We start from the raw sequence: 55,802 nt of genomic DNA on the forward strand, positions 1-55,802 counted from the left end.
GCCACCGAGCATCAGCAGGGTGTCCAGGCTGGCCAGCCAGATTTCGAACCAGTCGATGTTGGCGATGAGCTCTTGCATCAGCGCAGGACCTCCAGGTGCACGTCCGCTTCGCGGAAGCAGGTCAGCGCGGCCTCGATGTCGCCGCCGGTGAGGGCCAGGGTGAGCTGGCCGTAGGGGGTGTCCTTGATGCGGTCGATACGCCCCGCGAGGATGCTGTAGTCGACGCCGGTGCGGCGCGCGACGGTGCCCAGCAACGGCGCGTAGGTGGCCTCGCCGCGGAAGGTCAGGCGCAGGATGCGGCCCTGGACGTGGGCGAAGTCGTCACGCTGCTCGCCCTCGTCCACCTGCTCGTCTTCCTGGACGAAGCGCTGGGTGGTGGGGTGCTGCGGGTGGAGGAAGACATCCGCCACCGGGCCCTGCTCGACGATGACGCCGGCATCCATCACCGCGACGCGGTCGCAGACGCGACGGATCACGTCCATCTCGTGGGTGATGAGGACGATGGTCAGGTTCAGCTCGCGGTTGATCTCCGCCAGCAGCTGCAGGACCTGGCCGGTGGTCTGCGGGTCGAGGGCGCTGGTGGCCTCGTCGCAGAGCAGGATCTTCGGCTGGGTGGCCAGGGCGCGGGCGATGCCGACGCGCTGCTTCTGGCCGCCGGAAAGCTGGGCGGGGTACTTCTTCGCATGGTCGCTGAGGCCGACACGGGCCAGCAGCTCGGCGACGCGGGCGTCGATCTCGGTGCGGGACAGCTCGCCGGCCAGCTTCAGCGGCAGGGCGACGTTGTCGGCGACGGTCTTGGAGGACAGCAGGTTGAAGTGCTGGAAGATCATGCCGACGCGCTGGCGGAAGCGGCGCAGGCCTTCGGCATCGAGGGCGGTGACGTCTTCGCCGGCGATGACGATGCGTCCGCCGCTGGGTTCTTCCAGGCGGTTGATCAGGCGCAGCAGGGTGCTCTTGCCGGCGCCGGAGTGGCCGATCAGGCCGAACACCTCGCCCTGCTCGACGCGCAGGTCGGTGGGCTGCAAGGCCGGAATCTCGCGGCGTTCGACGCGGTACGCCTTATGGACGTCATGGAATTCGATCACGGGGGAAACCTTGTGGGTTCTCGGGGGCCGGGTGGGCCTAAAAAGCCGGCTAGTTTACCTGTTCACGCATAGGCGCCGAAAATCTTTGTCGGCCTATGGCTATAGCCAGTTGGAATAAGAATGGAGGTGCGCGCGTCCCGCCAACGTCACGCCATGGCGGGGGTGAACGCGGGCTCCACCCGCCCTAGGGATCGGCGTTGCGTGACCTAGGTCGGGTGGAGCCCGGCGCGCGCTGGCCGGGGCCTCAGCTTTTCGGGCTGAGCACCAGGTTCGGCACCTTGGCGGGGTCGATGCTGTGGTCCACGCGCAGCTTGTAGCTGGGGTCGAGCTTCTTCACCCGGGCGGAAAGCAGGGCCACGACCCAGGGGTACTGCTTGGCTTCGCGCACCTGCAGGCGCACGCCGCAGTCGAAGGCGACCACGTCGGCGGCCACGGCGTCGAGCAGGCTGCGCAGGCGCTCGTTGTCGTCGTTGTCGAGCATCGGCAGCGCTACCTGGTTGGCCACGCGGCGCACGGGCTTGGCGGCTGCAGCCGGCTGGGCCACGGGTGCCGGGATGGCCACCAGCTTGGCGGCCTCGGCGGCCTGGCGCTCCAGGGCGAGGCGCTGCTGGCGGGCCTGCTCGGTACGGGCGGCGACTTCCTTGGCGGCGGCCTGCTCGCTGGCGGTGCGGGCCTGCTCGGCGCGGTCCAGCTCGCTGGCGCGGGCCTGGGCGATGGCGCCGTCGAGGCCGGTGGTCAGCGCCGGTGCCTGGGGCATCAGGCTGCGGGCGTGGCTGAGGGCGGTGGTGGCGGTGTCCAGGTCACCCTGCTGCAGCGCGGCCTGGCCTTTCTTCAGCCAGGCTTCGGTGAGCTGGCGCTGGTACTGCTCCAGGCGGGTGTCGCCGGCGGCGCGCTGCTGGAGGTCCTTGAGCTGGGTCTCGGCATCGGCCAACTGGCCGTTGTTCAGGCTCAGGTCCAGTTGACGGAAACTGGTGACCAAATCGTCGGTGGGCAGGCTGGCCACCTGCGGTTTGCTCTGGCACGCGGCTAACAGCAGGGAAATCGCGATAACGGGAAGGTATCGGGTTGCGAACAGCATCATTCCTGCAAGTCTCGTGTTGCTCAAAAAACGCGCAATTCTACACTGCGCGACCGGGCAGGACAAAAGTCGGGGCCACTTTTTTGCCATCTGCGTGCTATCAGACCCGGCGGCCCGCGCGCCGTTCGCCGTTCGTCCTGTATTTCTGCGGCGGCTTCCCTACCATGGTGAACGACAACAATTACACGCTCTGGCGAGGTTCCGATGCAGCCTGACAACAGCCACTACGACTACCTGATCGTCGGTGCCGGCCCCGCCGGTTGCCTGCTGGCCAACCGGCTTTCGGCCGACGGGCGGCATCGGGTCCTGCTGCTGGAAGCCGGGGGCCGCGATATCCACCCCTGGATCCACATCCCCGTCGGCTACCTCTATTGCATCGGCAACCCGCGTACCGACTGGTGCTACCGCACCGAGGCCGAGCCGGGCCTCAACGGCCGCGCCCTGGGCTACCCGCGCGGGCGGGTGCTGGGCGGCAGCTCGTCGATCAACGGGATGATCTACATGCGCGGCCAGGCGGCGGATTACGACCATTGGGCGGCGCTGGGCAACCCGGGTTGGGGCTGGAATGACGTGCTGCCGCTGTTCAAGCACTGCGAGGACCACCACGGCGGCGCCTCCGAGCACCACGGCGCCGGCGGCGAATGGCGGGTGGAGCGCCAGCGGCTGTCGTGGGACCTGCTGGACGCCTTCCGCGCGGCGGCGGGCGAAACCGGTATCGCCGCGGTGGAGGACTTCAACACAGGCGACAACGAAGGCTGCGGCTACTTCCAGGTCAACCAGCGCTCCGGGGTGCGCTGGAATGCCTCCAAGGCCTACCTGCGCCCCGCGCGCCAGCGCCCCAACCTCACCGTGCGTACCGGCGTCGAGGCCGAGCGGGTGCTGCTGGAGGACGGCCGCGCCCGGGGCGTGCTGGCTCGCTGGCAGGGCCAGGCCCGGGAATTCCGCGCCCGCGAGGTGATCCTCAGCGCCGGGGCCATCGGCTCGCCCACCCTGTTGCAGCGCTCGGGGATCGGCCCACGCCCGTTGCTGGAAGGGCTGGGCATCGGCGTGCACCACGAGCTGCCCGGCGTCGGTGGCAACCTGCAGGACCACCTGCAACTGCGGTTGATCTTCAAGGTCAGCGGCGTGCCGACGCTCAACCAGCTGGCCGGCAGCCTCTGGGGCAAGGCCGGCATGGGCCTGCGCTACCTGCTGAGCCGCAGCGGCCCGCTGGCCATGGCGCCGAGCCAGCTGGGCGCCTTCGCCCGCAGCGGCCCGGAGCAGGACCGCGCCAACCTCGAATACCACGTGCAGCCGCTGTCGCTGGAGCGCTTCGGCGAGCCGCTGCACGCCTTCCCGGCCTTCACCGCCTCGGTGTGCAACCTGCGCCCGGCCAGCCGTGGGCGGGTGGATATCCGCGCCGCCGAGGCCAGTGCGGCGCCGCTGATCCAGCCCAACTACCTGAGCGAGGACGAGGACCTGCGCGTGGCCGCCGACGCCATCCGCCTGACCCGGCGCATCGCCGGCGCACCGGCGCTGGCGCGCTACCAGCCGGAGGAGTACCTGCCGGGCGCGGCCCTGCAGAGCGAGGCGGAGCTGCGCCAGGCGGCGGGCGACATCGGCACCACCATCTTCCATCCGGTGGGCACCTGCCGCATGGGCCAGGGCCGCGAGGCGGTGGTGGACGCGCGCCTGCGGGTGCACGGGGTGCCGGGGCTGCGGGTGGTGGACGCGTCGATCATGCCGACCATCGTTTCCGGCAACACCTGCTCGCCGACCCTGATGATCGCCGAGAAGGCGGCGCGGATGATCCTGGAAGACGCGGCCACGGGCGCTGCGAAGGCGACCGTGGCGCAGGTGGTGAGCGGCTAGGCGCGCTTGGGCAGGGCGAAGCTGAGGAGGAACAGCGCCGCCGCCGAGACGACGATGGAGGGGCCGGCGGGGGTGTCCTTGAACCAGGACAGCGCCAGGCCGGCGCACACCGCCACCAGGCCCAGCAGGCTGGCACCGGCGGCCATCTGCTCCGGGGTGCGCGCATGGCGCTGGGCGGCAGCGGCGGGAATGATCAGCAGCGAGGTGATCAGCAGCACGCCGACGATCTTCATGGCCACGGCTATGACCACGGCGATCAGCAGCATCAGCGCCAGGCGGATGGCCGCCACGGGCAGGCCTTCCACCCGCGCCAGTTCCTCGTGCACGGTGATGGCCAGCAGCGGCCGCCACAGCGGGACGAGGATCAGCATCACCAGGGCGCTGCCGCCGAGGATCCAGGCGAGGTCGGTGGGGCTCACCGCCAGCAGGTCGCCGAACAGGTAGCCCATCAGGTCGATGCGCACTTCGCTCATGAAGCTCAGGGCCACCAGGCCGAGGGACAGGGTGCTGTGGGCGAGGATGCCCAGCAGGGTGTCCGAGGCCAGCGGCTGGCGTTGCTGCAGGGTGACCAGCAGCACGGCCAGCAGCACGCAGCCGACGGTCACCGCCAGTGTCGGGCTGACATCCAGCATCAGGCCCAGGGCGACGCCCAGCAGGGCGGCGTGGGACAGGGTGTCGCCGAAGTAGGCCATGCGCCGCCAGACCACGAAGGAGCCGAGCGGGCCCGCCACCAGGGCCAGGGCGAGGCCGGCGAGAAGCGCGTTGACGAGGAAATCAGCCATGGTTGCAGTCGGGGCCGTGCTTGTGGACGGGCGTGAAGCGGGTGCCCTCGGGGAAGGTGGGGGTGGCCACGACCTCGCCATGCAGGTCGTGGGCATGGTCGTGATGGTGGTGGTAGACGGCGAGGCTCTTGGCGTCCTGGCCAAACAGCTCGACGAAGGCCGGGTCGAAGCTGACCTGCTCGGGGTGGCCGGAGCAGCACACGTGGCGGTTCAGGCAGACCACCTGGTCGGTGGTGCTCATCACCAGGTGCAGGTCGTGGGAGACCATCAGCACGCCGCAGCCGAGGCGGTCGCGCAGGCGGGTGATGAGGCGGTAGAGCTCGGCCTGGCCGGCGACGTCGACGCCCTGCACCGGCTCGTCCAGCACCAGCAACTCGGGCTGGCGCAGCAGCGCGCGGGCCAGCAGCACCCGTTGCAGCTCGCCGCCGGAAACGCTCTGCAGCGGGCTGTCGATGACGTGGGTGGCGCCCACTTCCTTGAGCGCGGCCAGGGCGGCGTCGCGGTCCACCCCCGGCACCAGGCGCAGGAAGCGCAGCACGGAGAGCGGCAGGGTCGCGTCCACCTGGAGCTTCTGCGGCATGTAGCCGATGCGCAGGCGCGGCTTGCGCCAGACGCTGCCGCGCTCGGGCTTGAGCAGGCCGAGCACGGTGCGCACCAGGGTGGTCTTGCCGGCGCCGTTGGGGCCGATCAGGGTGACGATCTCGCCGGGCTTGAGGCTGAGGCCGACGTCCTGCAGCACCGCCTGGCCGGCGAAGCTGACGCCGACGCCGTCGAGACGGATCAGCGGATCGCTCATGCCGCCTCCCGGCAGGTGGCGCAGAGGCCGACGATCTCCACCGTCTGCCCTTCGACGGCGAAGCCCACGGCCTGGGCGCTGGCGACGATGGCGTTGCTGATGGTCGGCTGTTCCAGCTCGATGGCGGTCTGGCATTCGCGGCAGATGAGGAATTGGCCCTGGTGGGCGTCGCCCGGGTGGTTGCAGCCGACGAAGGCGTTGAGCGAGGCGATGCGGTGCACCAGGCCGTTTTCCAGGAGGAAATCCAGCGCCCGATAGACGGTGGGCGGCGCGGCGCGGCGACCGTCTTCCTCGGTGAGCACCCCGAGGATGTCGTAGGCGCCCAGCGGCTTGTGGCTGGCCCAGACCAGCTCCAGCACGCGCTTGCGCAGGGTGGTCAGGCGCAGGCCGTCGCGAGCGCAGAGCACCTCGGCTTCGGCCAGTGCATCACGCACGCAATGGGAATGGTCGTGGGGCATGCAGGCCAGGGGGGCTTTGGTCTTGATGGGCTTGAGCATGGGCGGCGACGTCCGGGCAAAGAGACGTTATTCTATTACGCTTTCGAGCCGGAGTCTGTTCCCGTGTCACGTCTGTTGCCCCTTCTTTTCCTCGCCTGCCTGGCCCTTCCGGCCCAGGCCGACGTGCGCCTGCTGGCCAGCATCAAGCCGCTGCAACTGATCGCCGCCGCCGTGCAGGACGGCGTCGGCCAGCCCGAGGTGCTGCTGCCCCCGGGCGCCTCGCCGCACCAGTACGCGCTGCGCCCCTCCGACGTGCGGCGCGTGCGCGAGGTGGACCTGCTGTACTGGGTCGGCCCCGACCTGGAAGGATTCCTCCCCCGCGTGCTGGAAGGCCGCAGCAAGCCATCGGTGGCGGTGCAGTCCCTGCCCGGCATGACCCTGCGCCACTTCGAAGCCATCGGCCACGACGAGCATGAGCACGGGGCCGAGGATGAACACGAGCACGACCACGACCACCGCCCCGGCTCCCTCGACGCCCACCTCTGGCTGCTGCCGGCCAACGCCCGGGTGATCGCCGCGCGCATGGCCGCCGACCTGGCCGTCGCCGACCCGGCCAACGCCACCCGCTACCAGGCCAACCTGAACGCTTTCGGCGAACGCCTGGACCTGCTCGATGCGCGCCTCAAGGCACGCATGGCCGCCGTCGCCGGCAAGCCGTTCTTCGTCTTCCACGAGGCCTTCGACTACTTCGAAGCCGCCTACGGCCTGCGCCACGCCGGGGTCTTCAGCGTCGCCGCCGAGGTGCAGCCCGGCGCCCGCCACGTCGCCGCCATGCGCGCGCGGCTGCAAAAGGCCGGCCCCAGCTGCGTGTTCAACGAGCCGCCGGTGCGCCCGCGCCTGGCCGAAACCCTGACCGCCGGGCTGCCGGTGCGCCTGGCCGAACTGGATGCCCTGGGCATGCAGGCGCCGCTGGACGCGGGGGGCTACGAAGCGCTGCTGGAGAACCTCGGCACCGGCCTGGCGGGCTGCCTGGAAAAGCTCTGAAGGATCGGACGGAACGCCCGGCGCAGGAGCGTGCCGACGGCTAAGGTGTCACCGAGGGTTTTGCGGCGGTGACACAAGATGTTGATATGCGTCATCGAACTGGCACTACATGTTGATAGGGTGAGCCCCTTCCAAAGGTTCATCCAGACGACAGGAGGTTCCGGCGAATGGCCAAGACAGGCACCACGATCCAGGCGCGCGAGGGCATCGCCCTGCAGGCCGCGTCCGAAGACATCTGGGACAGCAAGTACCGGCTCAAGCACAAGGACGGCACCCCGGTCGACGCCACGCTCGACCACACCTGGCAGCGGGTCGCCAAGGCCCTGGCCGAGGTCGAGGCAAACGACCCCGAGCACTGGTACGAACGCTTCCTCTGGGCGCTGCGCAACGGCGCCATCCCCGCCGGGCGGATCATCTCCAACGCCGGCGCCCTGGGCCACAAGCCGGCCACGTCCACCATCAACTGCACCGTCTCCGGGGTCATCCACGACTCCATGGACGACATCCTGGCCAAGGTCCACGAGGCCGGGTTGACCCTCAAGGCCGGCTGCGGCATCGGCTACGAATTCAGCACCCTGCGCCCGCGCGGCGCCTATGTTTCCGGCGCCGGCGCGCATACCAGCGGGCCGCTGTCGTTCATGGATATCTACGACAAGATGTGCTTCACCGTGAGCTCCGCCGGTGGCCGCCGGGGCGCGCAGATGGGCACCTTCGACGTCAGCCACCCGGACGTGCGCGAGTTCATCCGGGTCAAGCGCGAGGACGGGCGCCTGCGCCAGTTCAACCTCAGCCTGCTGATCACCGATGGCTTCATGCAGGCGGTGGAGACCGACGACGACTGGCCCCTGGTATTCCCCGTGCACGCCAAGGAGCTGGGCGAGGTGGACCTGGGCGACCCCGGGCAGGTGGTCTGGCGCGAGTGGCCGGTGCACGAGGGCTACCAGGTGCGCGAGGACGCTCTGGTGGCCTGCCGCGTCTATGGCCGGCTCAAGGCGCGGCACCTGTGGGACATGATCATGGTCTCCACCTACGACTACGCCGAGCCGGGCTTCATCCTCATCGACCGGGTCAACGACCTGAACAACAACTGGTGGTGCGAGGCGATCCGCGCCACCAACCCCTGCGGCGAGCAGCCGTTGCCACCCTATGGCTCCTGCCTGCTGGGCTCGATCAACCTGACCCGCTTCGTCGAGGCGCCCTTCAGCGAGGATGCGCGCTTCGATTGGGACCGCTTCCGCGAGGTGGTGAAGGTCTTCACCCGCATGCTCGACAACGTGGTGGAGATCAACGGCCTGCCGCTTGCGCAGCAGCGCGAGGAGATCACCAGCAAGCGCCGCCATGGCATGGGCTTCCTTGGCCTGGGCTCGGCGCTGACCCTGCTGCGCCTGCGCTACGGCAGCCCGGAAGCCTGCGTGTTCACCGAGGAAGTGGCCCGCGAGATGGCCCTGGTGGGCTGGCAGCAGGCCCTGGAGCTGGCCCGAGAGAAAGGCCCGGCGCCGCTGCTGGCCCAGCGCTTCGCGGTGACCGCGGAGATGCTGCGCAAGCGCCCGGAGATGGCCGCGGACGGCCTCAAGGTGGGCGACGAGGTGCCCGGCAGCCTGCTGCATGCGCGCTATTCGCGCTACATGCAGCGCATCGCCGAGTACGCACCGGAGCTGGTGGAAGAGCTGGCCCGGGTCGGCGCACGCTTCACCCACCACAGCTCCATCGCGCCCACCGGCACCATCAGCCTGAGCCTGGCCAACAACGCCTCCAACGGCATCGAGCCGAGCTTCGCCCACGCCTATTCGCGCAACCTGATCCGCCCCGGGCGCAAGACCAAGGAAAAGATCGAGGTGTGCAGCTACGAGCTGCTGGCCTACCGCACCCTGGTCAACGCCCACGCCGTGCCGGGCGCCGAGGCCGCGGCGCAGAAGCTGCCGGAGTACTTCGTCGCTGCCGACGACATCAGCCCAGCCGAGCACGTGGACATCCAGGCGGCCGCGCAGAAGTGGGTGGACTCGTCCATCTCCAAGACCGCCAACGTGCCCACCGACTACCCCTTCGAGGACTTCAAGGACATCTACCGCTACGCCTGGCGCCAGGGCCTCAAGGGCTGCACCACCTTCCGCTTCAACCCGGCGGCCTTCCAGGGCGTGCTGGTGAAGGACGCGGACCTGGAGAAGACCCGCTATCGCTTCGAACTCGAGGACGGCAGCGTAGTGGAGCTCAAGGGCAACGAGCAGGTGGAGTACGACGGCGAGCTGCACAGCGCCGCCAACCTCTTCGACGCCTTGAAAGAAGGCTATTACGGCAAGTACTGATTGGCGGAGGCAGTGATGAGCGTGAAGATCAGCCAGAAGATCAAGGGCTTCAAGGTGGTTGACGTCGAGGCCGAGCGCGTGCGCCTGGCCGCCGAGGAAGCCGCTGCCGTGGTGCAGATGGACGAGACCCTGCAGCGCCCGGAAACCCTGGTGGGTGCCACTTACAAGATCAAGTCGCCGCTGTTCGAGCATGCCTTGTACGTGACCATCAACGACGTGGTGCTCAACCCCGGCACGGCCTACGAGCAGCGCCGGCCTTTCGAGATTTTCATCAACTCCAAGGGCATGGAGCACTTCCAGTGGATAGTCGCCCTCACCCGCATCATGTCGGCGGTGTTCCGCAAGGGCGGTGATTGCACCTTCCTGGTGGAAGAGCTGAAGGCGGTGTTCGACCCGCGCGGTGGCTACCTCAAGCGCGGCGGCATCTACATGCCCTCGCTGGTGGCGGAGATCGGCGCGGTGCTCGAACGCCACCTGATCGCCATCGGCCTGATGGAAGGCCAGCAACTGGACGAGGAGCAGAAGCTCTACCTCGCCGAGAAACGCGCCGCCTACGAGGCCAGCCTGGGCACCAGCACCGCCGAACCCGGCGAAGGCTTCCCGCCCGGCTCCCAGCTCTGCGGCAAGTGCAACACCCAGGCCGTGGTGCAGATGGACGGCTGCGCCACCTGCCTCAACTGCGGGCATTCGAAATGTGGGTGAGCCGGGGTTTTCGCAACGCATGCGTTGCGCCGGCGAACGCCCGGCCATGGATGGCCGGGCCGGGGTCGAACTGAGGCAGCGGAGCACCGACAGGGATGTCTACAGCGGGCTTTACCTTTCCTCGGACAAGCATGCGTTGCGCCGGCGAACGCCCGGCCAAGGATGGCCGGGCCGGGGTCGAACCGAGGCAGCGGAGCACCGACAGGGACGTCCACAGCGGGCTCTACCTTCACACGGACAAGCATGCTTCGCCTTCGCGCGCATTTCCTGGGCTGAAGCCCAGGCTACATCTGCCCTCTATCCGTGCCCTTCCGTGGCTCCAGAGTCGGATGTAGGTAGCTGCACCGCTTTCGGCAAACCGGCACCATGGCGCTTTTCCAGGTTCAGGGAGAACCCGAATGATCCGCTTCACCCTTTCGGATGTTGAACACGGCGCCCCTTATCCACGCCTGCCGGCCGATACCGTCATGCGCACGTTGCTCAACCGGCCGGTGGAGGCGCTGGACTGCATGGCCTGCGAGCTGCTGGAGGAGGACAACTGCAACGCCTTCGCCAAGGCCGCGTGCCGTGCCTTCTATGGGCATCACCCGCTGGTGATCCGCCCGGACGACATCTGGTTCTGCATTGCCCAGGGCTTCGCCAACCATATGGCCCTGCATGGCGAGCAGCTGCGGCCCGACCTGGTGGGCCACCAGGGCAAGAAGACGCTGACGGTGTTCTGCCCCGACTACCCCTTCGCCGATAACAGCCGCTGGGTCGAGCTGTTCGGTGATTTCTCCCGGCAGATCGCCGGGGAGATCCCGCCGTTCTCCGACTTCATCGCCACGGCCTTCTCCACCACCGGCCCCATTGAGAGCGCCGCCTTCTCGCTGTGCTGGATGGATGCCTTCAGCGGCTACTTCGACTACGAGATGCTGGCCGGCTGCGGCATCCCCGAGATCGAGCTGCAGGGCAGCGAGGATGACTGGCGCCTGATCATCGAGCGTTTCACTGCCCTGGAGGGGTACGGGCTGGGCCATTGGGTGGCGAGCCTGAAGCCGGTGCTGGAGGCGATCGCCCGCACTGCGGCCGGCGAGGTGGATCGCGCCTTCTGGGAGTCCTTCTTCCGCTATCGCAGCGGTTCGGGCCCGTCGGAGCTGACGGGCTGGATCCTCACGCTCTTCCCCTACATCGTCGACACGGCCACCGACGCGCTGCGACCGAACCCCTACCTTGGGGATTGGCAGGTGCGCTTCGAGCGGGCTGGCGTGATGGCGCTGAGCGGTGACTGGCTGATGGCGGACCAGGCCCAGGGGCCGGGCCTGCAGGCCATCCCCAAGAGCCTGGTGAGTGCGGTACTGCTGATCGACGAATTCACCACCGGCACGAAGCGCAATGCCCGCCTGGTGGGCGGCTTGTTCGGCGTGGCCCAGCGCGACGTGGACGGCGCGCTGTACCCGGCGTTCGGCTGGGCGGTGGTGGACGAGCCTTCCGGCTAGAGCGCGAAGGGCAGCGGCAGGTGCACGTTCTGGCGGTGGGCCAGGCGGCGCTGGAACTCGGCGGGGTCGTGGATCAGCACGTCCTGGCCGGCGAAAGCGTTGGCGGCGATCAGGCGCGACAACCAGAAGCGTACGCAGGCGATGCGCAGCAGGGCCGGCCAGAGTTCCGCCTCGGCGGCGCTGAAGGGGCGCAGGGCGGCATAGGCGCCAAGCAGGGCACGGGCGCGCTGGGCGTCCAGGCGGCCTTCGTCGTCGGAACACCAGTCGTTCAGGCAGATCGCCAGGTCGTAGAGCATCGGCCCCGAGCAGGCGTTGTAGAAGTCGATCAGCCCGGCCAGGTGCGGGCCGTCGAACAGCACGTTGTCGCGGAACAGGTCGGCGTGCAGGTTGGCGCGGGGCAGGGCGATGATGCGCGGCTTGAGCTCGGCGATTTCCTTCAGGGCGTCACGCAATAGAGGCAGCGCGGCCTCATCCAGCTGCAGGGCGAGGGATGGGCCTTCTTTGATCATCCAGTCCAGGCCGCGGTCACTCTTGCGCTCGATGGGGTGCTCGCGGGTGGCCAGGTGCAGGCGGGCCAGCAGTGCGCCGACTTCGCTGCAGTGGTGCGCGTTGGCTTCGCGCACATGCTTGCCGGCGAGCCGGGGCTGCAGCAGGGCGGGCTTCCCGGCCAGCTCGCGCAGGGCCTGGCCATCGCTGGTACGCAGGGCGTAAGGCACCGGCAGGCCGGCGTCGTGGAGCACGTCGAGCAGTTCGATGAAGAACGGCAGGTCGTGGCTGGGGCCGCGCTCCACCAGGGTCAGCACGTATTCACCCTGCTCCAGGCTGACGAAGAAGTTGCTGTTCTCCGAACCTTCGGCGATGCCCTTGAAGTCCTTGAGCCGCCCCAGCCCGTAGGGGGCCAGGAAGGTTTCGAGTTCAGGGCGTTCGAGCGGGGTGAAAACGGACATTGGACTACCTTGTTACGGCCGGCACGGCGGCCTTACCAGCTGAAGATTTCCCACTGCGGGATCAGCATGTCCGGGTTGTCCGACCGGATGAAGTTGCTGTCGCCGTCTGCGCGGACCAGGAAATAGGGTTTGCCACCCTTGGGGGTGACCTTGATGGCGTACAGGAAGCCGTTGACGCGGTATTCCTGGATGGTCTTGTCGCCGTCCTGGCGGATGGTCACGTCGGGCTCGGCAGAGGGGGCGTCGTCGGCGGCGAATACGCCGGCCGGTGCGACGACCAGCAGGCTGGCAAGCAACAGGCGGTTGATGGCGCGCATGGTGGTAACCTTGTCCCTTATCGTCAATGATCGGGCCATTCTACTGCGGGTCCGGCGAATAAAGGTTGAATTCACGCATGAGCCAAGCCCCTCTCGTCCTGGTGGACGGTTCCTCCTACCTGTACCGTGCCTTTCATGCCCTGCCTCCGCTGACCACCTCCGCCGGCCTGCCGACGGGTGCGGTCAAGGGCGTGCTGAACATGCTCAAGAGCCTGCGCAAGCAGTACCCGGACAGCCCCTTCGCGGTGGTCTTCGACGCCAAGGGCGGAACCTTCCGCGACGAGATGTTCGCCGAGTACAAGGCCAACCGGCCGTCGATGCCCGACGAGCTGCGGGTGCAGGTCGAGCCGCTGCACGCCACCGTTCGCGCCCTGGGCCTGCCGCTGCTGTGCGTGGAGGGCGTGGAGGCCGATGACGTGATCGGCACCCTGGCCCGGCAGAGCGCGGCGCTGGGCCGTGCGGTGGTGATCTCCACCGGTGACAAGGACATGGCGCAGCTGGTCGACGGGCACATTACGCTGGTCAACACCATGACCGGTAGCGTGCTGGACATCGATGGCGTGAAAGAGAAATTCGGCGTCGGTCCTGAGCTGATAATCGACTACCTGGCTCTGATGGGCGACAAGGTCGACAACATCCCGGGCGTGCCCGGCGTCGGCGAGAAGACCGCCCTGGGCCTGCTGACCGGCGTCGGTGGTGGCCTGGACGTGCTCTACGCCAACCTCGACAAGGTGCCCGAGCTGGCGATCCGCGGTGCCAAGGGGTTGCCGGCCAAGCTCGAAGAACACAAGGAGATGGCTTATCTCTCCTACAAGCTGGCGACCATCAAGTGCGACGTCGAGCTGAATGTCGAGATCGAGGCGCTGCACCCCGGCGAGCCGGACGTGGAGGCCCTGACCGAGCTGTACCGCACCCTGGAGTTCAAGACCGGCCTGGACGACCTGCAGCGCCAGGCCAAGGCCGCCGGCGAGACGCTGCCGCCGCCCGCAGCGCCGGCCGATGCGGTCGAGACCCGCTATGAAACCGTGCTGGAGCAGGCGCAGTTCGATGCCTGGCTGAAGAAGCTGCAGGACGCGCCGCTGTTCGCCTTCGACACCGAGACCACCAGCCTCGACCCGCAGCAGGCTCAGGTGGTGGGCGTGTCCTTTGCCGTCAGCCCGCACGAGGCTGCCTATGTGCCGCTGGCCCACTCCTATATGGGGGTGCCCGAGCAACTGGACCGCGACGCCGTGCTCAAGGCCCTCAAGCCGCTGCTGGAAGACCCGGCCAAGGGCAAGATCGGCCAGCACGCCAAGTACGACATGAACGTCCTGGCCAACGCCTCGACGCCCATCCTCATGCAGGGCATCGCGTTCGACACCATGCTCGAGTCCTATGTGCTGGATTCCACCGCGACCCGCCACGACATGGACAGCCTGTCGCTGAAGTACCTCGGCCACAGCACCATCCGTTTCGAGGACATCGCCGGCAAGGGTGCCAAGCAGCTGACCTTCGACCAGATCGCCATCGAGCAGGCCGGCCCCTACGCCGCCGAGGACGCCGACATCACCCTGCGCCTGCACCAGGCGCTGTGGCAGAAGCTGGAAGCCGTGCCTTCGCTGGCTTCGGTGTTCCGCGACATCGAGATGCCGCTGGTGCCGGTGCTGGCGCGCATCGAGCGCAACGGCGCCTATGTGGACGCCAAGCTGCTCGGCCAGCAGAGCATCGAGCTGGGCACCCGCATGGTGGAGCTGGAGCGCCAGGCCTATGAGCTGGCCGGCCAGGAGTTCAACCTCGGCTCGCCCAAGCAGCTCGGTGCCATCCTCTACGAGAAGCTGGGCCTGCCGGTGCTGTCCAAGACCGCCACCGGCCAGCCGTCCACCGCCGAGAACGTGCTGGCGGAGCTGGCCGAGCAGGACTTCGAGCTGCCCAAGGTGATCATGCAGTACCGCACCGTGAGCAAGCTCAAGAGCACCTACACCGACAAGCTGCCGGAGCAGATCAACCCGCGCACCGGGCGCATCCACACCTCCTATCACCAGGCGGTGGCGGCCACCGGGCGGCTGTCCTCCACCGACCCGAACCTGCAGAACATCCCGATCCGCACCGCCGAGGGCCGGCGCATCCGCCAGGCCTTCGTCGCGCCCAAGGGCTACAAGCTGCTGGCGGCGGACTACTCGCAGATCGAGCTGCGCATCATGGCTCACCTGGCCAAGGATGAAGGCCTGCTGGACGCGTTCCGTCACGACCGCGACGTGCACCGGGCCACGGCGGCGGAAGTCTTCGGCGTCGAGCTGGAGCAGGTGAGCAACGACCAGCGACGCAGCGCCAAGGCGATCAACTTCGGCCTCATCTACGGCATGAGCGCCTTCGGCCTGGCCAAGCAGATCGGCGTCGACCGCAAGCAATCCCAGGCGTACATCGACCGTTACTTCGCCCGCTACCCCGGCGTGCTCGCCTACATGGAGCGCACCCGCGAGCAGGCGGCGCAGCAGGGCTTCGTCGAGACGCTGTTCGGTCGGCGCCTGTACCTGCCGGAGATCAACTCGAAGAACCAGGCCATGCGCAAGGGCGCCGAACGCACCGCGATCAACGCGCCGATGCAGGGCACCGCCGCCGACATCATGAAGCGCGCCATGGTGGCTGTGGATAACTGGCTGAGCGAATCCGGCCTGGATGCGCGGGTCATCCTCCAGGTGCACGACGAACTGGTACTGGAGGTGCGCGAAGACCTGGTGGAACAGGTGCGCGAGGCCATCCGCCCCTTGATGAGCGGCGCGGCGCAGTTGGACGTGCCGCTGCTGGTGGAAGTCGGGGTGGGTGACAACTGGGACGAGGCGCACTGAGGCGGCGCCAGCCCTGGCTTAGGCCTCCGGCGCATAACGCCGGAGGCCTTCATAACGAACGGATTTCAGAAAGAGGGTGAACTTTTCCACTGAGCGCAGAGTCAGAGTTCGGGAATGGCTGGTGAAGCCTTCGATGCTCCTTTTGCTGTGTTTAGTGTTGGCAGATATCTGGACCCCGCCCTAGCGGTTCAGACTTGAACCCCGAACTTCCCCCTCCCCATACGAAGCTCGGGGTTTTTTTTGCCTGCGATTCAGGCCTCCGGCTCGACCTGCTCGAATTCCTCGCCCAGTTGCAGCCAGTTGGCCAGCACCGCTTGCGCTTCCTCGATGCCCTGGCGCTTGGGTGCCGAGAACAGCTGGATGGTCACGCCCTCGCCCCACCCCTTGCGGATGTCCTGCTGAACCTTGAGCAGCGCGTTCTTGGCGGCGCCGAACGCCAGCTTGTCGGCCTTGGTCAGGAGGATGTGCATGGGCATGTTGCCGGCGGCGGACCAGTCGAGCATCAGGCGGTCGAAGTCGGTCAGCGGGTGGCGGATGTCCATCATCAGGATCAGCCCGGCCAGGCTCTCGCGGCTGCTCAGGTAGGCTTCCAGGTGGCGTTGCCAGTGCTGCTTGAGCGGGATCGGCACCTTGGCGTAGCCGTAGCCGGGCAGGTCGACCAGGCGCCGCTGCTCGTCCAGCGAGAAAAAGTTGAGCAGCTGGGTGCGCCCCGGGGTCTTCGAGGTGCGCGCCAGGCTGGCGTGGGTGAGTGTATTCAGCGCGCTGGACTTGCCGGCGTTGGAACGCCCGGCGAACGCCACTTCCAGGCCTTCGTCGGGAGGGCACTGGTCGACCTTGGCGGCACTGATGAGAAAGCGGGCCTGTTGGCACAGGCCGATGATCGGGTTCTTGAATGACATGAGGTGTCCACGGGTGCGACGCGGTGTCGCAGGGGGCTGTTTCGTTTCCGTTTGAGCATCGCCAGTATATAATGCCGCAGATTTAGTGTGCGCTTTATCCCCCAGGGTTCAGTGTCCACGGGACTGACCGTTGCGCGACAGAACGCATGGCAGGGCCCCTCTGATGAGGTTGATCATGAAGAAAGTGCTACTCGTCGCAAGCCTTGCGGCGCTGGCCTTTGGCGCTCAGGCCGCCCAGGATCCGGAAGCGGTTTTCAACCGGGCCTGCGGTGCCTGTCACAACGGTCAACTGCCTATGGCGCCGAAAAAAGGCGACAAGGCCGCCTGGGAGCCGCGTCTGGCCAAGGGCAACGATGCTCTGGTCAAGAGCGTCACCAATGGTTTGAACGCCATGCCTCCCCGAGGCTTGTGCATGGACTGCAGTGCCGAGGACTACCAAGCGGTCATCCAGTGGATGAGCCAATAATCAAGGTAGCCCGGCGCTAACTCTTTCACCCTTAGCCGTAATTGGATTAGCTGATGAACAAAGTACTCGTGAGTCTGCTGTTGACCCTGGGCATCACCGGTCTGGCCCACGCCGCTGGCGACGCCAAAGCCGGTCAGGCGAAAGCTGCCGTATGTGGTGCCTGCCATGGTCCGGACGGCAACAGCGCCGCCCCCAACTTCCCGAAACTGGCTGGCCAGGGCGAGCGCTACCTGCTCAAGCAGCTGCACGACATCAAGTCCGGTAACCGCCAAGTGCTGGAAATGACCGGCCTGCTGACCAACCTGAGCGACCAGGACCTGGCCGACATCGCCGCCTACTTCTCCAGCCAGTCCGGCAGCGTCGGCGCCGCCGATCCCAAGCTGGTCGCCCGGGGTGAAGCCCTGTTCCGTGGCGGCAAGCTGGAAGAAGGCATGCCCGCCTGCACCGGTTGCCACTCCCCCAACGGTGCCGGCAATGCCGCCGCCGGCTTCCCGCACCTGGGTGGCCAGCACGCCCAGTACGTGGCCAAGCAGCTGACCGACTTCCGCGAAGGCAACCGCACCAACGACGGCGACAGCATGATCATGCGCGCCATCGCCGCGAAGCTGAGCAACAAGGACATCGAAGCCGTGTCCAGCTACATTCAGGGTCTGCACTGAGTCCGACCCAGCGGTAGAAATCGGTAAATAAAAGGGTGGCCATGGCCACCCTTTTTCATTGGTTCCGCCGCTACAATTGCCGGAACCCGTCGCACCGCGATCGGTCGAAGCAAGGCCCGCCGCAGAACCATACTGACCGCTTAGGAGTTAAGCATGCGTAACCTGATTCTTTCCGCCGTTCTTGCCAGTGCGAGCCTCTTCGGCATGACCGCACAGGCCGAGGACATCCAGGCCGGCAAACAGTACGTCGAACTGAGCAGCCCGGTCCCGGTGTCCAAGCCCGGCAAGATCGAAGTGGTGGAACTGTTCTGGTACGGCTGCCCCCATTGCTACCAATTCGAACCCACCCTGAACGCCTGGACCGAGAAGCTGCCCGAAGACGTCAACTTCGTGCGCATCCCCGCCATGTTCGGCGGCGTGTGGAACGTCCATGGCCAGCTGTTCATCACCCTGGAGAGCATGGGCGTCGAGCACGCCGTGCACAAGGCGGTGTTCGAGGCCATCCACAAGGAAGGCAAGAAGCTCTCCACCCCCGACGAGATGGCCGAGTTCCTCGCTGGCCAGGGCGTGGACAAGGCCGCCTTCATCAAGGCCTATAACTCCTTCGGCGTGAAGAGCCAGATGGAGAAGGCCAAGAAGCTCGCCATGGCGTACCAGATCTCCGGCGTGCCGACCCTGATCGTCAACGGCAAATACCGCTTCGACATCGGCTCCTCCGGCGGCCCCGAGCAGGCCACCCAGGTTGCCGACTTCCTCATCGCCAAGGAGCGCGCCGCGAAGTAAGCGGCGCCCGGCAGAGCGAAGATGCTGCGCCGCTGGAGCAACGATCGCACCGCTGGCCTGCGGACTCCGCAGGTCAACCCGCATTGCGACTCCGGCGGCCTGCCCCAGGACGGCCGCCTCCGGCTGCTCAGCTTCAACATCCAGGTCGGCATCAGCACCGGCCACTACAGGCACTACCTGACCCGCAGCTGGCAGCACCTGTTGCCCCATGCCGGCCGTGCCAGCAACCTGCAACGCATCGGTGCCCTGCTCGGCGATTTCGACCTCGTGGCCCTGCAGGAAGTCGACGGCGGCAGCCTGCGTTCGGGCTACGTCAACCAGGTCGAGCACCTTGCCCACCTGGCCGCGTTTCCCTTCTGGTACCAGCAGCTCAACCGCAACCTCGGGCGCATCGCCCAGCACAGCAACGGGTTGCTCAGCCGCCTGCAGCCCACCTGCCTCGAAGACCACCCCCTCCCCGGCCCGCCCGGTCGCGGCGCCATCCTCCTGCGCTTCGGCGAGGGCGAGGACGCGCTGGTGGTGGTGATGATGCACCTGGCCCTCGGCACCAAGGCCCGTACCCGCCAGCTCGCCTACATCCGCGAGCTGATCGGCGGCTACCGCCACCAGGTACTGATGGGCGACATGAACACCCACGCCAACGACCTGCTGAAGACCTCGCCCCTGCGTGATCTCGGGCTGCTCGCGCCGCAGGTCGAGGCCACCTTCCCGAGCTGGCGCCCACAGCGCTGCCTCGACCACATCCTGCTCAGCCCCAGCCTCACCCTGGAGCGCGTGCAGGTGCTCAGCCAACCCATCTCCGACCACCTGCCAGTGGCGGTGGACATCCGCTTGCCCGCCTCCCTCGCCGGGGATGCGCTGCCGGCCCTGGTGGACACCCCCCACGGAACACCTTCATGAGCGACGACGGCCAGCGCTGGAAAGAAAAGTACCTGCAGAGCCTCGAACAGCAGGAGAAGCTGGAGCGTCGCTGGGACGCCCGCCTCGACCTCTTGCGCCGTGGCCTGGTGCGCAGCTCCCTCGCCGCCGAAGGCACCGACAAGGCCGTCGACCAGTGCATGCAGGAGCTGCGCGAGATCATCCGTGGCGACCAGATCGACGCCGGCCTCTCCGCCTTGATCCCGCGCCTGGAAAAGGCCGTGCTGGACTCCGAGCAGCGCCGCCAGCAACGCATCGACCAGAACGTCGGCGCCCTCACCGGGCTGACCAACCAGTTGCTCAAGCTGGATGTGCCGCGTGACGTGCGCAAGGCCCTCAAGCAGTTCGCCAAGCGCATCGACGAGCGCGCCAGCCAGGCGCGGGAGATGCCCGCCCTCCTCGGTGAGCTCAGCGGCCTGCAACAGCGCGCCCTCGACGAAATCGTCAATGCCGAATCCGCCGCGCCCAAGCCCGGCCTGCTGCAGCGCCTGTTCGGAGGCCAGGGCGACAGCGCCGACGAGCCCCAGGCGGCCGCCGCGCCGCTCCCGGGTGGCGAAGCCTTGGCCCCGCCGCCGGCCGTTCCCGCACCCGCCGCGCTGCAAGCGGCTGCGACGCCTGACGACGACGTACCCGCCGCGCCGGCCGCCGTCGCACCCGTACCCGCGCCTGCCCAGGCCCCGGTGGCCCAGCCAGCGCCGGCCACCCCTGCGGCCCTCGAACAACCGGCCCCGCTCCAGGCCGCCGCCGAGGCCGCGCCGGCCGCTGTCCCGGCGCCTGCACCCGTAGCGCCTGCCGCCGTCGCGGTCGATGCCGTGGGGCCCCTGGAGCCCGTAGCGCCTGCGGCGCCCGTCACCGCAGTCACCGGCGGCGTGAGCCCGAGCCTGTCCCCGCGCCTCGACAGCCTGCCGCTGCCAGCCGCGCTGCTCACCGGCGAAGGCGACCCGGGCTATGCGCTGCCCATGCCGCCCGAGCCCGGCTACAGCGCCGTCGCGCCGCACGTCGCCGCCAGCCTGCGCGCCCTGCTGGACGAGCTCGACCTGCCCGAGCGCCACAAGCCCCAGGGCGAAGCCCTGCGCGAGCGCCTGGAGGGCGGCCTGAACTGGTACGAGCTGGTGCCGGTACTGGACGACCTCGCCGTGCTGGTGCTGGCCGTCACCAACAGCGAGCACCGTGACTTCGCCCTCTACCTCAAGCAGCTCAACGAGCGCCTGGTCGCCTTCGTCGCCTCCATTTCCGCCGCCCAGGAGGGCTACAGCGAGACCCTGGAAAGCGCCCGCGTACTCGACGACCAGTTGCGCGAGCAGGTTAGCGACCTGCAGAGCAGCGTTCAGGACGCCACCGACCTGGATGACCTCAAGCGCGCCGTGGAAAAGCGCCTCGACGGCCTGCTCAGCACCATGAACGACTACCAGCGCCAGCGCGCCGCCCGCGAAGAAGAAGTCGGCGGGCGCCTCAAGATGCTGGTGGACCGCGTCGCGACCATGGAACAGGAGGCCAGCGCCTTCCGTGACCATCTCGAGGAGCAGCGGCAGAAAGCCCTCAGCGACCCGCTCACCGGCCTGCCCAACCGGGCCGCCTGGAGCGAGCGCCTGGAGCTGGAGGTGGCGCGCTGGAAGCGCTACGGCGGCGAGCTGCTGCTGGCGGTGCTGGACATCGACCACTTCAAGCGCATCAACGACAACTACGGCCACCTGGCCGGCGACAAGGTGCTCAAGATCATCGCCGGCGAGATCGCCAAGCGCCTGCGCAAGACCGACTTCATCGCCCGCTTCGGCGGCGAGGAGTTCGTCCTGCTGATCCCCGCCACGCCCCTGGAGGGCGGCCAGCAACTGCTCGACACCCTGCGCGGGGCCATCGAGCAGTGCCCGTTCCACTTCAAGGGCGAGCCCGTGACCATCACCCTGTCAGGGGGGCTGGTGTCCTTCGTCGAAGGCGAGAAGGACGACCAGGCGTTCGAACGCGCCGACCAGGCGCTCTACCGCGCCAAGCGCGACGGCCGCAACCGCATCGAGCTGGGCTGAGCCGCCTCAGGCGGCGTAGGTGAGGTAGGGCTTCCAGTCTTCCGGCACACGCTCCAGGCGCGGGTAGTCCAGGGCGTCCAGTTGCAGGCGCGACAGCTGGAAGGGTGTGTGCCGCAGCTCCGGCGGCAGCGCCCGCAACTCCGGCAGCCAGAGGCTCACGTAGCTCGCATCCGGGTCGTAGTGACGGGCCTGGCGCAGGGCATTGAAGGCCTGGCTGCGCTGCGGGTCGCTGGCCACGCCGGCCAGGTACGCCCAGTTGCCCCAGTTGCTCGCCGGGTCGTAGTCCAGCAGGTGTTCCTCGAACCAGGCCGCGCCGTGGCGCCAGTCCTGCTCCAGGTCGTGCACCAGGTAGGCGGCCACCACCTGCCGGCCACGGTTGGACATGAAACCCGTGGCGGCCAGCTCGCGCATGCTGGCGTCCACCAGCGGCATGCCGGTGCGGCCCTGGCACCAGCTCTGGAAACGTTCATCCAGGTGCCGAGGCGCACGCTCGGTGGCCTTCAGCCCGCCGGCCTCGAACAGCGCGCTGCCATGGCGCAGCAGGGTCCAGCGGAAATAGTCGCGCCACAGCAGCTGCTGCCACAGCTGGTGGGTGGAGGCATTGGCACCGTACTGCGCCTCGTGACGCCGCAGCTCGGCGGCGACGCGCCGTGGCGAGAGGCTGCCGTTGGCCAGCCAGGGCGAGAACTTGGAGGAGTATTCGCTGCCCACCATGCCGTTGCGGCTGTCCTGGTAGCCGCGCACGCCCTGGCTGGTCCACAGGTAGTCGCGCACCCGTGCCAGTGCGGCGGTCTCGCCACCGGAGAAGGGGAAGGCACTGATGGACAGGCTGACCGGCTCGCCCAGCCCCAGGCGGGTCGGCGTCGGCAGCGGCTCGAACAGCGCGTCCACCGCCTCGGGCAGCGGTGGCAGTGACTCGGGGGCCGGTCGCGGCTGGTACACGCTGGGGCGCTGCTCGACCTGCTCGCGGAACTGGCTGAACACCGCCGGCAGCCGCTCCACCGGCGTCGGCAGCTCCTCGCGGCGCAGCAGGCTGTTGCCGGCCAGCTCGCGCAGGCGGATATCGCCCAGGGCCTGGCGCACCTCCTCGACCAGGGCTCGCTCCTGGGGCGCCACCTCTTCGAGGGTCAGCACCTCGTTCAGGTCCAGGTGCTCCATCAGTGCCGGGATCACCTGCGCGGCGTCGCCCTGCACCACCAGCAGGCGCGAACCGCGCTGGCGCAGTTCGGCGTCCAGGGCGGTGAGGCTTTCCAGCTGGAAGCGGGCGCGGTGCACACCCATGCGGCGGATGCCCAGGTCGCCCGGACGCAGCAGCTTCGGGTCGAAGACGAACAGGGGGAGAACCCGGTCGGCCGCCAGCGCGGCCTGCACGGCGGGGTGGTCGTCCAGACGCAGGTCCTGTTTGAACCAGAGCAGATGGCGGCGCATGACGTTGATCCTCGGCAGGCATTTCCCTATGCCAACGGATTCCGCTGGCCACTAGAAGTTATAGGCTTTTCGAAGGCGTTGAACAGTGCCGCCCGGAGGATGACCGGTGGCGTTGCTGCCCTCGGGCCGGGAGCTGCGTATAATCCGCCCCTTTTTTCGCGGGCTGCGCCCGCTTTCACCCTGTGGAGACATCGTCAATGCGTCTTTCCCTTTCCCGTATCGCCAGCTGGTTGGGTGGTTTTGCCCTGACCTTCGGCGCCGCCCAGGTCGCCGGCAGCGAACTGCTGCAACTGCAGGACGACAACCTGCAGTTCGCCACCCTTCCCTATTCCGCCGGCGAGAGCTTCCTCAGCTTCGCCACCGAGCGCCCGGCCTTCACCGCCGGCCTCTCGCCCAAGGCCCTGGCCGACCTGCCCGGCCACACCCCTGCCCCCCTGCGCCTGCGCATCGCCGGGGCCCAGGCCACTCCGACCCCCGGGCAGGGCACCAACCTGCTCGGCCCCGCCTTCGACCTCCAGGCCCCGGGCTTCGACTACCTGACCCTCAGCCTCTACGACCGCGACGACCAAGACGAGCCCGGCCACAGCGTGCAGTTCAGCGGTGCCTGGGCCTATGCCTTCCGCCTCGGCGACGCCAGCTGGCTGCTCGACGGCGGCCTCGACTGGGCCGGCGCCGAAGGCGAGCGCGAGCAGGGCCTGAGCTTCAGCCCGCAGCTGAGCTTCGATGCCGGCGACTACTTCTTCGCCCAGGGTCGCCAGCTGTTCCTCGGCATCCAGTACCTGCAGCAGAGCGGCGGCTACAGCGAGCCGGACGAGGTGCGCGGCAACGCCTCGCGTGACCAGCGCGCGGTCAACACCACCCTCAAGTACCACTTCTGACACCCGACCCGGCACGGCGGCGAGACGTCGCCGCCAGCGCCCTTTACACTTCGTCCTTCAGTTGAGGAGCGCCCATGGAAATTCTCGGCATCGCCGTGCTGATCTTTCTGGTCACCGACCCGTTCGGCAACATCGCCATCTTCCTCGCCGCACTGAAGAACGTCGCGCCGGAGCGGCGCCTCAAGGTGGCCCTGCGTGAACTGGTGTTCGCCCTCGGCCTGCTGCTGCTCTTCCTCACCTTCGGCGAGAACATCCTCAGCGGCCTCGGCCTGTCCCGCGAGGCCATCGCCATCGCCGGCGGCATCATCCTCTTCATCATCGCCCTGCGCCTGATCTTCCCGCGTCCCGAAGGCGTGCTCGGCGACCTGCCCGACGGCGAGCCGATGTTGGTGCCCCTGGCCACCCCGGCCGTGGCCGGTCCCTCCGCGCTGGCGGTGCTGATGACCTTGCGCAACACCCACCAGGGCGAGCTCTGGGAGCTCTACGTCGCCGTGCTGGTGGCCTGGGCCTGCACCGCCCTGATCCTGCTCCAGGCCGCCTTCCTGCAGCGCTTCCTCGGCCAGCGCGGCCTGATGGCGGTGGAGCGCCTGACCGGCATGCTGCTGATCATGCTCAGCGTCGACATGCTCCTGGACAACCTGCAAAGCGTGCTACACATCAGCCCATGAGAACCCTAGCCCTCGGCCTGCTGCTGGCCCTGCTCGCCGGTTGCGCCAGCGGCCCGCGCATCGACCGCAGCCAGACCTCGGTCAACCAGAACAGCCGCGTGCAGTACGTGGTGCTGCACTACACCTCGACCGACCTGGAGCACTCCCTCGCGCTGCTCACCCATGGCGAGGTCAGCGCCCATTACCTGATCGGCGCCCAGCCGCCGACCATCTACCAACTGGTGGACGAGAACCGGCGCGCCTGGCACGCCGGCCAGAGCGAATGGCAGGGCCGCACCTGGCTCAACGCGAGCACCATCGGCATCGAGCTGGTCAACGAGGGCTACGAGCAGACCGCCACCGGGCGCAACTGGCAGCCCTTCGACGACCAGCAGATCGACGCCCTGATCGTGCTGCTCAAGGACATCGTCAAGCGCCACAACCTGCCCCTGGGCAGCATCATCGGCCACAGCGACATCGCCCCCCAGCGCAAGGTCGATCCCGGCCCCCTGTTCCCCTGGAAGCGCCTCGCCGACGCCGGCCTCGTGCCCTGGCCGGAGGCTTCCGCCGTGGCGGTGGAGCAGGCGCGCTTCGCCCAGGCACTGCCCACCGTCGGCTGGTTCCAGATGCAGCTGGCCCGCCAGGGCTACCCGGTGCCGCGCAACGGACAGCTGGACGAGGCCACCCGCAACGTCATCGCCGCGTTCCAGATGAAGTACCGCCCGCACCTGTTCGACGGCCAGCCCGACGCCGAGACCGCCGCCCTGTTGCTGGTGCTCAACCGCAGCCCGGGGGAGGGCCTGCCGCCCCGCCCCGTGACGTTCAATTGACGCAATGACGCCGACGCGCGCCGGTCGGCGGCCGGCGCGATGATTTCCTGGCGGTGGGCTATACCTCACTGATCTCGCCAGGACGCGCTTGCCATCATGCAGCCCCCACTTTCCCGTTGGCGCCGCACCCTCTACCAGCCCCTGCCCGTGGCCATCCTGGCCGGCCTGCTCGGCGCCTGCCTGTTCGTGCTGGCGAGCCTGTGGCTGGCGGCCCAGCAGGCCCAGCGCGCCGAGCAGGAGCAGATGAAGGTCCAGGGCGAGCGCTTCCTGCAGCGCCTGGAACAGGTGTTCGGCCAGCTCCACGAGGCCCTCGACACGCTCGAAGCCCAGCCCCTGCGTGGCTGCGACATGGCCATGGTGGAGACGCTGCGGCAGATCAACTTCCGCTACCGCTTCATCTACGAAGCCGCCTTCATCGGCGGCGGCCAGCGTTGCTCCTCCTGGCCGCGGCAGAACTCCTTCGGCCCGGAGCGCCCGGCGGACATCGTCGGCCAGCGCCAGAGCTACTGGCTCAACAGCACCGACCAGCCCGACGACAACCTCGCCGCCCTGGTGGTGGGGCGCGGCTACTTCCGCCTGTCCACCTCGCGCGGACACCTCAGCGACATGGTCGAGCTGCCCGCCGGCGCCAGCCTCCTGCTGCTGCCCAAGAGCACCGGCGCCGCCCTGCCCATCCTCGGCCTGGCGCAACCCTGGCCGCCCGGCTCCGAGTGGCCGACGCCCAAGGACTACGAGCTGGAGGTCAATGCCGATCGCCTGGCCTACCGCATGCCCACCCAGACGCCGGAGTTCGACCTGCTGGTGATGACCCCGCGCGGCGAGCTGCTGGCCCGCGCCCGTGACGCCCTGCTCGGCTGGCTGCCCGTTGCCGCCCTGCTGTCGCTGCTCTGCGGTGTGCTCGCCTACTACGCCATGTGCCGCCGCCAGTCCCTCAGTGGCGAGCTGCAGGGCGCCATCCGCCGGCGCGAGCTGCGGGTGCGCTACCAGCCGCTGTTCGACCTGGCCAGCCGTCGCTGCGTCGGTGCCGAGGCCCTGGTGCGCTGGCGCCGCACCGACGGCAACATGATGAGCCCGGACCTGTTCATCCCCCTGGCCGAGAGCACCGGGCAGATCCGCGACATCACCGACTTCATGATCGAGCAGGTGCTGGCCCAGCAGAGCGCCTTCCTGCGTGACAACCCGGAGCTGTACATCTCCATCAACCTGGCGGCCTGCGACGTCGGCTCGCCGCGCATCGCACCACTCACCGCCGCGTTGCTGGCGCGCTACCAGGTGCCGGCGCGGCAGATCGCCTTCGAGGTCACCGAGCATGGCCTGGCCGACATCCAGGCTGCCCAGGAAGTGCTCGGCCAGCTGCGTGCCCAGGGCCACCGCATCCTCATCGACGACTTCGGCACCGGCTACAGCAGCCTCGCCTACCTGCAGGCACTGCCGGCGGATGTGCTGAAGATCGACAAGGCCTTCGTCGACGCCCTCGGCCACGACGCGGCCAGCAGCGGCGTGGCCCCGCACATCGTGCACATGGCCCAGGCGCTGCAATTGAAGGTGGTGGCCGAAGGCATCGAGCACGAGGCCCAGGCGCTGTTCCTCGCCAGCGAGGGGGCCCACTACGGCCAGGGCTGGCTGTTCTCGCGGCCGCTCACCGCCGCGCGTTTCCGTGACCTGGTGGCCGGCCAGCTCGACCTCACCCAGGCCCTCAACGACGAAACGCTGCCCGCCGCCTGATCGCATTGGGAAACCTGTCGCGCCGAGGTGATGGGTTTCGCTCCGCTCTACCCATCCTACAAGGGCGTTCGAGCCCGCCCCGCAGGAGCGAGCTCTGCTCGCGAAACCCGTCGCTCCGAGGTGATGGGTTTCGCTTCGCTCTACCCATCCTACAAGGGCATTCGAGCCCGCCCTCGTAGGAGCGAGCTCTGCTCGCGAAGCGCCCCCGCCTGTGCGGGGAGGAAGGGAAAGGCGCGCCGCTAGAGCGGCAGGGCCAGGTAGAACTGCGCGCCTTCGCCGGGGCGCGAGTAGATGCCGATGCGCCCGCCATGGAGCTGGACGATCTCCTTGCACAGCGCCAGCCCCAGGCCGACGCCGCCGGTGTAGCTGCCCAGCTGCACGAAGGGCTCGAAGATGCGCGCCTGCTGGCTGTAGGGCACGCCCTCGCCGTTGTCCTCGACGCTGAGGATCACCCGCTCGCCATGGCGCCGCGACTGCAGGCGGATGTGCCCGCCGTTGGGCGTGTGGCGGATGGCGTTGCTCACCAGGTTGTCCAGCACGCGCTCCACCTGCGGCCGGTCGATGGGCACGCGGGGCAGCGGCTCCAGCAGGTCCAGCTCGATGCTGATGCCCTTGGCCTGCGCCGGCTCCTGGAACCGCGCACGCAGGCTGCCGAGCAGGTCGTCGATGTCGCAGGGCGCCAGGTTCAGGCTCTGCATGCCGTTCTGGTAGCGGGAGAAGTGCAGCAGGTCGTTGATCAGCCGCACCAGGCGCTGCATCTCCTCGTCCACCGTCAGCAGCAGGTCGGACTCGCGCGACTCCTCGGCGAAATCCAGGCGCTCGCGCAGCAGGCCGAACGCCATCTGCATGCCGGTCACCGGGGTGCGCAGCTCGTGGGAGGCGCGCAGCACGAACTCGTTGCGCACCCGCTCGAAGGCGCGCTGCTCGGTGACATCGCGCAGCACCATCACCGCCCCGAGGATGCGCTCCTCGTCCAGGCTCACCGGCGTCAGGCGCCAGCTCAGCAGGCGGCTCTCGCCGTCGGCCTCGATGCTCAGGTCGTCCGGCTCCTGGGCCAGGGTCTCGCCGCGCAGCACCTGCTGGGTGGGCAGCTCCATGGCGGGGTTGTTCATGGCGTGGCTGAGGGTCTGGCCGAGCTGCTCGGTCTCCCAGGCCAGCTGGCGCTGGGCCACCGGGTTGGCGTGCTCGATGCGGCCCTGGCGGTCGAGGATCAGCAGGCCGTCGTCGATGCTGTCGAGCACTGCCTTCAGGCGCCGCTGCTCGGCCAGCAGCTTCTCGATATTGGTTTCCTTGAACAGCCGCAGGCCCTCGGCCATCAAGCCGAAGCGACGGCTCAGCGAAGCCATCTCGCTGACCGTGGAAATCGGCAGGGTCACCTGGAAGTCGCCCTGCCCGATCCGGTCGGCCGCGCGCGCCAGTGCCTCGATGGGCTGGCCGAAGCGACGGGCGATGCCGTGGGCGGTGACGAAGCCGATCATCAGCACGGCGATGCCCAGCACACCCAGCAGCGTCGCCACCAGGCTGGCGCGCTCGCGGGCGGACTGCTCGGCCTCGGCGGCGCTGTGCAGCGCGTGCTTCTGCAGCGCCAGCATGGCGTTGCGGGTGGCGTTGAGCGCCTGGCTGAAATCGTCGTCGCGGCTATCTCCGTCCACGCGCTCGCTGACCCGCAGGAAGTCGCCATAGGCGTCGGCGATGGCCTGGAAGCCTTGGCGGGTCTGCTCGTCGCGGGCGTTCATCAGCCCCTGCTGGAGGATGCCGAGGAAGCGCTTCTGGGACGCCTGCAGCCCCGGCACGTCGGAGCGCTCGCGGGTCAGGTTGACCAACTGGTCGCCCAGGTGGGTGCGCAGCTGCTCGCCCAGGTCGATGGTGGCGAAGTTGTAGGTGATCAGCTGCTCCTGCGAGCGGGCCAGCTGCATGACGCTGATCAGCCCCAGCAACAGGCCCAGCAGGGCGACGGTGATCAGGGCCGAGATGCTGAGAAAAAGCCGCGTGCGCAGCTTCATCGGCAGTTTCATAGACCGTACTGCTTGCGTTTTCGATAGAGCGTCGAGGCGTCGATCCCCAGGGTCCTGGCGGCCTGGTCGAGGGTTTCGCTGGCTGCGAGGACGGCCGCGATATGGGCCTTCTCCAGGTCTTCCAGGCTCATCGAGGCGCCTACGCGCGGTGCGTTGTTGGCCGGCGCCTCGCTCAGGCCCAGGTGGGCGATCTCCACCAGTTCCTGGCCGCAGATGATGCTGGCGCGCTCGATGACGTTGCGCAGCTCACGCACGTTGCCCGGCCAGTGATAGCCCAGCAGGGCATCGCGCGCGGCGTCGCTGAAGCCCCGTGCCGGGCGCGCGTAGTCCTTCACGAAGCGGGCGAGGAAGCGCTCGGCCAGGCCGATCAGGTCCTCGGTGCGCTCGCGCAGCGGCGGCAGGTGCAGGGTGATGACATTGAGGCGGTAGAGCAGGTCCTCGCGGAAGCGGCCCTCGCGGACCATCTCGTCGAGGTTGAGGTTGGTGGCGGCGAGGATGCGCACATCGGCGCGGCGGGTCACCGCGTCGCCGACCCGCTCGTATTCCTTGTCCTGGATGAAACGCAGCAACTTGGGTTGCAACGTGAGGGGAAAGTCGCCGATCTCGTCGAGGAACAACGTCCCGCCGTCCGCCTGGTTGACCCGGCCGAGGGTGCTCTCGCTGGCCCCCGTGAAGGCCCCGCGGCTGTGGCCGAAGAGCTCGCTTTCCATCAGCTCCGCCGAGAGCGACGGGCAGTTGATGGTCACGCAGGATTTCTTCGCCCGCTTGCTCCAGCCGTGAATGGCGCGCGCCAGCTCGCCCTTGCCGGTGCCGGACTCGCCGAGGATGAGGATGTTGGCGTCGGTGCTCGCCACCTGACGTGCGGTTTCAAGCACCGCCATCATCGCCGGGCTCTGCGAGTCCAGGCCGTCGCCGGGCTTGCGCACTTCGCCTTCCAGGGCCTCCAGGCGCGCCGTGAGCTGGCGCACCTCCAGTTGCTTGGCGGCCGAAAGGCGCAGCTGGTCGGGGCTGCACGGCTTGACCAGGTAATCCGCCGCGCCGGCCTGCATGGCATCCACGGCGGTGTCCACCGCCGAATGCGCGGTGACGATCACCACGCGCATCCACGGCGCCTGTACGCGCATCTGCGCGAGCACATCCAGGCCGTTGTCCTCGCCCAGGCGCAGGTCGAGGAAGCACAGGTCGAAGACCTGGCGCTGCAGGATGGCTTCGGTCTGCGCCGCGCTGCTGGCGGTGGCCACGCTGTAGCCCTCGTCCTCCAGGCAATAACGGAAGGTACGCAGGATCGCCGACTCGTCGTCGACCAGCAGGATGCGTCCCTTGGTTTCCGTTGCTGTTGCCATTTTTTCGCTCCGCATTGTTCAGTCGTACCGCTTAGTCCAGGAATTATCGTGCAAGTTGCATGGTTCTTTCATACATGTATTGCAGCCTGCATGCAGTGACTGCCTGCAGGTTGTAAGCAAGTAGCTGATTCATAAGGGAAAAAGATCAAAAAAGGGCTGGCATGACCCTTGCCAATTCCCTGCATCGGAAGGCGCCGGAGCGCCGGATCGCATGACAGGGGGTTCCATGTGGCACTTGCGCAAGCTCGCGCTGGCGGTGATCGGCAGCACGCTGATGGCCTCGTCGACTCCCTCGCTGGCACGCGAGGGCTGGAGCCAGCGATTGCATGAGGCTCGCCAGGAAGGCTCGGTGTGGACGGCCTTCGCCTTCAACCGCCATCTCTCGCCCTTTTCCCTCAACGTCGATGTCGAGGGCAGCCTGGCCACGCTCACCGGCACGGTGGAGAACGAGGTCAAGCGCGAACTGGCCGAGCAGGTGGCGTTGGGCATCGAGGGCATCGAGACGGTGGACAACCGCATCCGCGTCGATCCCGGCGTGCGTCCGCACCGGGTCTCGGTGGCGGCTGCGGACGAGCGTCTCGACGATGCCACCGTCAAGGCGCGGGTGAAATCCAGGCTGCTCTGGAACCCCCGCACCGAAGGCCTGGATATCGATGTCGAGTCCCATGCCGGCCTGGTGACCCTGAGCGGCGAGGCGGCCAGCGCAGAGGCCCGCGAACTGGCCGGCAAGCTCGCTGCCAGCGCCGAAGGCGTCGAGCGGGTGGACAACGCCATCCGCGTGACCGGCGAGCCCGACACCGCCGCCCGCGCCCAGGACCGGCCCGCCGCCCTGCTCGGCGACGCCTGGATCACCGGTCGGGTGAAGACCCGCTTTCTTTCCAGCTCCAACCTCGCCGTCCTCGGCATCTCCGTGGAGACCGAAGGAGGCGTGGTCCGCCTCACCGGCACCGTGGCCACGGCTGCCGAGAAGGAGCTGGCGGTGGAAACCGCGCGCAACGTCCGCGGCGTGCTCGACGTGCAGGCCGCATCACTCAAGGTCGCCGGCTGAGGCGACCGCATCCGCAAGCAAGGAGAAACTCCATGACCCGTACCACCGCGCAACTCAACGAACTGATCGAGATCACCCGTGACGGCGAGCGCTTCTACCAGCACGCCATCGAGGAAGTGAAGGACCCGGCCTTGCAAGGCCTGTTCCGCGACATGGCGCAGGCCAAGACCCAGGTCATCCAGGCCCTGGCGGTGAAGGTCGCTGCCAACCACGAGGATCCGTCCACCGGCGGCACGTTCGTCGGCAAGCTGCGCCAGGTCTATGCCGATACCCGCGCGTCGCTCTCCAGTGACGAGAAGGCCACCTATGTCGGCCAGCTGGAGGAAGCCGAGGACCGCATCCTGCATGCCTTCGAGGATGCGCTGGAGAGCGCGGAGCCCGAGGTTCGCGGCCTCATCGCCCAGGAGATGCCCCGGGTCAGGGCCTGCCACGACCGCATGCGCAGCCTGAAGCAGTCGATGAAGTGAGCCGGGACCGGACAGGGATGTCCGGCCATGCAAAACGCACGACGCCGCACCGGTGATCATGCAAGTTGCCAGTCACGATACCCGTCGATAAATAAGTAAGTTATTGAATTTAAAGAAATTTAATCGAACGCAAAAGCTGGCATGCGCTCTGCAATCCATAGATCAGGAAGCGTCGCCAGGTGGCGATGACAGCAGGACAGGCAGGGGACTCCGGTCCCCCGATCGATCAACGGCCCAGGAGGTGTTTCAGGATGAACCGTCGTCACGTACGTCTCGCCCTTGCGGGCAAGCTACTGCTGACCACCCTCGCCGTGGCGCTGGTGGTCCTCGCCGGACAGTCCTGGCGCCTTCACCAGCAGGACGAGGCGCGCCAGCAGCCGCTGCCGGCGCGAATCGACATGGTCCCCGCGCCTGCCGCCTTCCATGCCAACGGGATGCTCCATGACGGCTCGCTGCAGAGCGTCGCCCAGGAGCGCTGGAACGACCAACCCCAGCAGCCCCGCTGGGTGTTCTGAGCCAACAAGGAGATTCGAGATGTGGACCGTCACCCTGTTCCTGGTAGCCCTTCTGGCCCTTCCCCTGCTGATGCTCGGCAGCGCCCTGGCGGTCGGCCAGGCCCTGCAGGACAGCACTGATTTCAGCGGCATCGATTTCGTAAACCCGGCTGCGGAGGAAACCTCCGACTCGCAGCCGACTCAGTCGCAATCGGCCTGGTCGCCTGCGCACTGAAACCCGACAAACCGAAGAAGGAGAACCACCATGCTCAGTTGGGCACTTACATTCCTCGTCATCGCCATCGTCGCTGCGGTACTGGGCTTCGGCGGCATCGCCGGCACCGCTGCGGGTATCGCGAAGATTCTCTTCGTGCTGTTCTTGGTCCTGTTCGTGGTGTCCTTCATCTTCGGCCGCCGCCGGGGCTAGGGAGGCGCGATGCACATCCTGCGCACCCTCTGCGCCGCCACCGCGTTCGGTTTCGCCAGCACCCTGGTGCTGGCGGCCGACACGGACGCGCAGCACAGGCTCAATGAACTGCTGGGCACCGACCCGCAGTACCGCGAGACCTGGCAGGCGCTGGTGGAAGATGAAAGCCGTCTGCCCGACTGGGTGATGAACCTGAGCGGGACGGCACCGCCGATGAAGGCGGTGGACCAGGACGGTGACAAGTTTCTGGTGGGCGAGTTGTGCGAGCCGCACGCCTGCGCCAGCCAACGCCTCCTGGTCGCCTTCAGCTGGGACAAGGAGGACGCCTACGCCCTGCTGGTGCAAGTGCCGGAAGGCCTGCCCCAGGACAAGTCGCCGAGCCGCCATGCCAGCTTCCGCTGGCTGGGCGAACCGGATGACGAGGTGAAGGCGATTCTGGACGAACAGCTCAAAAGCGATCCGAACTGGTACTGAAGCCGTTCAGACCACAGGCCCCGCAGGCGGGGCCATGACCAGGGGGCCGGGTTGTACCGCGTCGGTAGAGCGGCACGACCTAGGGGTAAAGGGGTTACCTCCGCGACTGCGGGCCGGGTCAGGCGAAGCCGCCCCCGGGAAGCTGCGATCCAGCTTCCCGGGGGCAGCGTTATCAAGAGCAGCTGCAAGCTTCAAGCTGCAAGCCAAGCCAAGAACAGAAGCCGTAAGCCACTTGCTTTTAACTTGGCGCTTGTAGCTTGCCGCTTGCCGCTATCCCTCTATTGCAACCTGATTGCCAGCTTGGCCACGTGGGCGCCCTGGAATCTGGCCAGCGCGAGTTCCTTGTCGGTCGGCGTGCGCGAGCCGTCGGCGCCGGCGAGGGTGGCCGCACCGTAGGGCGAGCCGCCGCGCACGTCGCTGATGTCGGTCAGCTCGGGGGCGGCATAGGGCAGGCCGACGATCAGCATCCCGTGGTGGGCCAGGGTGTTCCAGAACGAGGTGATGGTGGTTTCCGAGCCGCCGCCGGTGCCGGTGGAGGTGAACACGCTGCCGAGCTTGCCCACCAGTGCGCCCTTCACCCAGAGCCCGCCGGTCTGGTCGAGGAAGGTGCGCATCTGCCCGGCCATGTTGCCGAAGCGGGTCGGGGTGCCGAAGAGGATGGCGTCGTAGTCGGCCAGCTCCTGCGGGCTGGCCAGCGCGGCCGGCTGGTCGAGCTTGGCACCGGCGTTGCGCGCGATGTCCTCGGGCATGGTCTCGGCGACGCGCTTGAGGGTGACCTCCACGCCCGGCACGCTGCGCGCACCCTCGGCCACCGCTTCGGCCAGGCGTTCGATATGGCCGTACATGGAGTAGTAGAGCACCAGGACCTTCTTCATCGTCATCTCCCAGGTCTGAGGTCATAAGCGACCGACCCGGTTCAGCCTAGATGGCTTTCATGACATTGCCGGGTGGCTTCCTGGCGCGGGCCGGCTTCGCGCCGCTATCATCCGCGCATCGTTTTTCGGGGGATCGTCCATGCTCAACGGCCTTTGGCTCGGCTTCTTCCTGGTCGCCGCGACGGCGGCGCTGGTGCGCTGGATCGGCGGCGACCCGGGCGTCTGGGCGGCCATGGTGGAAAGCCTGTTCGCCATGGCCAAGCTCTCGGTCGAGGTGATGATCCTCCTGTTCGGCACCCTGACCCTGTGGCTGGGCTTCCTGCGCATCGCCGAGAAGGCCGGCCTGGTGGAGGCGCTGGCGCGCCTGCTCGGCCCCCTGTTCCACCGGCTGATGCCCGAGGTGCCGCCCGGGCACCCCGCCCTGGGGCTGATCACCCTCAACTTCGCCGCCAACGGCCTGGGCCTGGACAACGCCGCCACGCCCATCGGCCTCAAGGCCATGCGCGCCCTGCAGGAACTCAACCCCAGCGCCACCACGGCGAGCAACGCGCAGATCCTTTTCCTGGTGCTCAACGCCTCGTCCCTGACCCTGCTGCCGGTGTCGATCTTCATGTACCGCGCGCAGCAGGGGGCCGGCGACCCGACCCTGGTGTTCCTGCCCATCCTCCTGGCCACCAGCGCCTCGACCCTGGTGGGCCTGCTGTCGGTGGCCGTCATGCAGCGCCTCAGGCTCTGGGACCCGGTGGTACTGGCCTACCTGGTGCCCGGCGCCCTGCTGCTGGGCGGCTTCATGGCGGTGCTGGCCGGCCTCTCCGCCACCGCCCTCGCGGCGTTGTCGTCGCTGCTGGGCAACCTGGTGCTGTTCGGCCTGATCCTGGCGTTCCTGTGCATCGGGGCGTTGAAGAAGGTGCCGGTGTACGAAACCTTCGTCGACGGCGCCAAGGAGGGCTTCGAGGTGGCCAGGAGCCTGCTGCCGTACCTGGTGGCCATGCTCTGCGCGGTGGGCGTGCTGCGCGCCTCCGGTGCCCTGGAATTCGGCCTCGATGGCATCCGTGCGTTGGTGGAGTGGTCCGGCCTCGACACCCGCTTCGTCGACGCCCTGCCCACCGCCCTGGTCAAGCCGTTCTCCGGCAGCGCCGCCCGCGCCATGCTCATCGAGACCATGCAGACCCAGGGCGTGGACAGCTTCCCCGCGCTGGTGGCCGCCACCCTGCAGGGCAGCACCGAAACCACGTTCTACGTGCTCGCGGTGTACTTCGGCGCCGTCGGCATCCAGCGTGCCCGCCATGCCGTGGGCTGCGCCCTGCTGGCCGACCTCGCCGGCGTCATCGCCTCCATCCTGGTGTGCTACTGGTTCTTCGGCTGACCCCGGCCCCGGGCTGAAGCCCGGCTACGGCTCACCCCGTGGGAGCGAATTCATTCGCGATCGGGGTGGCGGGTTGCACCCGCCCTGCGGGCCGCCACCTGCCCGGGGACCTTGCAGGGGCGACTTCGGTCGCCAAGCGGTGCGTAGCACCGCCAAAGGCTTCGCGAGCAGAGCTCGCTCCTACGGTCATACGGCTATGCGGTCATGGCGCCAAGGTCAATGCGGCTTGGGCGGCAGCGGGTCGTCGGTGACCTCGAAGCGCAGGGTGCCGATCATCTGGCCGGCCTCGGTCACCACGCGCACCTGCCAGCTGCCCACCGGGTTGGCGGGGAAGTTCTGCTTGTGGGTCCAGGCGCGGTAGCCCTTTTCGCGACCGCCGTGGATGTCCAGGGCGATGCGGTCCACTTCCTTGCCCTCGAAACGCCACAGGTGATAGATGCGCTCGTTCAGCCCGCGCGGAGCATTGATCGCGGTGTAGGCGTAGAGACCGTCGCTGCGCAGGTCCGCGGCGGTGACGGTGTGCACGCCCTTGCCGGGGGTGCGCTGGTGGTCGTCGAGCTCCGGGGTCACCGCCACTTCGGTCAGCCACAGGGTCGCCGGCGGCACCATCACCCGGGTCAGCCAGCCGGTGGCGCCCAGTGCCAGGGTCAGCCCGACCAGGGCCAGGCCCCGCCACCAGCGCTGCACGCGGATGGTGCTGTAGAGGCTGAGGAAGGACAGCAGCACGGCGATGCCCAGGGACCACTCGAAGCTCTGCGCGGTGGTCAGGTGGAGAATGATCGGCAGCGCCGTGAGCAGCACGGCGAACAGGGTCAGGGTGTGGTAGGCGAGGAACAGCCAGCGGTGCGGCGCCAGGAAGCGGTTGTACAGCGGGTCGGTGATGGAGATCACCGCGGCCACCGCCAGCATTCCGGTGAACAGGGCCTGGCCGCTGTTCCAACTGGTGGTGATGAGGAAGAAGGGCAGCACGAAGAACAGGCTTTCCTGGTGGATCAGCTGGGTCAGGAAGCGTGTCAGCGGGGGCGGCAGCTCGATCTTGAACAGGCGCTCGATGCTGCTGCGGAACAGGTTCTCCAGCAGCAGCCAGACCCAGCTCACCAGCATGATGATGGCGATCACCTTGGCCAGGCGCGCCCCCCGGTCCACCAGCAGGAAGCTGCCGACACCCGAGCAGAAGCCGTAGAGCGCGATGAGCCGGGGATGGCGCTGGATCAGCGCGATCAGGGCGAGCAGGCGGTTTTTCCAGATCGACATGGGCACGTCGGACGAGGTGGCGGGGGCCGCAGGATACTGCCCGTCCGCCGGCCTGAGAAGGCGCGCGACGGCCTGGCCGACGGCCTGCGGCTCAGGCGGGCGCGGGGCGCGGGGCCTTGCGGCGACGATGCCACAGCAGGGCAACGGGCAAGGCCAGGCCGAGCAGCGCCGAAAGCAGCCAGCCCAGCTGGTCGTAGCCCAGCAGCGGCTGTTCGATGCGGATGTAGCCCGGCTGGCGGAACAGTTCCCGGGCGATCGCGTCGACCTGCTGTGGCGTCACCGCGCGCAGGGCGGCTGCTTGGTCACCGAAGTGGCCGTCCTGGTAGTCGCCCAGGGCGCCCCAGTAGTAGTCGGCGAGCGCGGTGTTGCCTTGCACCGCCCAGGCCTCGCGGCTGATGGCGAGACCGCGCAGGCGCTCGAAGGTGGCCGGGTCCAGCCCCTGGTCGTGCAGGCGGGCGGTGACCCGGCGCAGCACCGCGAGGGCTGGTTCCACGTCGTCGCGCTCCAGGTCGGCGTTGAGGCTCAGGAAGACCTCGGCGCCGAAGGCACGACGCTCGGTCCAGGGCCCGTAGGACAGGCCGCCCTGGATGCGCAGCTGCTGGTAGAGCTCCCAGTCCAGGTAATCCTTGAGCAGTTCCCAGGCGGCGTAGTCGGCCCCCGCCACCTCCGGTTCCGGGAAGATCCAGTGCAGCGTGGCGCTCTCGCCCACCAGGCCACGGCGCAGGGTGCGACGTTCGGCGGCGTTGCCGTTGCTGGTGGGCAGTTCCGGGTGCTCGCGCACGTCCACCGGCGCCAGGGCGCCGAAGCGCCGCTCGATGAAGGCCGGCAGCAGGCGATCGAGGTCGCCGACGACGATCAGGCTCATGTTGTTCGGCGCGTACCAGTCGCGGCGCAGGGCCTCCAGGGCCTCGCGCTGCAGGTGCGCCACCTGGGGCCGTTCGGCGCAGGCCAGGCCCAGTTCGACGGCGAGCTGCTCGTGGGCCTCGCGGCCGAGGTCCTGCTGGTCCAGCAGGCGCTCCAGGTGCGAGTAGTGGCCGCCCCCCTCGCGCTGCACCACCTGTTTGGCGGTGGCGATGCGGGCGTCGTCCAGGGGCGTGTCGCCGAGCACCTGCAGCAGCAGGTCGAGCACCTTGCGCTGGTTCTGCGCCGGCGCCTCGATGACGAAGGCGGTGTCGCTGGTGCTGGTGAAGGCGTTCCATTCGCCGCCCAGGGCCTGCATGCGCGCCTCCAGGCCCGCTTCGCCGTCACCGTCCAGGCCGCTGAAGAACAGGTGCTCCAGCAGGTGCGGCAGCTCCTTGTCACGGCAGGCGAAGTCGTCGAAGCCGACACCCACCACCAGGCGGATGGCGACATGGCCGCGCTCGGAGGTGGGCTTGAGGATCACCTGCAGGCCGTTCTGCAGTTCGTAGCCCTCGACCCGGTTGCGATCGGCGGCGTGCACCGTGGCACCGAGCAGGAGCAGCAGGCAGAACAGGTAGCGCATGGCGTGGGTCTGGTGGCGGGGAAGCGCCGAGCATAGCGGATCGCCCCCGCCCCTGCGCAATCACCCCAGGCCGCGGCGGCTGCTCCAGAACTGCAGGGCCAGCTGGCGCAGGTCGGCGGCCAGGCCGGCCACCTCGCCGGCGCTGCGCTGGCTGCACAGGCCGCTGTTGGCGTTGTCGTCGGCGGCGCGGCGGATGGTCGCCAGGCTGCGCTGGATCTCCTCGCTGGCGGCGCTCTGCTGCTCCACCGCGCTGGCGATCTGCAGGCTCATGCCGTTGATGGCGCCGACCTGCTGGTTGATCCGCTCCAGGGACTCGGCCGCGCGCTGGGCCTGGGCCAGGCTGCTCTCGGCCTGGGCGCAGCTGCGCTGCATGGCCGCGACGGCCTGCTCGGCGCCGCTCTGCAGGCTGTTGATCATCTGGTTGATCTGCGCGGTGGACTGCTGGGTGCGCCCGGCCAGGGCGCGAACCTCGTCGGCCACCACGGCGAAGCCGCGCCCGGCATCCCCGGCCCGCGCGGCTTCGATGGCGGCGTTCAGGGCCAGCAGGTTGGTCTGCTCGGCGACGCCCTGGATCACGTCCAGCACCTGGCCGATCGCGCTGCTGTGGTCCTGCAGCTCGCGCACCACGCGGGTGGCGTTGCGCACGTCCTCGTCCAGCTCGGCGATGCGGGCGCGGGTGGCGCTCACCTCGTGCTGGCCGATGCGCGCGGCGTCGTCGGTCTGGTCGGCGGCGCAGGCGCTCTGCTGGGCGCTGCGCGCCACTTCCTGGACGCTGCCGGCCATCTGCCCGACGGCGGTGGCCACCTGGTCGGTCTCCTGCTGCTGGCGGTGGCTGCCGGCACTGCCGTGGGCGACGGCGGTGGCCAGCTCCTCGGCGTGCTCGGCGAGCTGGCGCGAGGATTCGGCGATGCGCCCGACCAGCGCGCCGGTCTCCATCTCCAGCATCTGCAGGCAGAAGCCGAGCTGGCCGAATTCGTCGCTGCGCTGGCCGTAGACCGCCTGGCTCAGCGGGTTGTCGGCGATGCCCCGGGCGCGGCCCAGGAGTTCGCGTAGCGGGCGCAGCTGGCGGTGCAGGGCCAGCCCCGCGCAGCCCAGCGCCAGGCCCCAGGCCGGCACGGCGGCGAGCAGGCCATAGGGCGCCAGGGCCTGGTACAGGGCGATGCCCAGCGCCATGCCCAGGGCCGGGCCGGCGAGCAGGCGCAGGTGCAGCGGCAGGCGCGTGTGGGCGGGCATGCGGCCGGCCTCGAGCTGGGCGTAGACCCGTTCGGCACGCTGCACCTGCTCGGCGCTCGGGCGGGTGCGCACCGACTGGTACTCCAGCACCTGGCCGTCACGCACCACCGGGGTGACGAAGGCGCTGACCCAGTAGTGGTCGCCGTTCTTGCAGCGGTTCTTCACCAGGCCCATCCAGCTGCGCCCGGCCTTGAGCGTCCGCCACAGATGGGCGAAGGCGGCGGCCGGCATGTCCGGGTGGCGCACCAGGTTGTGGCTCTGGCCGATCAGCTCGGGTCGGCTGAAGCCGCTGATGTCGACGAAGTCCTGGTTGACGTGGGTGATCACGCCCTTGAGGTCGGTGGTGGAGAGGATGTTGGCGTCGTCGGCGAAGACGACGGCGCGTCCGCTGACCGGCAGGTTGCGTTTCATGGGGTGGCTCTCGTGATGGCTTCGGGCAGCAGGCACCAGTGCCCGTCGAAGCATTCCTCGCCGTTGAACAGGCGCTCCAGTGCCTCGGGTGGACGGGGGCGGCTGAACCAGAAGCCCTGGGCGTAGTGGCAGTCCTCGGCGGCGAGGAAGTCCAGGTGTTCGGGGCGCTCGACGCCTTCGGCGATCACCTCCAGCCCCAGGCTGCCGCCCAGGCCGATGATGGCGCGGGAAATGGCGCGCAGCTCGGGGTCCTCGGGGGCGCCGTCGATGAAGCTGCGGTCGACCTTGAGGATGTGCAGCGGGAAGCGCTTGAGGTAGCCGAGGGAGGAGTAGCCGGTGCCGAAGTCGTCCAGCGCCAGGCGCACGCCCTGGCAGGCCAGTTCGCGCAGGCAGGCGAGGGTGTCGGCGCCGTCCTGCATCAGCAGGCTTTCGGTGATCTCCAGCACCAGGCTGGAAGGGGGCAGGCCCGATTCCTCGAGTATCGACTCGAGCCGCGCGGCGAAGCCCGGCTGGTGCAGCTGGCGGCTGGAGAGGTTGACCGAGCAGCGCAGGCCGCGCTGGCCGTCCAGTTGCCAGGCGCGGGTCTGGCGGCAGGCTTCGCGCAGCACCCAGTCGCCGACGGCGATGATCTCGCCGGACTCCTCCAGCGCCGGGATGAACTGCGCCGGCTGCACCAGGCGGTCGCCCTGGCGCCAGCGCAGCAGGGCCTCCACGCCCACCAGCAGCGGCTGGCCCTGGTCGGTGCGGCAGATGGGCTGGTAGTGCAGTTCGAACTCGTCGCGCGCCAGGGCCTGGGCCAGGGCGCTCTCCAGGTCCAGGCGGTTCTTCGCGGCGGCCTGCAGCTCGCTGCTGTAGCGGGCGATCTGCGCCTTGCCGGCCTCCTTGGCGCGGTACAGGGCGAGGTCGGCGGCCTGCAGCGCGTCGATGGTCTGGCCCTCGGCCTGGAGCCCGGTGATGCCGATGCTGGCGCTGACCACCAGGGTGCGCTCGTCCAGGTGCAGCGGCTGGTGGAGGCTGTCGAGCATGCGCTGGGCGACGACCTCGGCGTCGCCCAGGCAGGCCAGGTCGTCGAGCAGCACGACGAACTCGTCGCCGCCGAAGCGCGCCAGGTGGTCGCCCGGGCGCAGGCAGCGCTCCAGGCGATGGGCCACCTCCACCAGCACGCGATCACCGACGGCGTGGCCGAGGCTGTCGTTGATCAGCTTGAAACGGTCGAGGTCGATGAACAGCAGCGCCGCCTGGCGGGCGCCAGGGCGCAACTGGCGTTGCAGGGCCTGCTGCAGGATCTCGTCCAGGCGCAGGCGGTTGGCCAGGCCGGTAAGCGGGTCGTGGCGCGCCGCGTGGCTGAGCTGGTGCTCGGTGGCCTTGCGCTGGCTGATGTCGGTCTGCGAGCCGGCCATGCGCTGGCCCTCGGCGACGCCGCGCACCAGGACCCAGAGGTAGCTGCCGTCCTGCTGGCGCATGCGGTACTCGTGGCTGAGCCAGGGGCTGTCGCCGCGCAGGTGGGTGTCGATGGCCTGGCGCAGGGCCGGCAGGTCGTCGGGGTGGACGCGGGCGAACCAGCCGGCGCTGCTCTCGCCGAAGGCATCGCGCGAGCGGCCGAGCATGCTCGCCCAGCGCTCGGAGATGTACAGCCGGTCGTGCTCCAGGTCCCAGTCCCAGAGGCCGTCGTTGGCGCCGCGCAGGGCCCGGGCGAAGCGCGCCTCGCTGTCCTCCAGGGCCTGGTGCTGGGCGGCACTGTAGGTGTCGATGGCCAGGGCGATGTCGAAGAACACCACTTTCACGAGGCTGCCCAGGGTGCGGGTGGTTTCGCTGTCGCCGAGCAGGCCGGTGAGCATCTGGTCGAGGTACAGGCGGTAGGCGCCCAGGTACCACTTCAGCTCGACGCCCACGCGCTGGTGCACCAGGCCGACCTTGAGCCGGTGCATGACGTAGTCGCGGTCATAGGGGCCCTTCCACAGGCGCTGGTAGTAGTCCAGCTGGCTGGCCTTCAGGCGCGCCAGGGTCGCCGGGTCGCGGAGGATGCTGGCGGTCGGCTCGAAGCGGTCGAGGTGCGCGTAGAGGCGCTCGACGAACACCTCGTGCAGGGCCTCGACCGCCTCCGCCTGGCGGTTCAGGCGCGCGGCGTCGAGCGCCTGCCAGTCCAGGTAGCGGCAGCGCTGGTCGATTTCGCGGCGGCCGAGGCCGATCCTGCCGAGCATCCCCTTGAGCTGTGTTTCGAACCCCATCCCTCGTCCCTCATGCAAACCTGCGGGCAATAAAAAAGGCGCCACGCGTGGCAGCTCCAAGTGGAACTGCCACGCGTGGCGCCTTGTCTTGCAGGCCCTTGCGTCCTGCCCGGCAAAGCCGGTTTCCGCCCTTGGCGGAACCTTGCAGCGCGAGGTTGTACACCAGTCAGGCCGGGCGCGACAACTCTTCCAGTGCCTGCTCCAGGCGTCTGCGCAAACGCCCGAGTTCCCTGGACTTGAAGGCGTGACGGGTGCGGTCGAGCACGGTCACCGCCTCATCGAGGAGCAGGCGCAAACGGGCGGTTTCGCTGAGGGGCGCGTCCTTGAGCCATCGGCACAGGGGCGCACGCTGGCACTGGCCGGTCTCGGTGATCACTTCGCAGACGACACCCATGGCGGGCAGCATCTCGCGCAGCAGGCAGGCGAGCGCAGGATCGGTGATGGCGGCGATCGGCGGATCGGAGCTGTCCATGGTCGGGGCTACGGCTGATGGCAATTGGCTATGCACTCTAGCCATCACCCGGTCGGCGGGCATTGATCGGCGTCAGTCTGTCGCGAATCGCCACAGAGCCTGGCGGCGTCGGCCACTGCCGCCTGTAGGAATCTGCCGTTACATTGACGGCCATAACAAGAACCACGGGCGGCCTTGCCATGAACTACGACGCGAACCAGCAGCTGATCCTCGCTCTGGTGCTGGCGGTGATGATCTTCGGTGTTTCCCTGGAGCTGCGCATCGGCCAGTTCCTCGCCGTGCTGCGCCAGCCGCAGCCGGTGCTGGCCGGCATGCTCGGGCAGTGCCTGATCCTGCCCTGGGCGACCCTCGCGGTGACCCTGCTGGTGGACCTGCACCCCGGCCTCGAGCTGGGCCTGCTGCTGGTGGCCTGCTGCCCCGGCGGCAACCTCTCCAACGTGATGACCCACCTGGCGCGCGGCAACACCGCGCTGTCGATGAGCATGACCGCGCTGTCCAGCCTGCTGGCGCTGGTGCTGCTGCCGCTCAACTTCGCCCTCACCAGCGGCCTCAACCCGGAGGCCTCCGCCTACCTCGCTGGGCGGCTCAGTGCGCTGCAGATGGATCGCGGCAGCATTCTCGTCAGCGTCGTCGTGCTGCTCGGCCTGCCGCTGCTGGCCGGGATGCTGGTGGGCAACCTGTGGCCGCGCCTGGCGACCCGGGTGATGCCCTGGTTCAAGCGTTTCTCGCTGCTGGCCTTCGTGGTCTTCGTCGGCGGCGCGGTGGCCGGCAACTGGCGCCTGTTCGTCGACAACCTGGGCCTGGTGTTCTTCATCGTGGTGCTGCACAACGCCAGCGCCATCGTCCTCGGCTGGGCCATGGCCAGGCTCGCCCGCCAGCGCGGGGCCAACCTGCGGGCCATGGTCATCGAGATCAGCATGCACAACTCCGGTCTCGCCCTGGGGCTGATCTTCGCCCAGTTCGGCGGGGAGCCGAACATGGCGCTGGTCGCGGCCTTCTGGGGCACCTGGCACCTGGTGAGCGGCCTGCTGCTGGTGGCGTTCTGGCGCAACCGACCGCTGCCGGTCGGCGAGGAGGCCCTGCCATGCGCGTCCTGATCACCGGCGCCGCCGGCTACATCGGCCACCAGTTGCTGGAAGCGCTGGCCGCCCGTCATCCCGAGTGGAGCCTGGTGGCTGCGGACATCCGCCCGCTGCCGGCCAGCGCCCGGGCGGCGAACGTCGAGGAGGTGCAACTGGATATCGCCCGGGCCGAGGCGGTCGAGGCCTGCATCGCCCACTGGCAGCCCCGGGCCATCGTCCACCTCGCTTCGGTGGTGACCCCGCCGCCGGGCATGAGCGAGGCGACCCTGCACGCCATCGACGTCGAAGGCACCCGCGCGGTGGTCGCCGCCGCCGCCGCCCATGGCGTCGGGCAACTGGTGGTGACCAGCTCCGGCGCCGCCTACGGCTACTACCCGGAGAACGCCGAGTGGATCGACGAAGCCGACCCGCTGCGCGGCCATGACGCCTTCGCCTACGCCCGCCACAAGCGCGAGGTGGAGGCGCTGCTGGCCGAGGCCCGCGAGCGCCACCCGCAGCTGCGCCAGCTGGTGCTGCGCCCGGGCACCATCCTTGGGCGGCGGGTGGACAACCAGATCACCGCGCTCTTCGACAAACCCTCGGTGATGGGCGTGCGCGGCCACGACAGCCGCTTCGTGTTCATCTGGGATCAGGACGTGGTGGCGATCATCCTCCAGGGCCTGGAGCGCGGTGCCGAAGGCATCTACAACCTGGCCGGCGACGGCGCACTGAGCATGGCCGAGATCGCCGCCATCCTCGGCAAGCCCTACCGGCCGCTGCCGGCGACGCTGATCCTCGCCAGCCTGGCGCTGCTCAAGCCCCTCGGCCTGACCCGCTACGGACCCGAGCAGCTGGACTTCCTGCGCTACCGGCCGGTACTCGCCAACCGCCGCCTTAAGGAGGAGTTCGGCTACCAGCCGCGGTACTCCAGCCGCGAGGCGTTCCTGGCGTTTCTCGATGCGCGGGGCAGGGTGCCGCGTGCCTGAGCCGGGCGATGCGCACGGCGCCCCCTAGGTCGCGGCCGGGCGCCTCGCCAGTTGCTGGCGATATTCACCGGGGGTCTTGCCGGTCCACTGGCGGAAGGCGCGGAAGAACACGCTGGGCTCGGAGTAGCCCAGCAGCACGGCGATCTCGGCGATGGGCAGGTTGCCTTCCTGCAGGTGGCGTTCGGCCAGCTGCAGGCGGGTGTCGCCGAGCAGTTGCTGGTAGCTGCTGCCCTCTTCGGCGAGGCGCCGTTGCAGGGTCCGTTCGCTGAGGCCGAGGCTGGCGGCGAGGGCGCTGCGGTCGGGTTCGCCGTGGGCCAGCTGGGCGCTCAGCAGCGCCACCACGCGGGCGCGCAGGCCTTCGCTGGGCAGGCGCGCGAGCAGGGCTTCGGCGTGCTGGCGCAGTAATGCCTGGAGTGGTGGGTTGGCCTGGCGCAGGGCGGCGCCCCGCAGCTTCAGCGGCAGCACCAGGGCGTAGTCGGTGGCGTCGAACTCCAGCGCGCAGGCGAAGCAGTCCTCGTAGGCGGCCAGGCTTTCGGGCCGCGAATGGATGAAGCAGGCACGCAGCAGGCGGAAGTCATCCAGCAGCGGTTGCATCAGGCGCATCCAGAAGGCCATCAGCGCCAGCACCCGCGTGCGGGTGGCGGGCACGTGCGGGTGCAACGGACGGTACAGGGTCCAGAGCTGGTCGCCTCGGATCTCCACCGCCAGGGTGCCGCCCTCGCCCACCAGGCGCTGGTAGCGCAATTCGGCTTCCAGGGCGTCGCCCAGGGTCGGGCTGCTCTGCAGCAGGTAGCCGAGCACGCTGAACTGGCCGGGCGCGAGCGCCTGGCCCAGCACCAGGCCGGGCTCGGGGTGGGCAAGGCGTGATTCGATGGCGCTCCACAGCGCTTCCTGGGCCGGGAAGGGGATGCGCGCGTCAGGGTCACCCAACTGGGCATCGTCCAGGCCGCTGGCGGCCAGCAGCTCGGCACGCGGCAGGCCGAGGCTTTCGGCGGCGTGGAGGATGGCCTGGGTGAGGCTGGCGCTGACCGAGGCCTGGTCGGGTGATGCGGCGGTTGGGCTCATGGGATGGATTCTGCCCAAGCCGCCGTGACTCAGGAAGGGCCGTGTTCAGCGATGGGAGCCGACATCCGGCTGATAGTCCACATCGTCCTCGACCAGCGGCTCGACGCCCCCGTCTTCCAATGCCACCGCCGGTGCGTCGGGGTTGTCCAGCACCGCGTAGGAGATGGCGCAGAACAGCGAGTTGAGGCGCTTCATGTCGCTGATCAGGCCCAGGTGCAGGGCGCTGGTCTCGATGCTCTGCACCACCTGCTGGTGCAGGCGCTCCACGTGGGCATGGGACAGGCGCCGCTCGAGGATGCGGAAGCGCTGCTTGGCGCGGCGCAGGCGCTTGGCGTTCTCCAGGTCGCCGTTGAGGAACACCGAGAGGCTCAGGCGCAGGTTGTTGACCAACTGGTTGTGCAGCTCGGCGATGTCCGCCAGGCCCGCCTCGGAGAAGGAGCGCTGCTGCGAGGTCTTCTTGTGCTGCACGTCGCCGACCATGCGCTCGATCAGGTCGCCGGCCTGCTCCAGGTTGATGGTCAGCTCGATGATCTCGGCCCAGCGCCGGCTGTCGCGTTCGCTCAGGTCCTCGCGGGGCATGCGCGCCAGGTACAGCTTGATGGCGGTGTAGAGGGCGTCGATGTCGTCGTCGAGGCGGTGGATCTCCTTGCCCAGCAACGGATCGCCACCACGCATCAGCTTCAGCAGGTTGTTCAGCATCTGCTCGACGATGTCGCCCAGGCGCAGGGTCTCGCGCACGGCGTTGGCCAGGGCCAGGCTCGGCGTGTCCAGGGCGCTCTTGTCCAGGTGGCGTGGCTTGGCCACGTCGCTGGGCTGCTCGCGGTCCGGCAGCAGCCAGTCGCAGAAGCGCGCCATGTAGGGCGTCAGCGGCAGCAGCAGGAGGCAGCGCACGCTGTTGTAGAGGACGTGGAAGGCGATCACCAGCTCGGCGGTGGAGAAGGCCCAGGTGTCCAGCCACTCCGCCGCCGGCCCCACCACCGGCAGCACCAGGGCGCAGCCGACCAGCTTGAACAGCAGGCTGCCGAGCGCGACCCGGCGGCCGGCGGCGTTCTGCGAGGTGGCGCTGATCATGGCGAGGATGCCGCTGCCGACGTTGGCGCCGATCACCAGGCACAGCGCGACCTTGAGCGGGATCACCTTGGCCGCAGCCAGGGTCGCGCTGAGCAGCACGGCCGCCAGGCTGGAATAGGTGACCATGGCGAACAGCGCGCCGGTCAGGGCGTCCAGCATCACATCGCCCGTGAGCGAGGAGAACAGCACCTTCACGCCCTTGGCGGTGGTGATCGGTTCGGCGGCGGCGACGATCAGCTGCAGCGCGAGGATGATCAGCCCCAGGCCGATGGCCACGCGGCCGAGCTGGCCGAGGCGGGTCTGCTTGCGCGAGAGGAAGAAGATCACCCCGAAGAAGATCAGCAGCGGCGACAGCCATGACAGGTCGAAGGTCAGCACGCGCGCCATCAGCGCGGTCCCGACGTCGGCGCCGAGCATGATCGCCAATCCCGAGGACAGGCCCATCAAGCCCTGGGCGACGAAGGAGGTGACCAGCAGCGCGGTGGCGTTGCTGCTCTGCACCAGGGCGGTGACGCCGATGCCGGCGGCGAAGGCCAGGGGCGCGCGCTTCATGCTGTGGCTGAGCCAGCGGCGCAGGTCGCTGCCGTAGACCCGGAGGATGCCGGTGCGCACGATGTTGGTGCCCCAGACGAGCAGGGCGACGGCGGAGAGCAGGTTGAGCAATGTCAGCATCGGTTCCCTCCTGACGGTAACGACGTGAGCCGCTCCTGGAGGTGGAGCGACGGTTGGGGGGGGCGGGTTTGTAACATATCCGTCATGTTCTGACTTGCCGGCCAGCGTCCCGTTCGCCCCTGTCGATCACCTTTTCTACCCGTCAGTTAAGTCGCTAAAGGCCCTCCGCGCTCCGTCGAGCGCGGGCGACGGATCCTGTCGCGCGATGCCGGTAGCCTCGGTGAACTGATAACCTGTGGCATCCCTGCGGACGCGATCTTCCGATGCTCAACCTCTACCACGCCAATGACCTGGAAAGCCTCGGCGAGCTGGCCTGCACCTTGCTCGTGCAGCCCCAGCGCGACCCGTTGGCGCCGTCCCGCGTGGTGGTTCCCAGCCAGGGCATGGGGCGCTGGCTGACGCTGCAACTGGCGCGGCGCGAGGGCATCGCCATGCAGCTCGACATCCAGCTGCCCGCGCGCTTCATCTGGGACCTCACCCGCCAGGCCCTGGGCGCGCTGCCGCCGCAGTCGGCGTTCAACCCGGTGACCCTGTCCTGGCGCCTCTACGACTGGCTGTGCGAGCCCGCCAACCTCGAACGCACCCCGCGCCTGGCGCAGTACCTGGACGGCGGCGACGAGCGCCGCCGCCTGACCCTGGCGGCGCGCATCGCCGACGTGCTCGACCAGTACCTGCTGTACCGCGACGACTGGCTGGCCGCCTGGGAGCGTGGCGAGCTGCTCGGCCTTGGCGCCGACGAGCAATGGCAGGCGCTGCTCTGGCGCGAGCTGACCGCCGACGGCCACCCGCACCGTGCGCGCCTGCTCGGCGACCTGCTGGCCCGGCTGCACGACGACGCGCCCATCGAGGGCCTGCCGGAGCGGCTCATCGTCTTCGGCATCAGCAGCCTGCCGCCGCACCACATGCGCGTGCTGGAGGGGCTGGCGCGGCATTGCGAGGTCATCCTCTTCGCCCTCAACCCCTGCCGCGAGGCCTGGGGCGACATCCGCGACATCCGCGAGCTGGCCGCCCTGCCGGAGCCCGGCATCGACGACTGGTACCTCGACGTCGGCCACCCGCTGCTGGCCAGCCTGGGCAAGCAGGGGCGGGACTTCTTCGACGCCCTCTTCACCCTCGGTGGCCAGGAGATCGGCATCTACGCCGAAGACCAGGACCTGGCCGACAGCAGCCTGCTGCGCGCCATCCAGAACGACATCCTGCGCCTGCGCACCCGCCGCGCCGACGAGCGAATGGCCCTGCGCGCGGGCGACCGTTCACTGGAAGTGCACGTCTGCCATTCGCCCCTGCGCGAGGTGGAGGTGCTGCACGACCAGCTGTTGGCGCGCTTCGCCGCCGACCCCGGGCTGACCCCCGACCAGGTGGTGGTGCTGACCCCCGACATCGAACGCTACGCCCCCTACATCGAGGCGGTGTTCGCCCCCCGAGAGGGCGTGCCGCGCATCCCCTTCAGCCTCGCCGACCGCAGCCTGCGCGCCGAGCTGCCGCTGGTGGAAGCCTTCCTCGCCCTGCTCGACCTGGCCCAGAGCCGCTTCGCCGCCGAGGAACTGCTCGGCTGGCTGGAGCAGCCGGCCCTGGCCGTGCGCGCCGGAATCGAGGCCGAGGACCTGCCGCTGGTCCGCGACTGGCTGCGCGAGGCCGGTGTGCGCTGGGGCCGTGACGGCCGCCACCGCGCGCGCCTGGGTTTGCCGGAAGAGGACGCCTTCAGCTGGCGCCAGGGCCTGGAGCGCCTGGTGCTGGGCTTCGCCGCCCCGCCCCGGTTGGCTGGCGATGCCCCGCCCCTGCTTGGCGACAGCTGGCCGCTGGACGCACTGGAAGGCGCCCGCGCCCAGTTGCTCGGGCGCCTGGCCGGTTTCATCCAGCGCCTGGGTCATCTCGCCGACGACCTGGCCCGCCCGCGCCCGCTGGCGGACTGGGCCGAGACCCTGCAGGGCCTGATCGACCAGCTGTTCGACGAACGCGAGGCCGGCGAAACCCTGCTGCTGCTGTCCCAGGCCTGCGGCGACCTGCGCAAGCAGGCCGAGGCGGCGGGCATCGAGCGGCCCATCGACATGAGCCTGGTGCGCCAGCAACTGGTGGCCGCGCTGGATGCCGGCAGCGGCGCCTCGGGCTTCCTCACCGGTGCGGTGACCTTCTGCACCATGGTGCCGATGCGCAGCCTGCCGTTCCGCCTGGTGTGCCTGCTCGGCCTGGACGACGGCGCCTTCCCCCGGCGCACCCCGGCCGCCGGCTTCGACCTGATCACCCGCAAGCCGCGCCGGGGCGACCGTGCGCGCCGCCTCGACGACCGCTACCTGCTGCTGGAAACCCTGCAGTCGGCGCGCGACGGCCTCTACCTCAGCTACGTGGGCCGCGACCCGCGCGACAACGCGCACCTGCCGCCCTCGGTGCTGATCAGCGAACTGCTGGAAACCATCGACCTCACCGCCACCGCAGGCGATGCCAAGGCCAGCGAGCAGGTGCTGATCAGCCATCCGCTGCAGCCCTTCGCTTCCGGCAACTTCGCCGGCGGCCGCCATGCCGGCTTCTCCGCCCCCTGGTTCCGCGCGGCCCAGCGCCTGGCGGAGGTGCCCCGGGAGCCGGATGCACCCTTCGCCCTGCCCTTGCCGGAGCCGGACGCCGACTGGCTGACCCTGGAGCCGGCGCAACTGATCCAATGCTTCCGCCACCCGGCGCGCTTCCTCCTCGAACAGCGCCTGGGCCTGCGCCTGGCCGAAGCAGAGGAGGCGCTGGCCAGCGACGAGCCCTTCGCCCTGGAAGGCCCCGCCTGGCGCGGCCTGCGCCAGTTGGCCCTGGACGCGGTGGAGCGCGGCTGGTCGGAGCTGGACGAACGCCGTATCGCCCGCGCCGCCGGCTGGCTGCCCACCGGCGAGCTGGGCCATGCGCTCTGGGGCCAGCTGCGCGGCCCGGTGCGTGCCTTCGCCCCGCGCCTGTTCGAGGCGCGCCCGGACAGCGCCCCGCAGCCGCTGCTGGTGGACGTCAGCCTGGCCGGCGTGCGTATCCACGGCTGGCTGGATGGCGTCACCGAGGACGGCCTGTTCGGCTGGCGCCTCAACCGCCTCGGCGAATGGGAGCTGGCGCCCTTCTGGCTGCGCCACCTGCTGCTCAACCTCTCGGCCACCCCCGGCATCGCCCGTGAAAGCCGCCTGCTCTCGCCCGCCGGCGACTGGCAGGCCGGCCCCCTGGCCGATGCCGCCGCCCTGCTCGAACCCTGGTTGCGCGCCTACCGTGAAGCCCTGTGCGAACCCCTGCCGCTGCTGACCAAGGCCAGCCACGGCTTCGCCTCCGGCTGGCGCAAGCCCGGGCGCAAGGAGCCCCTCGATGCCGCCCGCAGCAAGGCGCGCCTCGCCTGGGACGGCATCGACTTCGGTCCCGTGGGCGAGTCCCGCGACCCCTGGTACGCCCTCGCCTTCCGCGACCGCGACCCCCTGGACGAACGCTTCGAACGCCTCGCCGAAACCCTCCTCGGCCCGGCGCTGGACGCCCTGGCAGATGACGAGGAGGACGACGCATGAACCGTGGCGACAGTGATGCGTTTGTGCATATCCCTATGCAGGTCAGACGCGATATGTATAGGAATCGGCCCTTTTCTATACGTATGTGTATTGATATGCCGGAAAATCGCGACTTCCTATGCATGAAGGGAGTCGGTCGTCATGACTGATCTGAGCGCGTTGCACGAACTCGATCCGCTCCGTTTCGAGTCTCGGTCGATACTTCGCAAGCTGACCACGGCCAGCCGAGCGTTGGCCGAGCTCAAGGGGGTCGCCTCTTCCATTCCCCACCAAGGCATCCTCATCAATACGCTGGGCATGCAGGAAGCGAAGGACAGCTCGGCCATCGAGAACATCGTCACTACCCACGACGATCTTTTCCGGGACGATGCATTTCCGGATGCCTCCAACAGCCCCGCTGCCAAGGAGGTCCTGCGCTATCGACAGGCACTCCATGTCGGCTATGCGTCGGTGCGCGATACCGGGTTACTGACGACCAACCAGATCATCGATATCCAGGCTGAGCTGGAGCGCAACAACGCAGGGCTGCGTCGCCTCCCGGGGACCACGCTGAAGGACGGACTGGGAAGAGTGGTCTATACGCCGCCGCAGGATGCCGAGCGTGTCATCGAATTGATGCGGGACTTGGAGCGTTTCATCAACGACGACGAGCTGTTCGACGCCGATCCGCTGGTGAAGATGGCACTTATCCATCACCAGTTCGAAAGCATCCATCCTTTCTACGATGGCAATGGCAGGGCAGGTCGCATCGTCAATGTGCTCTACCTGCTCAAGTGCAAAATGCTCGACATCCCGGTGCTCTACCTGAGCCGCTACATCGTTCGCCACAAGGCCGAGTACTACCGCTTGCTGCAGGCGGTGCGTGATGAGGAGCAATGGGAGGACTGGGTGCTCTTCATGCTGGCTGCCGTCGAGGAAACCGCGCGCCAGACAATCGGCACCATTGAGGCGATCAAGGCGGCATTGCTCGATTACAAGCATCGGATAAGGGCGCAGCACAGGTTCTACAGCCAGGACCTGATCAACAACCTGTTCACTCATCCGTACACCAAGATCGAGTTCGTCATGCGCGACCTTGGGGTCTCTCGCCTCACCGCCACTCGTTACCTGCAGGAGCTCGCCGATAGCGGTTTCCTTGAGAAGCGCCGAATCGGCCGCTCCAACTACTACAGCAATCTGGCGCTCAACGCGGTACTCACCAGCGACGATTTGAGGGATGGAGCATGAGCCTCGACCTGCTCAACGATCCCTTTACCGGGCGCAGCCTGATCGAGGCCAGCGCCGGTACCGGCAAGACTTGGACCCTGACCGCGCTCTACGCGCGGCTGTTGCTGGAGCGGCGGCTGGGCGTGGGGCAGATCCTGGTGGTCACCTACACCACCGCCGCCACGGCCGAGCTGCGCGAGCGCATCCGTGCGCGGCTGGCGGCGCTGCTCGCCGTCTATGAAGGCGCGGAGGCACCGGACCCGGTGCTCGCCGGGCTGCATGCGCAGTACCCGGGCGAGGACGCCCATCGGCGCCTGCTGCTGGCGGTGCATGGCTTCGACGAGGCGGCCATCTTCACCATCCACGGCTTCTGCCAGCGCGCCCTGCAGGACGCGGCGTTCGAAGCCGGTGGCGATTTCGACAGCGAGCTGACGGCGGACGACCGCGAGGTGCTCGACGGCCTGCTCGCCGACCTCTGGCGCACCGAGCTGGCGGCGGCGGAGCCCGCCTGGGCGCGTTTCCTCGCACAGAAGCGCATCACCCCGCAGTCGCTGCGCCAGCGCCTGCGCTCGCACCTGGGCAAGCCCTACCTGCGCATCGAACCGCGCGACGGCGAGCTCGGCGACCTGGGTGCGGCCAGCGAGGCCTGGGCCCACGCCCGGGACATCTGGCTGCGCGATGCGCCGGCCTGCCTGGCGGACCTGGCCGCCTTCGACGGGCTCAACAAGCGCAGCTACGACGCCGCCAAGTTCGCCCTCTGGCAGGGCGAGCTGGATGCCTATTTCGCCGACCCCGCAGCGCTGTTCGCCGCGCCCACGGGGCTGGAAAAGCTCGGCCGCGAGGCGCTGCTCAAGGCCTGCAAGAAGGGTTTCGAGCTGCCCGAGCACGCCCTCTGCTCGGCGTTGCAGGGCCTTTTCGAGGCATTGGAAGAGGCCAGGCCCGCCGGTGAGGCGCGGCTGATCGATCTGCAGGTGCGCCTGCTCGACACCCTCAACCGCGAGCTGCCGGCGCGCAAGGCGGCGCAGCGCATGCTGGCCTTCGACGACCTGCTCAACCGCCTCGACCAGTCGCTGCAAGGCCCTGCCGGCGAGGCGCTGGCCGCCGCCCTGCGCGAACGCTACCCGGTGGCGCTGATCGACGAATTCCAGGACACCGACCCGGTGCAGTACGCCATCTTCCGGCGCATCTACCCGGGGGGGGCCGAGGGCGGCGACCTGTGCTTCGTCGGCGACCCCAAGCAGGCGATCTACGCCTTCCGTGGCGCCGACCTGGCCACCTACCTCAAGGCCCGTGACGAAGCCGCGCGGCAGTACAGCCTGAACACCAACCACCGCTCGGTGCCGGCGCTGATCGCCGCGCTCAACCGGGTGTTCGACCGGCCGCTGCCCTTCGCCGAGCCGGGCCTGGCCTATCCGCCCGTGGGTGCCAGCGACAAGGCCCGCGCGCAGCTGGTGCTGCCGGAGGCGGGGGCGCCGCTAGAGCTGGTGTGGCTGGGCGACGATCCCCTGGGCAAGGGCGAGGCTGGCAATGCCGTGGCCATCGACACCGCGCGGCGCATCGCCGCCCTGCTGGCCGCCAGTGGCCGGGGCGAGGCCTATTTCGACGAGGCCGGCGTGCACACGCCCCTGCGCGGCGGCGACATCGCCGTGCTGGTGGCCAGCCACCGCCAGGCGGGCGAGGTGGCCGAGCAACTGGCCGTGCGTGGCGTGCCCAGCGTGCGCCGGGGGCGCGACAGCGTCTGGCACAGCGCCGAGGCCGAGGAGCTGGCCGCGGTGCTCGCCGCCTATGCCGAGCCCGGCCGCGAGGGCGTGCTGCGCTATGCCCTGGCCACCCGCCTGCTGGGCCGCGACGCCCAGGCCCTGGCCCGCTGCCAGGACGACGAGCACGCCTGGGACCAGGAGCGCGAAGACGCCGAGCGCTACCACCAGTTCTGGCAGCAGCAGGGCTTCATGCGCGCCTTCCGCGCCTGGCTCGACGAGCAGCGCGTGGCCGAACGGCTGATCGCCCTGCCCGACGGCGAGCGCCGCCTGACCAATCTCCTGCACCTGGCCGAGCTGCTGCAGGCCGAGAGCCTCCAGCGTCCCGGCCTGGAACCGCTGCTGGCCTGGTTCAACGCCCAGCGCGCGGCCGAGAGCCACGGCGACGACGCCCTGCTGCGCCTGGAAAGCGATGCCGAGCGTGTGCAGATCGTCACCGTGCACACCAGCAAGGGCCTGGAATACCCGCTGGTGTTCTGCCCCTACCTCTGGGACGGCGCGCTGCTGCGCCGCGACGAGGACATCACCTGCCATGCCGAGGACGGCACGCCGTTGCTGGACCTGGGTGGCGCCGACTACGACGACAACCGCGAGCGCGCCCGCCGCGAGCGCTTCGCCGAGCGCCTGCGCCTGGCCTACGTGGCGCTGACCCGTGCCCGTGACCGCCTGTGGCTGCACTGGGGGCCGGTGGCCCTGCCCAGGGCTAAGAAGGACGGCGAGCTGCCCGAGGACGGGCTGCACAGCAGCGCCCTCGCCTGGCTGCTGCACGGCCGTGAGCTGCCTGGCGAGGCGTTGCTCGGCGAACTGGCCGGCCACCTCGCCGCGCTGGATGGCGCCGGCCTGCGCCGGGAGCTGCAGGGCCTGGCCGATGCCAGCGCAGGCACCATCGCCCTGGTGCCCTGTCGCGACGCCGAGGCCAGCGCCCAGGGCGAGACCCGCGCCGCGCCACCCGCCGCCCTGTCGCACCTGCAACGCGGCCTGCACAGCGCCTGGCGGGTGGGCAGCTTCTCCGGCCTGGCCGCCGGCATGCACATGGAAGCGCCGGACCGCGACGCCTTCTTCGTGCCCCCGGCCACCGACCCGGGGGCCGGCTTCTACGGCTTCCCCCGGGGCGCCCGTGCCGGCACCTGCCTGCACGCCATCCTCGAAGACTGGGTGCGCGGTGAGGGCGAGCTGGAGGACCTGGTGCCGCTGCACCTGTTGGGCCACGGCCTGCCCGAGGACTGGGCGGCGATCGCCATCGAGCAGCTGCGCAAGGTGCTGGATGCCGACCTCGACGGCCAGGGCCTGAGCCTGGCCGCCCTCGAACCGCGCCGGCGCCTGCCGGAGCTGGGCTTCACCTTCCCGGTGGCGCAGCTGGATATCCAGGGCCTGCGCGCGGTGCTGGCCGACCCCGCCCACGGCCTGCCGGAGCCCATGCGCCTGGCCGCCGAGCGCCTGGAGTTCGATCAGTTGAACGGCTTCATGAAGGGCTTCATCGACCTGACCTTCGAGCACCAGGGGCGCTGGTACATCGCCGACTACAAGTCCAACTGGCTCGGCCCGGACGCCAGCTACTACGGCGGCGAACGCCTGGAGCAGGCCATCGCCGCCGAGCACTATCACCTGCAGTACCTGATCTACCTGGTGGCGCTGCGGCGCTTCCTGCGCCTGCGCCTGGACGGCTTCGCCAGCGAGCAGCTGGGCGGCGCCTACTACCTGTTCCTGCGCGGCATGCCGGAGGCCGGCGTGTATTTCCACCGCCCCGACGATGCGTTGCTCGATGCCCTGGATCGCCTGTTCGAGGAGGGGCGCCCATGAAGCTCGCCGAATGGCCGCTGGGCCCGCTGGAGCGTTTCTTCGCCGAAAGCCTGCTGCGCCTCGACCCGGATGCCGGCGAGGCGGTCACCGCCGCCGCCGCGCTGTGCTGCCAGGCCCTGGCCAATGGCGACGTGTGCCTGCCCCTGGCGCGCCTGGCCGGGCAGCGGGTGTTCGACGAGGGCG

48 protein-coding genes and 1 pseudogene (2 of these 49 cut by a window edge) are annotated in these 55,802 nt (G+C 69.0%); 28 read left to right on the plus strand and 21 right to left on the minus strand.

All coding sequences use genetic code 11. The features are described 5' to 3' along the window. From DMX10_RS00805 to DMX10_RS00815, 3 genes are all read right to left on the minus strand, one after another. On the minus strand, positions 1-78 hold the 5' end (the start) of the coding sequence (locus tag DMX10_RS00805) for a methionine ABC transporter permease (RefSeq protein ID WP_111259309.1). It extends 588 nt beyond the left edge of the window; 78 of the gene's 666 nt are visible here — the first part of the coding sequence; its start codon is at positions 76-78; its stop codon lies off the left edge, out of view. Continuing rightward, positions 78-1,085, minus strand: a complete 1,008-nt coding sequence (locus DMX10_RS00810) for a methionine ABC transporter ATP-binding protein (protein WP_111259310.1) — start codon at positions 1,083-1,085, stop codon at positions 78-80. Before DMX10_RS00810 ends, DMX10_RS00805 begins: the two co-directional genes overlap by 1 nt. A gap of 244 nt (positions 1,086-1,329) precedes the next feature. Continuing rightward, a complete protein-coding gene (locus DMX10_RS00815) occupies positions 1,330-2,166 on the minus strand; it encodes a PA5502 family lipoprotein (protein ID WP_111259311.1) in 837 nt (278 codons plus the stop codon). A gap of 201 nt (positions 2,167-2,367) precedes the next feature. On the opposite strand from DMX10_RS00815, the gene DMX10_RS00820 reads away from it, so the two are divergent. Then, positions 2,368-4,014, plus strand: coding sequence for a GMC family oxidoreductase (locus tag DMX10_RS00820; protein ID WP_111259312.1), 1,647 nt, complete (start codon positions 2,368-2,370; stop codon positions 4,012-4,014). Here DMX10_RS00820 and znuB read toward each other — a convergent pair. From znuB to DMX10_RS00835, 3 genes are read right to left on the minus strand one after another with little or no spacing between them, the layout of a single operon-like run. Then, positions 4,011-4,796: a zinc ABC transporter permease subunit ZnuB gene (gene znuB, locus DMX10_RS00825; RefSeq protein ID WP_111259313.1), complete on the minus strand. Its 786-nt coding sequence runs from the start codon at positions 4,794-4,796 to the stop codon at positions 4,011-4,013. The genes DMX10_RS00820 and znuB overlap by 4 nt on opposite strands. Further along, the gene (znuC, locus tag DMX10_RS00830; RefSeq protein WP_111259314.1) at positions 4,789-5,592 is read right to left on the minus strand and encodes a zinc ABC transporter ATP-binding protein ZnuC; all 804 of its coding nucleotides are present in this window, start codon (positions 5,590-5,592) and stop codon (positions 4,789-4,791) included. The genes znuB and znuC overlap by 8 nt, the downstream gene beginning before the upstream one ends. Beyond that, positions 5,589-6,089, minus strand: a complete 501-nt coding sequence (locus DMX10_RS00835; protein WP_111259315.1) for a Fur family transcriptional regulator — start codon at positions 6,087-6,089, stop codon at positions 5,589-5,591. Before DMX10_RS00835 ends, znuC begins: the two co-directional genes overlap by 4 nt. A gap of 63 nt (positions 6,090-6,152) precedes the next feature. Here DMX10_RS00835 and DMX10_RS00840 point away from each other — a divergent pair, with 63 nt between their 5' ends. From DMX10_RS00840 to DMX10_RS00855, 4 genes are all read left to right on the plus strand, one after another. Next, on the plus strand, positions 6,153-7,073 hold the full coding sequence (locus DMX10_RS00840; protein ID WP_256604738.1) for a zinc ABC transporter substrate-binding protein: 921 nt from the start codon (positions 6,153-6,155) through the stop codon (positions 7,071-7,073). A 167-nt stretch (positions 7,074-7,240) separates the two neighbouring features. Further along, positions 7,241-9,376 (plus strand): adenosylcobalamin-dependent ribonucleoside-diphosphate reductase, encoded by a 2,136-nt coding sequence (locus DMX10_RS00845; protein WP_111259317.1) that lies wholly within the window; start codon positions 7,241-7,243, stop codon positions 9,374-9,376. A gap of 12 nt (positions 9,377-9,388) precedes the next feature. After that, on the plus strand, positions 9,389-10,078 hold the full coding sequence (locus tag DMX10_RS00850; protein ID WP_178082903.1) for an NrdJb: 690 nt from the start codon (positions 9,389-9,391) through the stop codon (positions 10,076-10,078). Between the two features lie 398 nt (positions 10,079-10,476). Further along, complete coding sequence (locus DMX10_RS00855; protein WP_111259319.1) at positions 10,477-11,556, plus strand: DUF4419 domain-containing protein; 1,080 nt, start codon at positions 10,477-10,479, stop codon at positions 11,554-11,556. Here DMX10_RS00855 and DMX10_RS00860 read toward each other — a convergent pair. Together DMX10_RS00860 and DMX10_RS00865 are read right to left on the minus strand one after the other, a co-directional pair. Further along, entirely contained in the window at positions 11,553-12,503 is a 951-nt protein-coding gene (locus DMX10_RS00860; RefSeq protein WP_111259320.1) for a homoserine kinase, read from the minus strand. The genes DMX10_RS00855 and DMX10_RS00860 overlap by 4 nt on opposite strands. Positions 12,504-12,535: 32 nt before the next feature. Beyond that, on the minus strand, positions 12,536-12,820 hold the full coding sequence (locus DMX10_RS00865; RefSeq protein ID WP_111259321.1) for a DUF2782 domain-containing protein: 285 nt from the start codon (positions 12,818-12,820) through the stop codon (positions 12,536-12,538). A gap of 77 nt (positions 12,821-12,897) precedes the next feature. Here DMX10_RS00865 and polA point away from each other — a divergent pair, with 77 nt between their 5' ends. Beyond that, positions 12,898-15,645 carry a DNA polymerase I gene (gene polA, locus DMX10_RS00870; protein ID WP_111259322.1) on the plus strand — a complete coding sequence of 916 codons (2,748 nt, stop codon included), beginning with the start codon at positions 12,898-12,900 and terminating at the stop codon, positions 15,643-15,645. Between the two features lie 251 nt (positions 15,646-15,896). On the opposite strand, the gene yihA is transcribed toward polA, so the two are convergent. Beyond that, entirely contained in the window at positions 15,897-16,544 is a 648-nt protein-coding gene (gene yihA / locus DMX10_RS00875; protein ID WP_111259323.1) for a ribosome biogenesis GTP-binding protein YihA/YsxC, read from the minus strand. 175 nt (positions 16,545-16,719) lie between these two features. Between yihA and DMX10_RS00880 the strand changes: the two genes are divergently transcribed. The 5 genes from DMX10_RS00880 to DMX10_RS00900 all read left to right on the plus strand — a co-directional run bounded on the left by DMX10_RS00880 (position 16,720) and on the right by DMX10_RS00900 (position 21,391). Further along, complete coding sequence (locus tag DMX10_RS00880) at positions 16,720-17,010, plus strand: cytochrome c5 family protein (RefSeq protein ID WP_111259379.1); 291 nt, start codon at positions 16,720-16,722, stop codon at positions 17,008-17,010. A 53-nt stretch (positions 17,011-17,063) separates the two neighbouring features. Continuing rightward, the gene (locus DMX10_RS00885; protein ID WP_111259324.1) at positions 17,064-17,669 is read left to right on the plus strand and encodes a cytochrome c; all 606 of its coding nucleotides are present in this window, start codon (positions 17,064-17,066) and stop codon (positions 17,667-17,669) included. Between the two features lie 153 nt (positions 17,670-17,822). Then, entirely contained in the window at positions 17,823-18,452 is a 630-nt protein-coding gene (locus DMX10_RS00890; RefSeq protein WP_111259325.1) for a thiol:disulfide interchange protein DsbA/DsbL, read from the plus strand. Positions 18,453-18,473: 21 nt separating this feature from the next. Next, complete coding sequence (locus DMX10_RS00895) at positions 18,474-19,352, plus strand: endonuclease/exonuclease/phosphatase family protein (RefSeq protein WP_178082900.1); 879 nt, start codon at positions 18,474-18,476, stop codon at positions 19,350-19,352. Continuing rightward, positions 19,349-21,391, plus strand: a complete 2,043-nt coding sequence (locus tag DMX10_RS00900) for a GGDEF domain-containing protein (protein ID WP_111259326.1) — start codon at positions 19,349-19,351, stop codon at positions 21,389-21,391. The genes DMX10_RS00895 and DMX10_RS00900 overlap by 4 nt, the downstream gene beginning before the upstream one ends. Before the next feature lie 6 nt (positions 21,392-21,397). Here DMX10_RS00900 and DMX10_RS00905 read toward each other — a convergent pair whose 3' ends face one another. After that, positions 21,398-22,819, minus strand: a complete 1,422-nt coding sequence (locus DMX10_RS00905; protein WP_111259327.1) for a DASH family cryptochrome — start codon at positions 22,817-22,819, stop codon at positions 21,398-21,400. Between the two features lie 197 nt (positions 22,820-23,016). Here DMX10_RS00905 and DMX10_RS00910 point away from each other — a divergent pair, with 197 nt between their 5' ends. The 4 genes from DMX10_RS00910 (at position 23,017) to DMX10_RS00925 (ending at position 26,899) form a co-directional block, all read left to right on the plus strand. Further along, positions 23,017-23,697: a hypothetical protein gene (locus DMX10_RS00910; protein WP_111259328.1), complete on the plus strand. Its 681-nt coding sequence runs from the start codon at positions 23,017-23,019 to the stop codon at positions 23,695-23,697. Between the two features lie 74 nt (positions 23,698-23,771). Beyond that, positions 23,772-24,365, plus strand: coding sequence for a MarC family protein (locus DMX10_RS00915; protein WP_111259329.1), 594 nt, complete (start codon positions 23,772-23,774; stop codon positions 24,363-24,365). Beyond that, positions 24,362-25,174, plus strand: coding sequence for an N-acetylmuramoyl-L-alanine amidase (locus tag DMX10_RS00920; protein WP_111259330.1), 813 nt, complete (start codon positions 24,362-24,364; stop codon positions 25,172-25,174). Before DMX10_RS00915 ends, DMX10_RS00920 begins: the two co-directional genes overlap by 4 nt. 93 nt (positions 25,175-25,267) lie before the next feature. Continuing rightward, complete coding sequence (locus tag DMX10_RS00925) at positions 25,268-26,899, plus strand: EAL domain-containing protein (protein ID WP_371921673.1); 1,632 nt, start codon at positions 25,268-25,270, stop codon at positions 26,897-26,899. A 239-nt stretch (positions 26,900-27,138) separates the two neighbouring features. Here DMX10_RS00925 and DMX10_RS00930 read toward each other — a convergent pair whose 3' ends face one another. Together DMX10_RS00930 and algB are read right to left on the minus strand one after the other, a co-directional pair. After that, positions 27,139-28,914, minus strand: coding sequence for an ATP-binding protein (locus DMX10_RS00930; protein ID WP_111259332.1), 1,776 nt, complete (start codon positions 28,912-28,914; stop codon positions 27,139-27,141). Continuing rightward, entirely contained in the window at positions 28,911-30,257 is a 1,347-nt protein-coding gene (gene algB / locus DMX10_RS00935) for a sigma-54-dependent response regulator transcription factor AlgB (RefSeq protein WP_111259333.1), read from the minus strand. The genes DMX10_RS00930 and algB overlap by 4 nt, the downstream gene beginning before the upstream one ends. Positions 30,258-30,483: 226 nt before the next feature. On the opposite strand from algB, the gene DMX10_RS00940 reads away from it, so the two are divergent. The 6 genes from DMX10_RS00940 (at position 30,484) to DMX10_RS00965 (ending at position 33,167) form a co-directional block, all read left to right on the plus strand. Beyond that, positions 30,484-31,305 carry a BON domain-containing protein gene (locus DMX10_RS00940; protein WP_111259334.1) on the plus strand — a complete coding sequence of 274 codons (822 nt, stop codon included), beginning with the start codon at positions 30,484-30,486 and terminating at the stop codon, positions 31,303-31,305. 32 nt (positions 31,306-31,337) lie between these two features. Beyond that, complete coding sequence (locus DMX10_RS00945) at positions 31,338-31,772, plus strand: PA2169 family four-helix-bundle protein (protein ID WP_111259335.1); 435 nt, start codon at positions 31,338-31,340, stop codon at positions 31,770-31,772. 251 nt (positions 31,773-32,023) lie between these two features. Next, positions 32,024-32,287 carry a hypothetical protein gene (locus tag DMX10_RS00950; RefSeq protein ID WP_111259336.1) on the plus strand — a complete coding sequence of 88 codons (264 nt, stop codon included), beginning with the start codon at positions 32,024-32,026 and terminating at the stop codon, positions 32,285-32,287. A 19-nt stretch (positions 32,288-32,306) separates the two neighbouring features. After that, a complete protein-coding gene (locus DMX10_RS00955; RefSeq protein ID WP_111259337.1) occupies positions 32,307-32,501 on the plus strand; it encodes a hypothetical protein in 195 nt (64 codons plus the stop codon). Between the two features lie 30 nt (positions 32,502-32,531). Further along, complete coding sequence (locus DMX10_RS00960; RefSeq protein WP_021218842.1) at positions 32,532-32,693, plus strand: DUF1328 domain-containing protein; 162 nt, start codon at positions 32,532-32,534, stop codon at positions 32,691-32,693. Between the two features lie 9 nt (positions 32,694-32,702). Further along, positions 32,703-33,167, plus strand: coding sequence for an inhibitor of vertebrate lysozyme family protein (locus DMX10_RS00965; RefSeq protein ID WP_111259338.1), 465 nt, complete (start codon positions 32,703-32,705; stop codon positions 33,165-33,167). Positions 33,168-33,445: 278 nt separating this feature from the next. Here the strand turns inward: DMX10_RS00965 and wrbA are convergent, their stop codons facing one another. Next, complete coding sequence (wrbA, locus tag DMX10_RS00970) at positions 33,446-34,042, minus strand: NAD(P)H:quinone oxidoreductase (RefSeq protein ID WP_111259339.1); 597 nt, start codon at positions 34,040-34,042, stop codon at positions 33,446-33,448. Between the two features lie 139 nt (positions 34,043-34,181). Here wrbA and DMX10_RS00975 point away from each other — a divergent pair, with 139 nt between their 5' ends. After that, positions 34,182-35,408 (plus strand): nucleoside recognition domain-containing protein, encoded by a 1,227-nt coding sequence (locus tag DMX10_RS00975; protein WP_111259340.1) that lies wholly within the window; start codon positions 34,182-34,184, stop codon positions 35,406-35,408. Positions 35,409-35,624: 216 nt separating this feature from the next. Here the strand turns inward: DMX10_RS00975 and DMX10_RS00980 are convergent, their stop codons facing one another. The 6 genes and pseudogenes from DMX10_RS00980 to DMX10_RS01000 form a co-directional block, all read right to left on the minus strand. Then, a complete protein-coding gene (locus tag DMX10_RS00980) occupies positions 35,625-36,662 on the minus strand; it encodes a DUF5924 family protein (protein WP_111259341.1) in 1,038 nt (345 codons plus the stop codon). Positions 36,663-36,753: 91 nt separating this feature from the next. Continuing rightward, positions 36,754-38,145 carry a pitrilysin family protein gene (locus DMX10_RS00985; RefSeq protein WP_111259342.1) on the minus strand — a complete coding sequence of 464 codons (1,392 nt, stop codon included), beginning with the start codon at positions 38,143-38,145 and terminating at the stop codon, positions 36,754-36,756. 60 nt (positions 38,146-38,205) lie between these two features. After that, the gene (locus tag DMX10_RS33500; protein ID WP_371877124.1) at positions 38,206-39,090 is read right to left on the minus strand and encodes a methyl-accepting chemotaxis protein; all 885 of its coding nucleotides are present in this window, start codon (positions 39,088-39,090) and stop codon (positions 38,206-38,208) included. A 24-nt stretch (positions 39,091-39,114) separates the two neighbouring features. Then, a pseudogene (locus tag DMX10_RS33505) lies at positions 39,115-39,843 on the minus strand (PAS domain-containing protein); the annotation flags it as partial. Continuing rightward, on the minus strand, positions 39,786-42,017 hold the full coding sequence (locus DMX10_RS00995; protein ID WP_111259344.1) for a bifunctional diguanylate cyclase/phosphodiesterase: 2,232 nt from the start codon (positions 42,015-42,017) through the stop codon (positions 39,786-39,788). The pseudogene DMX10_RS33505 and the gene DMX10_RS00995, both read right to left, overlap by 58 nt. A 166-nt stretch (positions 42,018-42,183) precedes the next feature. Next, positions 42,184-42,489 carry a hypothetical protein gene (locus DMX10_RS01000; protein WP_052351353.1) on the minus strand — a complete coding sequence of 102 codons (306 nt, stop codon included), beginning with the start codon at positions 42,487-42,489 and terminating at the stop codon, positions 42,184-42,186. A gap of 179 nt (positions 42,490-42,668) precedes the next feature. Here DMX10_RS01000 and DMX10_RS01005 point away from each other — a divergent pair, with 179 nt between their 5' ends. Beyond that, complete coding sequence (locus DMX10_RS01005) at positions 42,669-43,586, plus strand: bile acid:sodium symporter family protein (protein WP_111259345.1); 918 nt, start codon at positions 42,669-42,671, stop codon at positions 43,584-43,586. Continuing rightward, on the plus strand, positions 43,574-44,536 hold the full coding sequence (locus tag DMX10_RS01010; protein WP_111259346.1) for an NAD-dependent epimerase/dehydratase family protein: 963 nt from the start codon (positions 43,574-43,576) through the stop codon (positions 44,534-44,536). Before DMX10_RS01005 ends, DMX10_RS01010 begins: the two co-directional genes overlap by 13 nt. 24 nt (positions 44,537-44,560) lie before the next feature. On the opposite strand, the gene DMX10_RS01015 is transcribed toward DMX10_RS01010, so the two are convergent. Together DMX10_RS01015 and DMX10_RS01020 are read right to left on the minus strand one after the other, a co-directional pair. Next, a complete protein-coding gene (locus tag DMX10_RS01015; protein ID WP_111259347.1) occupies positions 44,561-45,601 on the minus strand; it encodes an AraC family transcriptional regulator in 1,041 nt (346 codons plus the stop codon). 45 nt (positions 45,602-45,646) lie between these two features. After that, positions 45,647-47,344, minus strand: coding sequence for a Na/Pi cotransporter family protein (locus tag DMX10_RS01020; RefSeq protein WP_111259348.1), 1,698 nt, complete (start codon positions 47,342-47,344; stop codon positions 45,647-45,649). A gap of 263 nt (positions 47,345-47,607) precedes the next feature. Between DMX10_RS01020 and recC the strand changes: the two genes are divergently transcribed. The 4 genes from recC to recD all read left to right on the plus strand — a co-directional run. Beyond that, positions 47,608-50,856, plus strand: coding sequence for an exodeoxyribonuclease V subunit gamma (gene recC, locus DMX10_RS01025; RefSeq protein ID WP_111259349.1), 3,249 nt, complete (start codon positions 47,608-47,610; stop codon positions 50,854-50,856). Positions 50,857-50,997: 141 nt separating this feature from the next. Next, the gene (locus DMX10_RS01030; RefSeq protein ID WP_111259350.1) at positions 50,998-52,083 is read left to right on the plus strand and encodes a Fic family protein; all 1,086 of its coding nucleotides are present in this window, start codon (positions 50,998-51,000) and stop codon (positions 52,081-52,083) included. Beyond that, positions 52,080-55,619: an exodeoxyribonuclease V subunit beta gene (gene recB / locus DMX10_RS01035; RefSeq protein ID WP_111259351.1), complete on the plus strand. Its 3,540-nt coding sequence runs from the start codon at positions 52,080-52,082 to the stop codon at positions 55,617-55,619. Before DMX10_RS01030 ends, recB begins: the two co-directional genes overlap by 4 nt. Continuing rightward, a protein-coding gene (recD, locus tag DMX10_RS01040; RefSeq protein ID WP_111259352.1) for an exodeoxyribonuclease V subunit alpha crosses the window boundary here: on the plus strand, positions 55,616-55,802 show its 5' end (the start). The gene runs 1,664 nt beyond the window's last position; 187 of the gene's 1,851 nt are visible here — the first part of the coding sequence; it begins with the start codon at positions 55,616-55,618; its stop codon lies off the right edge, out of view. The genes recB and recD overlap by 4 nt, the downstream gene beginning before the upstream one ends.

Source organism: Pseudomonas sp. 57B-090624, assembly GCF_003234055.1.
GTDB lineage: Bacteria > Pseudomonadota > Gammaproteobacteria > Pseudomonadales > Pseudomonadaceae > Metapseudomonas > Metapseudomonas tohonis.

Excerpts from the sequence above, each read along its gene's own strand:
- DMX10_RS00985 (WP_111259342.1), bottom strand. The coding sequence starts at position 38,145 with ATGCGCTACCTGTTCTGCCTGCTGCTCCTGCTCGGTGCCACGGTGCAC.
- znuC (WP_111259314.1), bottom strand. The coding sequence starts at position 5,592 with ATGAGCGATCCGCTGATCCGTCTCGACGGCGTCGGCGTCAGCTTCGCC.
- algB (WP_111259333.1), bottom strand. The coding sequence starts at position 30,257 with ATGGCAACAGCAACGGAAACCAAGGGACGCATCCTGCTGGTCGACGAC.
- DMX10_RS00930 (WP_111259332.1), bottom strand. The coding sequence starts at position 28,914 with ATGAAACTGCCGATGAAGCTGCGCACGCGGCTTTTTCTCAGCATCTCG.
- DMX10_RS00845 (WP_111259317.1), top strand. The coding sequence starts at position 7,241 with ATGGCCAAGACAGGCACCACGATCCAGGCGCGCGAGGGCATCGCCCTG.
- DMX10_RS00855 (WP_111259319.1), top strand. The coding sequence starts at position 10,477 with ATGATCCGCTTCACCCTTTCGGATGTTGAACACGGCGCCCCTTATCCA.
- recB (WP_111259351.1), top strand. The coding sequence starts at position 52,080 with ATGAGCCTCGACCTGCTCAACGATCCCTTTACCGGGCGCAGCCTGATC.
- DMX10_RS00820 (WP_111259312.1), top strand. The coding sequence starts at position 2,368 with ATGCAGCCTGACAACAGCCACTACGACTACCTGATCGTCGGTGCCGGC.
- DMX10_RS01020 (WP_111259348.1), bottom strand. The coding sequence starts at position 47,344 with ATGCTGACATTGCTCAACCTGCTCTCCGCCGTCGCCCTGCTCGTCTGG.
- recC (WP_111259349.1), top strand. The coding sequence starts at position 47,608 with ATGCTCAACCTCTACCACGCCAATGACCTGGAAAGCCTCGGCGAGCTG.
- DMX10_RS00920 (WP_111259330.1), top strand. The coding sequence starts at position 24,362 with ATGAGAACCCTAGCCCTCGGCCTGCTGCTGGCCCTGCTCGCCGGTTGC.
- DMX10_RS00940 (WP_111259334.1), top strand. The coding sequence starts at position 30,484 with ATGTGGCACTTGCGCAAGCTCGCGCTGGCGGTGATCGGCAGCACGCTG.
- DMX10_RS00815 (WP_111259311.1), bottom strand. The coding sequence starts at position 2,166 with ATGATGCTGTTCGCAACCCGATACCTTCCCGTTATCGCGATTTCCCTG.
- DMX10_RS00895 (WP_178082900.1), top strand. The coding sequence starts at position 18,474 with ATGCTGCGCCGCTGGAGCAACGATCGCACCGCTGGCCTGCGGACTCCG.
- DMX10_RS00885 (WP_111259324.1), top strand. The coding sequence starts at position 17,064 with ATGAACAAAGTACTCGTGAGTCTGCTGTTGACCCTGGGCATCACCGGT.
- yihA (WP_111259323.1), bottom strand. The coding sequence starts at position 16,544 with ATGTCATTCAAGAACCCGATCATCGGCCTGTGCCAACAGGCCCGCTTT.
- DMX10_RS00860 (WP_111259320.1), bottom strand. The coding sequence starts at position 12,503 with ATGTCCGTTTTCACCCCGCTCGAACGCCCTGAACTCGAAACCTTCCTG.
- znuB (WP_111259313.1), bottom strand. The coding sequence starts at position 4,796 with ATGGCTGATTTCCTCGTCAACGCGCTTCTCGCCGGCCTCGCCCTGGCC.
- wrbA (WP_111259339.1), bottom strand. The coding sequence starts at position 34,042 with ATGAAGAAGGTCCTGGTGCTCTACTACTCCATGTACGGCCATATCGAA.
- DMX10_RS01015 (WP_111259347.1), bottom strand. The coding sequence starts at position 45,601 with ATGAGCCCAACCGCCGCATCACCCGACCAGGCCTCGGTCAGCGCCAGC.
- DMX10_RS00905 (WP_111259327.1), bottom strand. The coding sequence starts at position 22,819 with ATGCGCCGCCATCTGCTCTGGTTCAAACAGGACCTGCGTCTGGACGAC.
- DMX10_RS00865 (WP_111259321.1), bottom strand. The coding sequence starts at position 12,820 with ATGCGCGCCATCAACCGCCTGTTGCTTGCCAGCCTGCTGGTCGTCGCA.
- DMX10_RS00880 (WP_111259379.1), top strand. The coding sequence starts at position 16,720 with ATGAAGAAAGTGCTACTCGTCGCAAGCCTTGCGGCGCTGGCCTTTGGC.
- DMX10_RS00975 (WP_111259340.1), top strand. The coding sequence starts at position 34,182 with ATGCTCAACGGCCTTTGGCTCGGCTTCTTCCTGGTCGCCGCGACGGCG.
- DMX10_RS01000 (WP_052351353.1), bottom strand. The coding sequence starts at position 42,489 with ATGGACAGCTCCGATCCGCCGATCGCCGCCATCACCGATCCTGCGCTC.
- DMX10_RS00965 (WP_111259338.1), top strand. The coding sequence starts at position 32,703 with ATGCACATCCTGCGCACCCTCTGCGCCGCCACCGCGTTCGGTTTCGCC.
- DMX10_RS01010 (WP_111259346.1), top strand. The coding sequence starts at position 43,574 with ATGCGCGTCCTGATCACCGGCGCCGCCGGCTACATCGGCCACCAGTTG.
- DMX10_RS00960 (WP_021218842.1), top strand. The coding sequence starts at position 32,532 with ATGCTCAGTTGGGCACTTACATTCCTCGTCATCGCCATCGTCGCTGCG.
- DMX10_RS00900 (WP_111259326.1), top strand. The coding sequence starts at position 19,349 with ATGAGCGACGACGGCCAGCGCTGGAAAGAAAAGTACCTGCAGAGCCTC.
- DMX10_RS00955 (WP_111259337.1), top strand. The coding sequence starts at position 32,307 with ATGTGGACCGTCACCCTGTTCCTGGTAGCCCTTCTGGCCCTTCCCCTG.
- DMX10_RS33500 (WP_371877124.1), bottom strand. The coding sequence starts at position 39,090 with ATGCTGGAGATGGAGACCGGCGCGCTGGTCGGGCGCATCGCCGAATCC.
- DMX10_RS00950 (WP_111259336.1), top strand. The coding sequence starts at position 32,024 with ATGAACCGTCGTCACGTACGTCTCGCCCTTGCGGGCAAGCTACTGCTG.
- DMX10_RS00915 (WP_111259329.1), top strand. The coding sequence starts at position 23,772 with ATGGAAATTCTCGGCATCGCCGTGCTGATCTTTCTGGTCACCGACCCG.
- DMX10_RS00995 (WP_111259344.1), bottom strand. The coding sequence starts at position 42,017 with ATGGGGTTCGAAACACAGCTCAAGGGGATGCTCGGCAGGATCGGCCTC.
- DMX10_RS00835 (WP_111259315.1), bottom strand. The coding sequence starts at position 6,089 with ATGCTCAAGCCCATCAAGACCAAAGCCCCCCTGGCCTGCATGCCCCAC.
- DMX10_RS01005 (WP_111259345.1), top strand. The coding sequence starts at position 42,669 with ATGAACTACGACGCGAACCAGCAGCTGATCCTCGCTCTGGTGCTGGCG.
- DMX10_RS00910 (WP_111259328.1), top strand. The coding sequence starts at position 23,017 with ATGCGTCTTTCCCTTTCCCGTATCGCCAGCTGGTTGGGTGGTTTTGCC.
- DMX10_RS01030 (WP_111259350.1), top strand. The coding sequence starts at position 50,998 with ATGACTGATCTGAGCGCGTTGCACGAACTCGATCCGCTCCGTTTCGAG.
- polA (WP_111259322.1), top strand. The coding sequence starts at position 12,898 with ATGAGCCAAGCCCCTCTCGTCCTGGTGGACGGTTCCTCCTACCTGTAC.
- DMX10_RS00890 (WP_111259325.1), top strand. The coding sequence starts at position 17,823 with ATGCGTAACCTGATTCTTTCCGCCGTTCTTGCCAGTGCGAGCCTCTTC.
- DMX10_RS00980 (WP_111259341.1), bottom strand. The coding sequence starts at position 36,662 with ATGTCGATCTGGAAAAACCGCCTGCTCGCCCTGATCGCGCTGATCCAG.
- DMX10_RS00945 (WP_111259335.1), top strand. The coding sequence starts at position 31,338 with ATGACCCGTACCACCGCGCAACTCAACGAACTGATCGAGATCACCCGT.